The sequence below is a fragment of the Micromonospora yasonensis genome (assembly GCF_026013475.1).
GTDB classification, from domain to species: domain Bacteria; phylum Actinomycetota; class Actinomycetes; order Mycobacteriales; family Micromonosporaceae; genus Micromonospora; species Micromonospora yasonensis.
The window spans coordinates 1-45,502 of the sequence record NZ_JAPDPH010000033.1 but is presented as its reverse complement, the minus strand read 5'-3'; the positions used below and the strand labels follow the sequence as shown (position 1 = coordinate 45,502).

The following is a 45,502-nucleotide window of genomic DNA, read 5'->3' as shown; positions in this document are numbered from 1 at the left end:
TGCCAGGAAGGCGTCCCACAGCAGCTCGGTGGCTTCCTTGCGCTCGGCCTCGCTCGCGTCCTCCCGGGTGAGCTTGTTGAGCCAGACCAACTGGTCGTACGCGTTGTCGCCGGAGCCGAACCAGTCCAGCCCTTCACCTAGCATGACGCGACGGCCGAACCGCCACGACACCAGGCCGTTCAGGATGAGGGGCGGTGCGTACTGGGCGGCAAGGCTCGCTCCCGGGACGCCGCCCATTCCCGGAATCGCGCCGCCGACATCTTGCACGAGGTTGCCGAGAAAGGTGCGGAGTTGGTCGAGGCGCCGCGCGTTCTCCAGCGCGGTCCGGATGGCCAAGCGGGCAGCCGGACCGGGGGAGTCGATGTGGGCGGAAATTGCCACCTGAGCGGTGACGAAGCGGGGGAACGGAATCGTACGGTAGCCGGCAGCGTTGCGGTTGAGGTCGAAGGCGAGCAGCGACAAGACTTCCCAGGCGGTGGTGCTCTTCAACGTGCCGCAGTTGACGCGCGCGTAGGGAACCTTACCCTGGAGTTCGCTCTGCAGAATGTCCAGCAGCGCAGTCTTTCCGCAACCCTTGGGACCCGTGAAGATCAGCATCGGCGTGCGGCGGGTGGTCGGCTGGCCCTTCAACTCCGGCCGGGTCGCGAACTCACGGACAATCGCGAGTGCCCGATCCCTACCGCGCAGGTCGGACGGGTCGTTAGGCATTCACACCCACCTGAAGGAGTACGAGTTGACATTGTCGCGCCAGCGGTCTTGCCACGCCTCCTGAGGGATCGTACGGGCCCCGGACCTCTCTGCACTAGTACTCCAGCCGTAGTCGCTTGATCTGTCATTTCGGCAGCTCAATGCCATTGGGCCTGCGGCGAAGTCGCCAGCGATTCAAGGTCGTCCGTCGATACTGCTGTCGGTTCGGTTCGTCCTGTATAGAGGATGATCTGTGAGGGTGGGCCGTGAGGCGTGGGGATCGGCCGCCGTGGATCGTGCCGCCCGCCCGGGCCCGGCAGCGCCGTGCCGGCCACACTGGCACGGTGACCTGTACGGACAGGGGGCGCTCGGCGCCGACCTGTCCGCACCGCGCGGCCGCCACGGCGCTGTCCGGGATGGCTCAGTCCGCCCCGACGCGCAGCCAGAACGAGGCGGGAAGGAACTGCTCGGTCAGCCCGATCCGGCGCCACAGCGGGGCCGCCACCTCGCGCAGCTCCGGGTCGCCGGCCACGAACGCGTTGGGCAGCTCGACCTGCCAGCGTTCCGGTGCGGCCAGCAGGAACGCGGCCAGCAGGTACTGCTCGTTGTAGTGCCGGTGCCGCCACTGCGGCGGGTAGTCGCGGGGGAGCATGATGTCGTGCACCTGCACCAGCACGCCGGAACGCAACCGGGGCAGCGCCTCGAAGAAGAAGACCGTCACGTCTGAGCCCATGAAGCTGCGGTGCGATCCGTCGAAGAACAGCACGTCGCCCGCTTCGAGCTCGTCGAACAGGCTCAGGTCGGCCCGTTCGAGCGGGGCTCGGACCACCTCGTCGCAGAGCACGTCGACGCTCGCCCGGGGCGCCGGGTCGATCGAGGTGATCCGGGTCCGCAGGCGGTGGTCGCGTACCGCACGGCGGGCGAACTTGGTCGAGTTGCCCGAGCCGATCTCCACGTACCGCTTCGGGTCGTGCTCGACCAGGAAGCCGTAGAGGGCCAGGGCGTCCAGCGGCGGCAGCCAGCCGTTGACCCAGTACGGCGCCCCGGAGTCGAGATCGCCGCGCAGCGGGACGGCGGCGAGACGGTCACCGTGGTCGAGGAAGCGCCGCAGCCGGGCCGCGTACGCCTCCCGCCGCCGGTCGAGCAGTTCAGTGAGGCCGGGGTGGTCGGGGCGGCCGTAGCCGAAGCGCGGCTCCGAACGGACCGGGAAGTCCACGAAGATCGGCCGGCGCAGCCCGAACGCGGACAGCAGCAGCCCGTGCAGCAGCGGCCGGCGCTCCAGCCGGGCCAGGGGACCGGCCAGGAACGGCAGGGCAGAGAGCACCTCTACCCCGGAGGCGGTGCTCAACGCGCTGCGCAGCCGGCGGGTGGCGCTGCGCAGCCCGCCGCCGGTGACCCGGGGCGGAGCCGGCAGCCGGTCGGTGGGCCGGGAGGTGGCGGTCATCGGATTCCTTCCGTGGATACTTGGGCCTTCAGGCCGAGGGGGGAAACGGAACTCCCGCGGAGCAGGACATGCCGATCCGTCGCCAAGGCGGATGGCCGTCTGTCCACATGTGACCGCAGGGGTTACGAACAAGTGTGCTAACGTGTGGGCCTTGTCCAGGACTGTGCGGCGGGCGTTCAAGTTGCGCTGCGGCAGGAGCGGGTCGGCTACCCACGCGACCTCGGCGATGCTGACCGGGTGGAAGAAGCGTCTGCCTGTGGAACTGGTGTAAGACCTCAATGGGAATCCTCCCGGACGGGGCGGCCGGCAGTGAAGCAGGAAACCTCTGCGGCGACCCAGAGAATCCCCTCCCGATCGGGAGGGGAGGAGGTCAAGAGGGCGATCCTTCGAGACGACGACGGTCGGCGGTCGGGTGGGGCCGCGAGGCGGTGGGGGGATCCGGCGGGCCGGCCCGGCGGCCGGTGGCCGCGAGCAGGGCGAGCACGACAGCGGTCGAGCCGATGTCGCCCACGGTCAGCAGCACTCGGCTCAACGCGACCAGGGTCACCAGGTCGGGTCCACTGACCAGGGTGGCCACCGTGAGCGCGAGCGCGACCTCGCGTACGCCCAGCCCGGTCGGCAGCACCACGGCGCACAGGCCCGCGACCACGGAGAGGGCGAAGCCGCCCACGCCCAGCGGCAGCGCCGGGCCCGGATCGGCGCCGAGAGCGACGGCCAGCACGGTGACGTGCAGCCCGCTGATCAGCCAACCGAGCACCATCAGCCCGGTCGCGCCGAGCAGCGCCCGCCGCCCGGGCAGCAGCGGCCCGGCGTCGCCCCGGCGCAGCAGCCGCGCGGCGGCGCCCAGCAGCCGGGCCAGCAGATCCGGGGCCAGCACCGGCGCCGCGGCGGCCGCGCAGGCCGGCAGCAGCAGCCACCACCACGGGCTCTGCGCGAGCAGCCAGGGCAGGGCCAGGACGCCGACCAGCACACCGGAGACCGCGGCGAGGCCCTGGCTGGCCAGGAACGCCGCGGCGAGCCGGGTCGGTGGCTGGCGCAGTGGCCGCGCCATGGCGGCGTGCGCCACCGTCGGCCACACGCCGCCGGGCAGGTAGCGGGTCAGCCCGGCGAGGAAGTAGACCCGGGTGGCGTCGCGCAGCGACAGCCGGGTGCCCAGCCCGGCGAGCAGCACCCGCCAGCCGACGAAGCCGGGCACCCCACCGACCGCCGCGAGGACCCCGGCGGCCAGAGCGGCGGCCCAGCCGACGGCCCGCAGGCTGTCGACCATCCCGTGCCGCACCCGCCAGATCTGCCAGCCGAGGAAGACCAGCACGGCGGCGTATCCGGCCAGACGCAGCGCAACCCGCGCCCGGCTCACCGGGCACCGCTCAGCGAGAGTACGACGTCCTGCACCTGGTGGTCGGACATGCCGCGGGCGTCCCGCAGCCGGTACCGGTGCACCGTCCAGTCGGAGGAGACGAACGTCCAGTCCAGCCGCCACCACCGCCGCCCGCCGATCGTCCACGACGTCGGGTACGCCGACCCGCTGGCCCGGCCGGCGTCGGTGAGCCGGTCGGTGAGCCGCCGCAGGTCGGCCATGGCCGGGCTGGTGTTCAGGTCACCGGCGACTAGCACCGGGTTCGGGTTGCGGTCCAGGTCGGCGGCGAGCGCCCGGTACTGCGTCTCCCGCCGCTGGAAGAACTCATGCCGGCGCCGGTAGAACAGCTCGCGCAGCGGGCTGCTCAGGTCCAGCGGCACCAGCACGTGGGTGTTGTAGACCGACACGATCCGCCCCCGCACGCGCAGGTCGGTACGGAGCGACTTCACCTCCCAGTAGTCGGTGCGCCAGTCCGAGCCGGCGGGTGGATCGGCCGGCAGCGCCACCACCGCGACGACCGGGAACCGGGTGACGGTCACCAGTTCGCCCCGCAGCACCACCTGGTAGCCGGGGAACTCCCGGCGCAGCCGGGCCAGGTCCGCGTCGCGTCGCGCCGGGTCGTTGTCCGGCTTGTACTCCTGCAGCAGGTAGATGTCAGCGTGGCGCGCGGTGAGCGAGCCGTAGAAGACGTCCGCGTCGTCGGTGGCGTTCCACACGGTCGTGTTCCAGGAGACCAGGCGCACCGCGTCCGGCGGCGCGGATGGCGGGGTGCGCAGCACGGCCAGGTTCAGTCCCGCCAGATCCCCACCGAGCAGCAGCCCGGCCACCGCGAGCAGCGCCACCCGGGCGTGGAACCGCCCGGCGACCACGGCCAGCACGAACAGCAGGCCCGGTACGGCGACGAACGCCAACGGCGGGATCAGCTCCGGCGCCAGCCACAGCCACCACCGGCCGCTGAGCAGCCGGTGCGCCACCACGAACGCCAGCCACGCACCCGCCAGCCCGGTCACCGCCCGCCCGGCGCCCACCCCGCCCCGCCGTCCGGCCGGATCCTGACGGATCGCCACCGGGGCCGTGCCGACCGGCGCCTGCACGGCGCTCACGCGGCCACCGCCGGCTCCTCGTAGAGGCGGCGGAACCGGCGCGAGAGCAGCCACTGGAGCAGTCCCACCGCCACCCCCACCCCGATGGTCAGGCTCACGACCAGGTGCAGGCCGGCGAAGGCGACCGTGTAGCGCGGGCCGCGGACCTGCCGCACGTAGCTGTACATCCGGGCGTCGCTGAACAGCCAGAGCATCAGCAGCAGCACCGGCACGGCGGTCGACGCCGGGCCGGCCAGCAGCGGCAGCGGCGCGGTGGCGGCGGCCAGCCACGAGGCCAGCCCGGTGCCGGACTCGGCGGAGGTGACCACCCCCACCACCCGGCGCCGGTGCAGGAAGAACGGGATGTGCACCCGGGTGCGGGTGAACACCTTGCCCAGCGCGATCCGCAGCGTCGCGTCGTCGTCGTGTCGGCCGATCACCCGGCTGGTCATCCGGACCTCGTACCGGTCGGTGAGCCGCTCGCTGACGTCGGCGCCCTCGCTCTGAGTCAGCCGCGGGTTGAACGGGCCCACCTCGGCCCAGATCCGGGCCGGCACGGCCAGGATCGCCGTCGACAGGAAACCGGTGATGCTTCCCTCGGCGGCGCGGAAGTACCAGTGCCGGTACAGGTTGCGGTAGTCCTTGGTGAAGGTGCCGTCGATCAGCGGGACTGTGTCGTAGTTGCCGCAGACCGCGCCGACGCCGGGTTCGTCGCGCAGGATCGCCACCGCGGTGGCGACCGCGTCCGGAGCCAGCGCGACGTCTGAGTCGACGAACATGAGGACCTCCCCGGCGGCGGCCTCCGCGCCGAGGTTGCGCGCCACCGAGGGGCCGCTGTTGACCGGCGTACGCAGCAGCCGCACACCGGGGAAGGAGCGCGCGACGGCCACCGAGTCGTCGGTGCTGCCGTCGTCGACCACGATCACCTCCACCGGCCGGTGGGTCTGCCGGCCCAGCGCCTCCAGACAGAGGCGCAGCGTGCGGGCGTAGTTGTAGTTGGGCACGATGACCGAGACGAGTGGGGCGGAGACGACCACCACCTCACCAACCTTTCGAGTCGAGGGGACGGGCGGCGGGACGCGACGACGGCCCGAACGACGGGTCCACGGCGGCCCGGACCAACCCGACCGCGGCGCCCGTGATGAGCGCGACGTTGACCAGCAGATGGGTGCCGATGGCCCGGGCGAGGAAGGCCCAGCCGCCGGCCCGCCACAGCAGCGCCACCAGCGGCGGGTCGGCGGCGGCGAAGACGGCCAGGCAGAGCAGCGGTACCGCCGCCCCGTACGGCGCGAGCAGCGCCACCGGCAGGGTGAGTACGGCCAGCCCGGCGGCGAGCACGCCAAGGGTGGGATTCAGCGCCAGGCCCCGGCGGCGGTACCGGTTACGCAGCGACCAGCGCAACAGCTGGGCCCGGCGGTACTGCTCAGCCAGCAGGGGCAGCAACCGGTCCGCCTCGTCGTGCCAACCGACGACCGTGTCGGTGAGCCGGATCCGGTAGCGGGTCAGCAGCCGCTCGCTGTACTCGTCGTCCTCGGCGCTGCGCAGGTTCTCGTCGAACGGGCCGAGGTCGCGCAGCACCGTACGCGGCACGGCGGCGAGCGCGAACACGGCGGTGTCCACCGGCCCGACCGCCCGGGTCAGCGCGGCGTGCAGATGCAGTACCCGGTACCGCTCGACCGGTCCGTCGTCGATCAGCGGTTGCGGGGCGTAGACGCCGTAGACGCAGCCGCAGGCCGGATCGGCGGCCAGCATGGCCAGGGCGTTGGCGACCGCGTCGGACGCCAGCGCGACGTCGGAGTCGAGGAAGAAGACCACCTCGCCGGTGCTGGCCGCCACGCCGGCGTTGCGGGCGGCGGACACCCCGCCGTTGACCGGTTGGACCACCACCCGGACGCCGGCCGCCGCGGCCACCGCCCGCGAGCCGTCGGTGCTGCCATCGTCGACGACCAGCACCTCCAGGGGCGGATGGGTCTGCGCGGCCACCGAGTCCAGGCAGCGCCGCAGCGTCTTGGCCGCGTTGTATACCGGGATGACGACCGAGACGGTCGGTGCGGGGTTCACGACGCCTCCGGTACCGAGATCAGGGCGGTCTGGGGGCGGTGGTCGGAGAGCCCGTGCGGATCGCCCAGCGCGTACCGGTGCACCCGTACCGAGCTGGAGGTGAGGGTCCAGTCCAGCCGCCAGGCCGCGGGCAGCCCATCGGCCGGCCAGCTCGTCGGGTATAGGTCGGATCCGGCGTCCACGGCGTCACGCAGCCGGCCGCGCAGCCACCGCAGATCGCCCATCGCCGGCGTGGTGTTGAAGTCACCGGCGACCAGCACCGGGTTCCGGTTGGCGGCGAGGTCCGCGCGCAGCCCGGCCAGCTGCGCGCGCCGGGCCGCATCCCGTTCCCGCACGTACGCCAGGAAGCGCCCCGGCGCCAGGTTCACCTGCACTGGCAGGTGCACGTTGTACGCCGACAGCACCCGGGCACCCACCCGCAGGTCGGTGCGCAGCACCTTGGCGGCGGTGAAGACCCGCCCGAAGTCGGCGTCCGGGTCCGTCGCGACGTCCGCGTCCGGGCCGATCGCCGGCCGGGCCACCACCGGGTACCGGGACAGGGTGAGCAGCTCACCCCGGGCGACCAGGGTGTACCCGGGAAACGCGCGGCGCAGCCGCTGCGGGTCGGGGGCGGGCCGGGCACCGGCCAGCCCGGCGGCGTCGTCCCAGTAGAGATGCTCCTGCAACAGATAGACGTCGGCCCGCTGGGCGACGAGGAACCGCAGGAACGCCTCCGGGTCGTCGTGCTGGTCCCAGTAGCCGGTGTTCCAGGCCAGCACGGTGACCGCCCCTGGCGGCGGGGTGGGATGGGACGCCCACGCGTGCCGGTTGAGTCCGGCGTCGGGCAGGCCGAGCGCGAGCGCCGCGGCGGCCGCGCTCAGCACCGCCGCCGCCGGCCGGGCGGGCAGCGGCCGGCGCAGCATCCGCGCCGCCGGTACCGCCGACGCCAGCGCCACCGGCACCAGCAGGTACGCGACCGGCGGCACCAGGTCCGGCAGCAGCCAGAACCACCAGCGTCCGGTCAGCGCCCGGTGCAGCCCGATGAAGAGCAACCAGCCGAGCGTCACCGGGTACAGCAGGCGGGTGGCCCGGCACCAGCGGCGGCGCGGCGGCCCGGTCGGTGCCGGGGCGGAGGGGCGGGCGAGCATCCTCATGCCGGCACCCGCTCGGCGGGACGCGGGCCGCCCTCGTAGAGGCGACGGAAGGAACGGGAGCAGAGCCACTGCGCCGCCCCGGCGGCCGCCCCGGCGGCGATCGCCAGGTTGATCACCCACTGCACTCCGACGAAGGCGGCCAGGAGAACCGGCTCGCGCCGCCGTGCGACGAACCGGTACATGCCGGCGTCACAGGCCAGGAACACCAGGCCCGCCGCCAGGGGCGGCACCGCCCCCGGTGGCCCGGCCAGCAGCGGCAGCGGCAGGGCCAAGGTGCCGAGCAGCGCGCTGACGGCCGCCCACATCCGGGCCGCGGTCTCGAAACCCCGCGCGGCGCGGCGGCGGTGGGCGTACAGCGGCATTCGCAGCCGGCTGCGGTGGAACACCTTGCGCAGCATCGGCCAGAGCCGGTCGTCGTCTCGGTGCCGGCCGTGGATGGCGTCGGTGAGCCGGATCGGATACCGCTCGGCCAGCCGTTCGCCGTACTCGACCTCCTCGGTCTGCCGCAGCCCCTCGTGGAACGGGCCGATCTCGGCGAACACCCGGGCCGGCATGGCGCAGATCGCGGTGAACAGGAAACTGACGTCGCCCAGCGAGCTGATCCGCCACCAGTACGCCTGCAGGCACCGGCACTCCTGCACGAGGCTGTCGCGGACCAGGGGGACCTCGTCGAGGATGCCGCAGATCGCGCCGGCCGCCGGGTCCGCGGCCAGCAGCCGTACCGCCCGGGCCACCGTGTCCGGTGGCAACTCCACGTCGGAGTCGACGAAGAGCAGGATCTCACCGCGGGCCCGGGCGGCCCCGACGTTGCGGGCCAACGCCGGACCGCCGTTGCGCGGGGTGGAGACCACCGGCACGCCGAGCGCCCGGGCCACGGCCACCGAGTCGTCGGTGCTCCGGTCGTCGACGAAGACGATCTCGGTGGCGGGATACGTCTGGGCCAGCAGCGCAGGCAGGGTCAGCGGCAGCGAGTCCGCGTGGTTGTAGTTCGGTACGACGACGGACACCGTCGGGGTGTGCGCGGTCATTGCTCTCCTTCGACGAGGGGCGGCCGGTGCGGTGTCAGGACAGGGCGGCGGCGATCGCGGGGAACCGGGCGGCGGCGTAGAGCACGCCGAGCGAGGCGGCCCAGAGCACGGCGGCGGTGACCACCGCACGGTCGCGCAGCAGCAGCCGGACCGGATCGCCGGCCGTCCCCCGGACCAGGGCCAGTTGCAGGTAGCGGGACACCAGGTAGAGAACGAACGGGGTGGACAGCAGCATCGCGGCCTCCCCGTGCGGGTCGAACGGCGCCTCCGTGCCCATCCAGACCAGGCCGGCGGTGACCGCCAGGACGCCGGTGAGCTGCAGCAGGTGGCCGGCCAGCTCCACCGACCAGCCGCGCAGCGCCGGCCGGTGGGCCACCCCGCTGTCCAGCAGTTCCTGCCGGCGCTTGCCGACGATCAGCAGCAGGCAACCGGCGAAGACCGTGATCAGCAGCCAGGCCGACACGGCGGCGCCGACCGCCAGGTAGCCCTGCACCGCGCGGAGCACGAACCCGACCGCGACCACACCGGCCTCGACCAGGGGAACGTGCTTCAGAACCCGGCTGTACCAGACGTTGAGCGCCAGGTAGGCCAGCACCGGCCAGGCCGGCCCGACCAGGCCGGCGGTCAGCAGCAGGGCGAGGCAGAGGAGCAGCACCAAACACCAGACGTACGCCAGCGGCACCGGCACCCGGCCGGACGCCACCGGCCGGTCCCGTTTCACCGGGTGGTGCCGGTCCCGGTGCCGGTCGGCCACGTCGTTGCCGACGTACACCGCCGACGCGGCGAGCACGAAGGCCATGACGGACCAGCCCAGCCGGGCCAATTCCGCCGAGTGCCAGGAGCGTGGGTCCAGCAGCGGCACCGCGGCGACCAGCAGACTCTTGACCCAGTGCGCGGGACGGACCAGACGGACCAAATCCACCGCTAGGCGGGCGGGGCGGGTGGGCGGCGGCGCCACGGCCGGAGCGGCGGCGCGGGGCGAGTCGAGGAGAGGCATGGGTCCTCCCCCTAGAAGAAGATCTTGGCGAGGGACAGGGCGCCTTGCCGCCAGGGTTCCCGGCTGGTCCTACCGGCCCCGGTCGCCGCAGCGGAGCTCCGGTTCGCCCGCCACCAGTCGTAGGTGCCGAGGATCGCGTCCTGGTTGGAGAACCGGGGCTTGAAGCCCAGCCGCTCACGGGCCTTGTCGATGCTGACGTAGGAGTCGGCGCGCAGCTTGTGCAGCAGCCGTCCGTACACCGGGGAGAGTCCGCTGCGCTCGAGGGCGCGCAGCGCCGCGAGCGCCGGCACGGCCGGCAGCCCGACCACCCGCCGGCCGTGCCCGGCCGCGTCGAGCACCGCCTGGAAGTCCTCGCGGAGAGTGCCGAACTCGGCCGCGCCGAGGTTGTAGGTGTCCGCGGCGATGTCGTCGGGGGCGGCGAGCACGGTCAGCACCGCGTCGACCAGGTCCTCGACGGCGAACATCTGCACCCGCACGTCGCCGCGGCCGAGCACCGGGAAGTTGCGGCCCTCCTCGGCCCACTCGAAGAGCATGGCGAACAGGCCCATCCGGCCCGGCCCGAGGAAGGTCTTGGGACGCAGCACCGGGACGCAGAGCCCGTCCCCGCGGAACCGCTCCACCAGCAGTTCCGCCTCGACCTTCGCCCGGGTGTACGCGTCGACCGGCTCTCGCGGATGGTCCTCCGGGGTGGGCACCAGCCGGGGCAGGCCGTACACGGCGGTGGAGGAGATGTGCACCACCCGCGGCACCTGTACCCGGCGGGCCGCGCCGAGGACCGCATGGGTGCCGTCCACGATGATCGACCGGATCATCTCGGCCGGATAGCTGGGCAGCGCGGCGGCGCAGTGCACCACGGCGGACGCGTCGGCGAGTACCCGGGCCAGCAGTGCGGCGTCGCGGACGTCGCCCTGACTGTGGGCCAGCCGCGGATGGGTGTGCGCGGCGGGCAGCAGGTCGACGCCGTGCACCCGGTGTCCCTCGGCGAGTAGCCGGCGGACCAGGTGCGAGCCGAGCATCCCGCAGGCGCCGGTCACCACGATGTGGTCGCTGGTCACCACCGGGACGTCACCCGCTCCCGGACGAAGCCGGCCAGCAGCCGCGGCAGGCCCCGGGAGAGCGTGGCGTCCAGGGCGCTCAGGAAGTACTCGACGTCGTCGGGGGTGGCCACCAGGCTCGGAGCGACCATGAGCGGGTTGTCCGCGTTGGGGCTGTAGTAGGTCATGATCCCGTGTTCGCGGAACAGGTGGGCGATCACCGACAGGGTGATGAGCTTGGTGCGGAACTGCGGGTCGTGGGTGAATCCGGGCATCATCTTGCCGGCCAGGTCGAGCAGGCCGGGCCCGCCGCCGAGGAACACGCCCCAGAGCGCGCCGGCACCGCTGACCCGGGCGATCACGTCGGGGTATGCCTTGGCCAGCCGGTCGAGGCCGGGCTGCAGCACCGCCTCCAGGGCGCGGGCCCGGGCCGGGTAGTCGTCGTCGACCACGACCGCGACGGCCTCCAGGGCGGTGGTGGTCTCCTCCCCGAAGCCGTAGTAGGTGGTGCTGTGCAGGATGACGTCGGCCAGCCGGTCGTACGCGCGGCGGAAGACCGGCTCGCGGGCCGTGTAGCCGGCGATGGACGCCTTGCCGCCGCCGAGCGACTTGGAGTAGGTGAGGATGTCCGGCACCAGCCCCTCGTGCCGCATGAAGTAGAAGAGGCTTCCGGTCTTGCCCCAGCCGGTGTAGACCTCGTCGAAGATCAGCACGATATCCCGCTCGCGGCAGAGCCGCTGCAGGGCCAGCAGGTCACCCCCGGTCCACCGACGCATCGTCGAGGCGCTGAACGGCTCGACGAGGATGGCGTACACGTCGCACCCGCCGTCCGAGGTGCGCGCGGCGTCGACGGCCGCCCGCACGGCGGCGAGGCCGCCGTACGGGTACACGACGATGCCGGGCAGGCCGGGGAAGCGGAACGCGTTCTCGGAGGAGCCGGTGAGGCTGCCCGCGCCGAGGGTCTTGCCGTGGAAGCTGATGTCCGCGCGCAGCACCGTGTTGCGCCGCCCGCCGTGGTACTTGTACGCCATCTTCACCGCCCCCTCGTTCGCCTCGGCCCCCGAGTTCGGGAAGTACGAGACGGACAGATCCGCGGGGAGCAGCGCAGCCACGTTGTGGCTCAGCGCCGCCACGTACGGGGAGAAGAACGCCTTGTGCACCTCCATCCGGTGGGCTTCGGCGTACCGCCGCCGGGCAGCCAGGATCCGCGGGTGGTTGTGCCCGTGGTTGAGCACGCCGACGCCGCCGGAGAAGTCCAGCACTCGACGGCCGTCCCGGAGGTGGATCCAGACGCCCTCGGCGCGGTCCACCAGCTCCCGTCCGAATCCGAAGGTTGTCATCAGCGAGACCTGGCTCCGACTGACATGGTCGCGGTACAGCTGATGCACCTGTCTGGTGCTGAGCTGTTCCGCCTCGTCGATACCGATCAGGTGGGGCATGCCGTGGCCTTTCCTCGAACGACCGGTGGGGGAGTGGCAGCGCTGGTCGAGACCGGCCGCCCGTCGCACGGGTGCCGCGACAGCGACGCCGCGCGATCTCAAGCTAACGAGATGTATCGATATCGTCATGCCGGATGTTTGGAGGACACCAGGCTGGCGTGTTGTCCCCCGGGTGGGGGACGACGGCGACCAGGGGGAGCGCCTCGGCTCCCATACGGATAGTGCGGTGACGGGTCAGCCGGCCTGCAGCCGGTCCTCGCGGACCCGCTCGGCGAGGTCGAGCTTGGTCCGACTGGGCCGGCCGAGGTCGTGGTACTTGGCCTTGACCCGGTCCAGGTAGGTGCGGGCCGTCTCCGGCTTGATGCCCAGGTGCCGCGCCGTGGCGGTGAGGGTCATCCCTGAGGCGTACGCGAGCAACACGCCGCGCTCTCGGGGGGACAGCCGGGGTCGCGCCGGACGGGTGTCACCCAGGCAGGCGAACGCCAGTTCGGAGGAGAAGACGGGTCGGCCGGCGGCCACCTCACGGATCGCGGCGGCCAGCGCCGGCAGGTCGTGGTCCTTGGTCATGTAGCCGCTGCAGCCGGCGGCGAAGGTTGCCACTACCTGGTCGGGGTGCGCCCAGACGCTGAGCACCAGCACCCGGCGCCCCGGTGACGCCAGCCGCCGGACGTTGTCGGCCGCGTCGCTGCCGTCGCGCAGCACCAGGTCCAGCAGCACCACGTCGACCGGCTCCGTCAGCTCGCGCAGCAGCCGCTCTACGGTGGCCGCCGCCCGCACCAGCCGCAGGTCGGCCACGCCCGACAGCCAGGCGCCCAGGCCCTCCAGGAGCATCCGGTCGTCGTCGACCGCCGCCACCCGGATTACCTGGTCCACGTCAGCTCCACGCAGGTCCCGGCGCCCGGCTCGCTCGAGACGCGGGCCCGGCCCCCCACCTCGGTCACGCGGTCGACGATGGAGTGCCGGAAACCGAAGCCGGACGGTACCGCCACCGGGTCGAAGCCGCGTCCACGATCGACGATCATCACGCGTAGCACCCGGCCGTCCCCGGTCACGGTGAGCCAGGCCTGATCAACCCCGGCGTGCTTCACGACGTTGTTCAGCGCCTCCCGTGCCGCAGCGCGGAGCGCCTCCACCACCTGCGGCGGTACGTCCGGCGGGACCGTCGTTCCCTGATATCGGACCCGCAGTCCCAGCAGGGACACCTCGCCGACCACCTCCCGCAGCGCCTCGCCGACCGTGCCGAACGCGGGGTCGCACCCGTCGGCGAGCAACCCGCGGATCACCTCGGCGTCGCGGGCGCAGCGCCGGCGTACCTCCGGCCGCCCCGGATCCACCACCCCGCGGGCGATCAACGTCAAGGTGGTGAGGACCGTGTCGTGCAGCGCCCGGTGGTGGGCGAGCCGGGTGACGTAGCGGGCGTGGTCGGCGGCGGCGTCGGTCTCGGCGGCCAGCCGATGGGCGTTGACGCGGTCGAGGTTGCGCCCGATCCGGCGCAGATAGCGCACGGCGAAGCCGGCGACCAGGGCGAAGCAGACCAGGCCGTTGATCGCGTGGACGAGCGCCGGTGCGGGAATGCCCGTTCCCGGGCTGTACCCGATGATCACAGCCGACTGGGCGAGGACCAGTGCGAACACGCCGGCCGCCACCGACCACGGCCGGGTCAGCGCCGCCCCGACCAGCGACCCGCTCGCCTGCACCATCAGGTTGCCCCAGTTCGGTACGGTGACGTCGGTCGTCAGGTTCGCGGTGACCACCATCAGCACCAGCCCGGAGAGCAGGACGTCGAGGTGGACCAGCGCCGCGGGGAACCAGCCGCGCTGCCGGGCGACCTGGAACAGCGCGAGGTTCCAGGCCACTACCGCCACGAGCAGCCCGAGGTTGGCCCACGTGCTCCGGTACGCGCCATAGGCGCAGGTGACGAGGGCCGGCGTCAGGCAGGTGGCCCGGTGCAGTGCCAACAGGACCATCATGAAGCGGTTCGCCCGGTCCTCTCCCGTGGCATCGACTATGGCCGCAGAGTGACCGCGCAATGACACGTCGATCATTCTGGCAGTCCCGGCCAGCGATGGTCATCACTGAATGGGGTTGCTGGAGTCTTTCGGCGGCCTGGATTGACCGGGCGGTGGGGGGAGTGACCGCTTCCGCTACTTGACGGTCCGGTCGAGGACCCGCATCACGCGGAGGCGCGGCCGGCCGCGCGCCGGCCGCTCCGGACCTACTGGCGTACCGCAGCGATGGCAGCGGTGTGCGGCATGCACGTGGTGTTGACCCAGCAGGCGTGGGAGCCTTGTCGGCTTCACAGACGGAGCTCGGCAGGTCGTGGCACCGACGAGCGCCACGGCAATCACCCGGCTGGACGCGGACCGGCCGCAGTCGAGACGACGCTCATGGCTGCCGATGCCGGGCTGTGGGAGCAGGTCGTCGCCATGGCCGCAGCGTTGACCGAGTTTCTGCACTTGCGTAGCTGCTGGGCCGGACTAGAAGCGGTATACCTGCGGGTGCGGGCGGCCGCCGAGGCCACGGGCAATCGCGACTGGATGGCGGCGGCGCTGTACAACCTGGCCCAGGCAGCCGAGAAGACCGGCTTTGACGGTTCGCGGACCGACTTACGGGCGAGCAACGATGGACAGCCGGACCCCCTTCTCTGTTTCCTCGATGAGCACGCGTTCGCCGTGGCTGTGGTCTGGCAGCATCGCGTCGTACAGTTCTTCGTTGCTGATCTCCACAGTGCCACCGGCCCTGCCGATGAGGACGTTGAGTACGGCGCGCAGGTTGACGTCGCTGAGGTAGCGCATGGGGGTTGTCTCCGTAAGTCCTGCTGCTCGGTTTGACATGAGGGCAGTTCAGTCCCGGCGATGGGGATGACGTCGCTCGTCAGGCACCGGTCGGCGCGGCGGCCGTTGCTCCAGGCGTGCGTTGGATCTCGCCAACGAGGGCAGCGATATCGACGAACGGTGCGGGTTGGTGGGCCACGCCTGGACCCAGGTCAACGCTGCGGCGAACAAGGAATCCGTGTGCTCCTTCCCGCGTGCCTGAGGTCGTGACAGGGCGGATCGTGCGGTGGGAGCCGGTCCGGCTGGGCGACGCGCGCCCCGCGCGGCGAGCCCCTCGGCCCGGAGGCTGGTCACCTGTTCCCGGGGGCCGTAGTGGCGCGGCGGCGTCCGCCAGGCCACCGGTCCCAGCAGGGCCACTCTCACCGAGCTGTCGACTCGCGGAGTTCGGCGGGGTCGAGACGCAGGGTCGCGAGCAGCCCGGCGTGCCGGGTGGTGTCGACCTGCTCCGGCAGTTCCCGCTCGACCCAGTCGGCCCTGGTGTGCTGGCCGCGCCGACGCAGCGCGGAGACGATCGTGTGCCGGGCGATTGTCATGATCTGCTCCTCGGTGGCGATGGTGGGAAGATTGCCGGTCCTTCGCTGCCTCGGCGGAGGTGCTGTCGGCGCGGGCGCCGGTTCCGTTGGCACAGACTGTCTGGCGGGTCCAGCGTCGGCTATGCGGGAAGCGACCGCGGCAAGGTTGCCGGGGGCGGTGCGGAGACGGCCGCCACTCCCTCCCAAGTGCGCCGGCCCGAGCTGTCGGCCGTCGCCTCCGACATCGTGCGCGGCGACGGTGAGCAGCTGCGGAGTATGGACCATGTTGCCGGCGGTGGCGGCGCGCGCCATCGCGGCCTCGGCCAGGTGGGCCGGGGTGTCCGGCGGGACGACCAGCAGGTCGACTCGATCCTCGTTGAGGCAGATGGCGGTCAGCAGGCTGGCGGGCTGACTGGTGAAGTAGCCCAACCGCAGCACCCTGCCGCCGATGGTCAGGCGGCGTGGGTTGCCGTCCCAGGTCTCGGTGTTGAGAAGCAGCCGGACGATCGGCCCGTGCAGCAGGTCGATGGCGAGGACGAGGCCGGGCAGCTCCGCGAGCGGATCTGTCGAGCGGGGCCACCAGCCGCCGTCGAGCAGCGTGCGCGCGGACCGGGTCGGTTCGAGCCGCAGGCGCGGCGTCGACGGCGGCGATGGGGGAGCGAGGGCGTTGGTCGATGGCGTCATGTTGGATCCTTATCGCCGTGACCGCGGCGTGGCGGGGGGTCTTGCACGAAAGTGGCGCCATCCGCCGGGCGGGTGCCGGTTCGCCGACCCGTACGGCCGGGTCCTCGCCAGTGGCGGGGCTGCAGCTGGGTGATGCGGGCGGTGCGGATCACCATGGCGACGATCGCGGGCGGCGCGCCGTGGCGCGGACGCCGATCCGGGTCGCGCCGGCGCGGGTCAACGGCACCCGGCCCGGTGGGAGGGGAGAGTGTTTCCCACACTCCGACGGCGGGAGGGTGGCCGGTCGGGCCGCTGCGGGTCGGGTGCTTCGGGTACGAACATGGCATCCCCTCGGGGGGAGCCGGCGTGGCGGGCACCTCAGGAGTGGGATGTCGTCGATTCCGGGATAGCCCCAGCCTACGCCTGTCCGGGCCGGTCAGATCGGTGACGCCGCAATAGGGGCCGAAGCTCATCCCGAACGGTCCGTGGTCGGCGCCCGCCCGACGACGCGCAGCCGCGCGAGGTGGCCGGGTTCCTCCAAGGCTGAGGAAAGCGGCGTCCTCCTTGGCGGTTGCGTCCCGCTCGCCCTCCAACCGCCCGTGCCTGGAGGGCATGGCCTGCGGCGGGCTGGGCGAAGGCTGCGTGGAGCCAGCGGTGGCCCGGTACTAGAAGGCGGGGGATGCTGCCTCGGGCGGGCGCCCGTGGGCGCGAATGATGTCCGCGGTGGCTACGCCGGCTAGGACGAGGTTTGCGAGGATGGCGACTCCCAGCGGCGGGACGTACAGCATCACCGGCGCGGCGACGGCCAGCACGAGCAGTGCGACCAGCCGGGATGGGGAGACCCGGCTGAATACCTCGTACTCGAATCGGGCTCGGCCGGCCAGGAACAACGCGGGTCCGCCGAGAATGACGGCGATGAGCCCGAGGGTGGTGTCGCCGCTGGGCTGGCGGATGACGGATTCGGCTCCGGCTGCGGCGACGACGATGCCGGCCACCATGATCAGGTGGGTGTAGGGCGCTGACCGCACGAGCCGGCCCGGGGCACGGGAGGACTCGATGGCGGCTTGGAGCAGGGCCCCGGCGCGTTGGCGGTAGATCTGCCACAGCAGCACGGTGGTGATGAACGTGAGCACGAACGCGACGGTCCGGTCGAGCGCGAATCCGCCGCCGGCGTATATCAGGGTCGGGAGCAGGATGAGGTCGCCGAGGGCGAGAGTGAAGAACTGTTGGTAGCGTTCGGCCAGGTGTTCGGCCGCTAGCCCGTACTGCGAGCCGGGTATCCGACCGAGCCGGGGTGTGGGGTAGCGGAGCCAGGCCGCCCCGTAATCCAGGGCGAGGGCCGCCGTCCACAGCGCGCCACGCGCGGTGCCTGCCACGGTGGCTCCGGCGAGCCATGGCACGGCCGAGACGGAGAACCAGAAGAGGAATCGCGCGGCGTGTCGACGTGCCTGGCGCCCCCGTAAGGCGGGCGCCAGGAAGAGATTGCGGCCAAGGTGGATCGCCACGTAGGCGCCCGCGAAGACCACGGCGTCGCGGGTGAAGGCCGCAGGCAGCGCGGCTGCCATCAGTAAGGTGCCGAACATGACCGAGATGGTCATGAGGTAGATCGGTGGCCGATGCGGTAGGTAGAGGTCGGTCGTGAGCGCGGTGACCGACCAGACCCACCAGAGTGCCATCAGCAGGACCAGGGTTTGAAAAGCGCCGGGCCAGGTCAGATCAGCGGCCAGCTTCTGCGAGGTCAGGGCGAGCGCGGCAACGAAGACCAGATCGAGGAACAGCTCCAACAGGGTCGCTCGTTGCGGTCCCTCGGCCTGGCGGGTCAGCCCCACCGCCCGGTCGTTCGTCACAGGCCGCCCGATCTGGCGAACGGTCGGCCAACGGCAATCGGCGGCTCGCCTCGATACTCGGCCGCCCGGCTGCCCCTAGACACGATCATAATCTGACAAGCCGCCCCCTTCGGGCCAATCGTATACGGGACTGAACCGCCGAGTACCCAGGAACGACAGCGCATTGCCGCCTCCGGGCGAAGCGGTCGTGCAGGCCGTCCTCGTCCTGCACGGCGTCGAGACCAACCGCTGCTCAGGGTGAAACGGCCCAGTGCGGCCGCGCCGAAGGGAGCACTGCCCTGGCGACGCGAGCAGCGGTGGCGATCAGGGCCCGCGGCAGCGGGGTAGGCGCCAGGAAGACGACGGCCAGGATCAGCGGCAGGACGCGTCGTGGCAGTTGGCCACGTTGGTGCACACCACGTTGCGCCCTGCCGGGCGACCAGGGCGTGGGCTTCGGGGAAGGGGAAATACCTCATGTGGTCCGGTTTGTGCCCTATCCGAGCGTGCTACGGTGAGTCCCGTTGCAGTTGTTTTCCGAATTTCGCCAGCGCGTGGCGGATATCCGATCCTCGGCGCTTGGTATTTCCGGTCATCTCCGGATGTGGGCGACCAACACCGCGACGTCGGGGCCCGCACGGTGTGGGTCCCGAATCCAGCCTTCCAAGGAGAAGACATGGCTGTCGGCACTGTGAAGTGGTTCAACGCGGACAAGGGCTTCGGGTTCATCACCCCCGACGGCGGTGGCGCGGACCTGTTCGCCCATTTCTCGGCGATCTCCTCGAACGGCTTCCGCAGCCTCGATGAGAACCAGCGGGTCGAGTTCGACATCACGCAGGGAGCCAAGGGCCCGCAGGCCGCGAACATCCGCGCCATCTGAACCACCGCCGGCGCGTGCCTACCGCCCCTCGATGGTCGGCACGCGCCGGCGTCGGCGCAGTACCCGCCGGGAGGCGCCCATGTTCATAGCGCCGCCGCAAACCGGCAGCGGAAGCCCGTACGCCCATCTCCTGCACCAGATCCGTGGCGCTGGACTGCTGGAGCGCCGCACCGGGTACTACGTCTGGAAGATCGCCATCACCGGTCTGCTGTTCGCGGCCGGCTGGACGGCCGTCGCGCTCATCGGGGACTCGTGGTGGGTGCTGATCGTCGCCGGTTTCCTCGCGTTCGTCTTCACCCAACTCGGGTTCCTCGGCCACGACGCCGGGCACCGGCAGATCTTCGCGTCCCGGCGGGCGAACTACGTGCTCGGGCTGCTGCACGGCAATCTGGCCATCGGGCTGAGCTACGGCTGGTGGGTGGACAAGCACAACCGGCACCACGCCCACCCGAATACAGACGGTGCCGACCCGGACCTTGAGATCAGGGCGCTCGCGTTCACCTCCCGCCAGGCCGGAGACCGCGGGCGCGTTGCCGCGTTCGCGTACCGCTACCAGGCATTCTTCTTCTTCCCGCTGCTTCTGCTGGAGGGCCTCAGCCTGCACGTGAACAGCGTGCGCGCCCTGCTGCGCCACGGCGGACGCCCCCGCGCGTGGGAGTCGGTGCTGCTCGCCAGCCACGTCATCGGTTACCTCGGCGCGGTCTTCCTGATACTTTCGCCGGTCCGCGGGGTCGTGTTCATCCTCGTCCAGCAGGGCCTGTTCGGGCTCTACCTCGGGTGCAGCTTCGCACCGAACCACAAAGGTATGGCGATCCTCGCCGCCGGTGACCGCACCGACTTCCTGCGCCGCCAGGTGCTCACTTCGCGGAACGTGCGCGGTCACTGGCTGACCGACTTCATGCTCGGCGGCCTGAACTACCAGATCGAGCACCACCTGTTCCCCAGCATGCCCCGGTCGAACCTGCGGCGCGCGCAGACGATCGTCGAGTCGTTCTGCCGCTGCCACGGCCTCACGTACTGTCAGACGGGCCTGTTCGAGTCGTACGCCCAGGCACTGCGCCACCTGCACGCGGTCGGACGTACGGCGGGCGCCTGAAAACGGTCGCCTGACCAGCAACCGCACCGCGCACATGTACTACGAGGCCGGCGCCCGGCTCACCGCCACCATCATGAACGGAGCATGTCTTGCCTACGCCGACCGGCGCCCTGCTCACGCCCTTCGTCGCGTTCCGCGCCGACGAGTTCGACGGACTGCACCTCGCGCATCTTCCGTTCGTACCGGAGATCCGCCTGCACCTGGCCGATGACGCGATCCTGTTGCGGGCCAGGTTGGAGGCGCGCGTCGGGCCGGGCCTCACGCCGTTCTGGGCGAACGCCTGGGCCGGCGGCCAGGCCCTCGCCCGGTACGTCCTGGACCATCCGCAGGTGGTGGCCGGCCGACGGGTGATCGACGTGGCGTCCGGGTCCGGCCTGGTCGCCATCGCCGCAGCCAAGGCGGGCGCCGCCGAGGTGACCGCCAACGACATCGACCCGTACGCACTGGCGGCCGTCGCGATGAACGCCACGGCCAACGCGGTCACGCTAGCGGTGAACGAGGGCGACCTGCTCGACGGCGACGGCGGCCCCGCCGACGTGATCCTCGCCGGCGACGCCTTCTACGACCCCGAACTGGCCGCGCGGATGCTGGGGTTCCTGCACCGCGCCGCCGACCGCGGCGCGCGTGTCCTTGTCGGTGATCCCGGCCGCGGGCACCTGCCCGACCGATGGCTGAAGGTACTGACCAGCTACCAGGTACGCGGCTTGGGCGCCGCCGAGGACGCCGAAATCACCGAGGTCTCGGTGCTCGGCCCCACCGGGTAGCGTTCAGCGGCCACCTCTGCGAGCGCCCGGCCGGGCCGGGGCGGAAACGCGCCGGCCGTTCACTCGAGCTTGGGTCCCGCATCTTCAGAGGCTGGGCGTGCCGGGCGCGTGAGCAGGTCCTGCAGGCCAGTCAGCGTCAGCACCGCCTCGGCGGGGCTGCCGGGTTCGGCGGCGACCCGCAGGCGGTCCAAGTCCGCCGCGAGGTGGTGCAGGAGTTGCACGCCCGCGCTGCTGAGATGACTGACCGCGCTGACGTCGATGATGAGGGGTAGGGCACCGCCCCGGTTGGCCTGCAGGATCGCGGCGTGCAGTCGGGAGGTGGTGACCATGTCCACCGGGCCGTGCACTTCGAGCGTCTTCCCGTCCGGGTTTTCGATGACGTGAATCGATATCTCATCGACCGTGGGGTTGCGGCGGCGAGTAGCCCTCGGATGCACGGCCCCGCTGGTCACGATGGTCGGGCGACCGAGGCGGTGGCGCATGCGGAGGCCGGTGCCGACGTCGGTGCGGACGACCTCCAGATGGTCGACGAGACCGCGGATCATCGCCAGTCCGCGACCGCGCCTCCCGGGATCGGGCACCGCTGGGCGCCATCGTCCCCGGTCGGCGCAGGTGAGGTGAACGACGCCGTCACCGTCCAGGACGGCGTCCACGGAGAAGGCCGCGGGCGAGTCGGATGAATCGGCGTGTTCGATGGCGTTGCCGGCTGCTTCTCCCACGGCGTGAATGAGGTCGCTTATGTCCTCGGCGCTGGTACCGATCGTGCTCAGCCAATCGATCAGCTGCCTGCGCAACGGGCGCAACGCGGTCGGCTCGGCGGGCAGGGTGAGATGCAGGGGTGTGACGGGTTCGGGCAGGAGGTAGGCGGCCAGGATCGTGATGTCGTCGCGGTAGCCGCCGTCGGCGAGCATGAGGCGTTCGGTGACGAGCGTGCAGATCCGGTCGGGCAGCCGGTCGGGAACGGAGGTGTTCTCGTGGAGAGTGTCGTGCCGGGCCGCTGAAGCGGCGGTGGCCAAGGAGTGGGCACCCTCGCGCAGGCTGCGGTGCGGCCGTTCGATCAGGCCGTCGGTGTAGAGCAGTACGACGTCCCCTGCGGCAAGCCGGGTGGTGTGGACGGTGGCCGGGTCGGACCGCGTACCAAGCGGACTCGCCGGGGTCAGGGGCATGAATGTGGTGTTGCCGGCGGCGTCGACCAGTAGCGGCGGAGGATGGGCGTGGCTGGCGACCTCCAGGGTGCCCGTCACCGGGTGGAGCACCGCGATGCACGTCGTGGCCGCGCGGGTGGCAGTGCTGTGGCCGGCGAAGTCATCAAGGACGGCCAGCGTCTGAGACAGGGTGCTGCCGGAGCGCAGCGCCTGCAGAGCGACGGCGCGTAGCTGACCCATTGCCGCCGCGGCGGCGGCGCCGTGCCCGACGACGTCGCCGACGGCCAGGGCGATGCGGTCGTCGGGCAGGGGAACGACGTCGAACCAGTCGCCTCCGGCGACGAGGTCGCTACCGGCGACCAGGTAGTGGGCGGCGACCTGAACCCGGGGCAGGACGGGCAGGACCTTGGGCAGCAGGCTGCGTTGAAGTTCCAAGATCAGGCTGGCTGCGTGGCGGTAGCGCTGCTCGGAGGTGGTGGCGGCAGACTCGGCGGCGCGTCGGGCGGTCACCACGTCGGTGGCGTCGACCGCCTGCACGATGACACCGTGGATCGACCCGCCCGGGTCGCGCCAGGGGGCGATGTCGAAGGTGTAGAAAGTTTCCTCCAGCTTCCCGCCGCCGTGCCGGTCTGTCAGGATCCGCTGCTCGTAGCCCTGAGTGCGGGTGCCATGCAGGGCCTGGTCGAGGAGCTCGAAGATGTGTTGGCCGGCGAGCTCCGGCACCGCCTGCTTGAATGGCTCCCCGATCAGGTCACGGCGATTGCCGACGGCCGCGCGCACCTCCGGGTTCGCGGCCACAACCCGCAGGTCGGGCCCCTCGAAGACCCACACGAACCCGGGGAGCTGCTCGAACGCCTCAAGGACCTTCCGGGGATCGCCGGATGACCAGCGTTGATCCGCTTCTGCCACTGACCGTTGCCCCTCGTCTGGACCTGAACAGGCCGCACGATGTCATACCTACCCTGATCCCAGGTTCAATCCACCTGTGCGTCCGCATCTCGGCGGGAGCCACGTCGGTGGCCACACCGCGTGACGGGTGACCCGGCGAGCTTTGCCGAGCAGGACAAGGACGTCAAGATCACGACAGGCCTGCACGTCGACGCGGGCAGGCCCTGACATCGGTGCAGATCACGTCGGGCGCCCGCTGCCGTGACAGTGTTGCCCATCCCCGCCCCAAGGGGGACTCCGCCGCGCTGGCGGCACGAGCCTGTTCCCCGCGTCCGTGCTGTGATCGTTGGACAATGCAAGGGCGTAGTCGCAAAAGGTGCCGTGTTGATGCCGAGCCCATGCCGACGTCGAATTGGCACTGGACTTGGCAATTGTTCCTTGGCCAGCCGAGTTCCCTGTTTTCGTTCGCGCGCACGGCGTTGTACGTGTACTCTGACCGAGAGTCGCCAGGCGGGCTCACCGGTCGCGCGAAATCCGCAGGTTCTGCGGTCAGTATGGCGGCGAACTGGAGATCAACGCTCGCCGAGGAGTTCGGCGACGCGCGGTCCGGGGACCTGGCGGCTTTGACGTTTCACGGCCCGGCCTACCGGCGAGCAACGATGGATAGCCGGACCCCCTTCTCTGTTTCCTCGATGAGCACGCGTTCGCCGTGGCTGTGGTCTGGCAGCATCGCGTTGTACAGTTCTTCGTTGCTGATCTCCACAGTGCCACCGGCCCTGGTACGCCAAGCTTTGGAGGCCAAGCAGCGGGAGGCCATCGAGATCGTCCTGACCATGCAATCCGACGACGACCAGCCCATCTCTCGAGCCGACGCCCTCCGCGCTCTCACCCTGCTGCGACCCGTACGCCGGGCCGCTTAGGCGAAGAAACCACCGCGATGAGCAGATTCGACGACGTCCGCTCTGTCGAACTTTCGTTCGAATGAATACTCTCGCGAAGTGAGGATCAGCCATGGGTGACCGCAGCGCCATTGAATGGACAGAGGCGACGTGGAACCCTACGACGGGCTGTGACCGCGTCAGCCGTGGATGCGATAACTGCTACGCGTTGACGCTTGCCAAGCGGCTCAAGGCGATGGGGCAGCCACGGTACCAGCGAGACGGGGATCCGCGGACGAGTGGACCGGGGTTCGGGTTGACGCTCCACCCGGACAGCCTCAGCTTGCCGTTGACCTGGAGGCACCCCCGGCTCGTGTTCGTCAACTCAATAATGAGCCTTTTCCAAGCTGATCTTGCAGCTCAGGGCGGGTGCAGCGAGCCCGGAGATCGATGAGGGTGAGGCTCCAGGTAAGACAGCATTCGACCAAGATCCGATGCCCCGACCGGGAGCCTCGCCTGCGCTGTCTTACCCCTCCGCGATCCCGCTGTCCAGCCGAACCCTGAACCACCTGGCCGACCTCATCCGAGCGCACCGTAGCCAGCATCGATCCCGGTGGCGGCGTTTCGGTCCGGGCCGACAGGCGCTGCTCGCCCTGGCCCACCTGCGCAACGGTGACACCTACACCGGGCTCGCCGCCGGGTTCGCCGTCGGTGTCGCTACCGCCTCGCGCTATGTGCAGGAAGCGATCACGCTGCTCGCCGCGGTCGCCGAGGATCTGGCCACAGCGATGCGGCGCATCCGGCAACTGGCGTACGCGATCCTGGACGGCACGCTGATTCCGATCGACCGCGTGGCAGACCAGAAGCCGTACTATTCCGGCAAGCACAAGAGGCATGGCGTGAACGTGCAGGTCATCGCCGACGCCGCGGGCCGGCTCGTGTGGGCCTCACCGGCACTGCCGGGCTCGGCGCACGACCTCACCGCCGCCCGTATCCACGGCATCATCGACGCGCTGACCAGTGCGGACGTGATGACCTTCGCCGACAAGGGGCTATCAGGGCGCTCGGGGCAGCGTGCGCACGCCTTTCAAGCGGCGCCGCTTCCGGCCGAAGCTGTCGCGCGGCCAGAGGGCGGTCAACCGGGCGCACGCGAGAATCCGTGCTCGTGGTGAACGAGCCATCGCCACGCTCAAGACCTGGAAGGTCCTGGCCAAGCTGCGCTGCTGCCGGCGCCGCGCCACCGCGATCGTGCGGGCCATCCTCGTCCTGCACCACGTCGAAGCGAACCGCTACGCAGGATGAAAATGGCTCATTGTGTTGAACCTGCCCTACGGCAGGAGCGGCAGCCTTGCGCCTTACGGCTGGGTCCGCTCAGATTCGTCAATGTATCCGGCATGCGATCTAGACCTGGGACACAGGATTGAGAACACTACTGATTCTTGTTGGTTTGCTGGCCCTTGGCGTGGGTTCTGGCCCGCGGCGGCGGTGCCGGCGCTGGCGAAGGCCGGCCTGGGTATCCACGACGTCAAGAAGGTGCCGATTGAACCCGGCAGGATCAGACCACCTCTTGATCCAGCACAACCTCGACGCCGCCGCCATCTGGCGTCCACCAACGGGCCGGTAGCCGGAAGCTCCAGCGGTCACGAGCGGCCACGACGCGCACCCGGTCGACCGCCGCGGAGCGGCTGGGTGGCGCCGGCAAACAGGGGTGTCGCATGACCCCCGACGGACGACGCGGTGCTGCGACCAGCCGGACCGGAGGAGGCTGACGCGAGGTGCCAACCGCACCGCGGAGCAGCCCGGCGAGGCGCCGAAAGAATCCGTGATGTCGGTGCCAGGCCGCCGCGGACGCGCATCAAGAACCATTTTGTCATCTATTCACTGTCGAAATCAGGCTCACTAATCTGCCTCGCAGGCAGGGCAGACGCCCTGCCTGAATAGGAGGACGTGACTGATGAGCAGTTCCGACAACGGGTTGCCTGTCGACCGGCGGTCCTTGTTGGCCGGTGTCGCTGGCTTCCTCGGAGTGGCGACACTTCCCGCTACCGCAGCGCAGGCGGCATCGGCGGAGGTCGCGCCGGGGCGGCCGTGCCCGTCGAACTGGCCCGACCCCGAGCCGTACGGGCTCGCGGACAACCGACTGGACCTGTGGCCCCGCGAGGACAACTCCTTTATCCTCCCGCTCGAGCCACGTCCCCGGGACGAGGAGCGCGGCCAGGTCTGGATGCGGGACACCTACGTCAACTGCTTTGTCGTGGACGGTCGTCCGATCTACGTCGCAACGGGCACCACCCGGGTGCCAGGGCTCGACGCGGCCGGTCCGTGGAACGACGGCATCTTCGTGTGGGTGTCTCCGTCCCTGCAGGGACCGTGGAGGTTGGTCGACACCACCGGTATCCGGCCCGACGCCGAGCGAGGCAAGGTGTGGTCACCCGAGTTCGTCGGCGAGAACCGACCGGGACGGACGGTCGTCGCTCCCTGGCAGGAGTACTGGTACGACGACCAGTTCGGCAAGCGCGGCCAGGCCTGGGCGCCGGAGGTGCACTACTTCCGCGGCACGTGGTACATCGTCGCGTGCATGGGTGATCACTCCCGAAAGGTCGGTTCGTTCCTGCTCGTGAGTGAGGGCGGGGTCGAGGGCCCGTACCGGCTCATCGAGGGCAACCTCGAGAAGCCCTTCGGTGACTCCTTCATCGGGGGACCCAAGTTCATCCAGCCCGGTGCCTACCATCACATCGACGGTAGCCTCTACACCGAGGGCGACGACGCGTGGCTCGTGCTGCACAACGACCTGTATGCGAAGTTCCGGGATGACATGGAGGACATCATCCCGACCACGAACCTCCCAAAGTTCCAGCAGATGCCCTACTCACCCGAGCCGTATCTCGAAGGCGCGTACGTGTTCAAGTACGAGGGCAGGTACTACCTCCTCCAGGCCGCGTGGGACCGTGCGTCGATCAATCTCGACGGCAGCACGCGGTACGCCTACGATCCGCCCGGCCCGGGCCGCACGCAGTATCAGTACGACGCGATAGTCGCGGTCTCGGACAATTTTGAGGGACCGTATTCCAAGCGGTGGACCGCAGGTGTCGGAGCCGGCCACAACAACTTCTTCGTGGATCGCAGCGGCCAACTGTGGGCGACGTTCTTCCGTAATCCAAACTTCGGCTACTGGTCCGACCCGTCGCGCATCGCCGACGCCGCCGTGCCCGGTGTCGTGCGTGTCGAATGGAGCGGCCCGGCGGGCGGCCGCCTGTACGTCGAGCGCCGGAACCCGGGTCGGACGATAACCGCCTGACACACCCCTGCGGCGGCCGTTTCTCCTGCTCGGAAGCCGGCCGCCGCGCTGTGTCCACCCCTGGCCCGACAACCGGGCGGTGAAAGTGCCCCCGGGTGTCGAGCGCCCGGCCGACCGGAGTCACGCCAAATTGGATTGTGCCGGATCATTGCCGGAACAATGTGGCCTTCCTAACCTCGGCAGCGCAATGCAAACGCCTCTCGGGAGGAATGGAATGTTACGTCGACTGTTGTCGGTAATCGCTGTCGCAGCGGGACTCGTGTCGGGTGCGACGCCGTCGGCCGTGAGCGCGCAGGCCGGTGTTGTACCCGATACGACGCCCGACGGTTCCATGACCCGCGCACACGCCGCCGGCGGTGTTCTCGGTGCCAACTTCAACCAGAATCTCGACAGCCTCAACTACCGGGAACTGCAGGCCGCCCGGGCCACCTGGATCCGGGGATTCTTCACCATGCCGGACGCGGACCACGGCGACCCTGCGGACACGGCCACGCTCCGTACCGTGCTGGACGCCTCGCGGCGAGGCTACGGCACCGCACTCAGCCTAAAGTTCCCCTTGGCCGAGACGGAGATGCCGGCGGTGGGCACCGAAGCGATGACTGGCGAGCTGGCCCGCCTGAACAAGGTTCTGCCGGTCGTCATGGGACGGGTGGACATCCTGGTGATCGGTAACGAGCCGTTCATCGAGAGCCGCCCGCAGGATCGCACCGACGTCCTGAACGACTTCTACGAGGCCGTGGCCGAGCGGGTCATCGCCTACCGTCGGGCACACTGCGCGCCGGCCTGCAAGACCCGGCTCTACATGGGCGCGCTCAACCGACTCGACCTGCCGGACCGCCGCACACCAGCCACCGAACGCTGGATGCGGTTCGTCCGGGAGACACCCGACATCCAGGGCGTCGACATCCATCCGCACGTGCCGAGCCGGGAAGCGGCCCAACCGTTCCTCGACTACGTACTTCCTCGGCTGCGACCCGACCAGACCTTCCTGGCCACGGAGTTCTCCCTCGTCTGGTACTGGAAGGAGCACATGGGCGACCCGATCCCGGCCGGCTTCGCCGAGCGCTACGGATTCCCCGCCGACGCGAAGGTCTGGCAGGTGATCCAGGCAGCCATCACACACCCGTTCCCGCAACAGCAATGGGACGACTTCCTGTCCAGCAGCCCCTGGTTCGAGAGCCAGCGGCACTACCTGCGCGACCAGATGGAAACGTTCCGGGCCACCGGGCGGTTGGCCATGGCCAGCTACGGCTTCAGGCAGGACACCCTCATGGTGCAGAACTTCGGCCCGGACAAGGTGCCGTGGTTGCTCAACAGCGTGTTCGCGCCGTACACGGTGCAGTCGGCGCCCAACGGGCTGGCCGGGCGGGGCTACCCGTGGATCGACGACTTCCGCGACCTGCAGTTGGCTCCTGAGCACAGCCAGGGCGATTAGCGCGCAGTGCCCGGCCAAGCCAAACCATCGCACGCCGCAGCGCCGCTTCCGCCGACTCGTCGTGCCGTGGCTTTTTGCAACGACGAAGGAGATGCGTAGATGACAGCTTTTTCCACCCCCCGGCCACTCATCGGCATGGCCCTCGCGGCGCCGTTGTTCGTCGCCGGCATCGCGTTCCCCCACGCGGTTTCCGCAGCGGCAGCCTCGCCCCCGCCGGCGGCCGCCGATCAGGTCAGTACATACGCGAATCCGGTGAGCCAGCACGTTGTCGACACCTTCCCCGATCCGACCATGATTCGCGGCAAGGACGGCGCGTGGTACGCCTACGGCACCACCAACCCGATCTTCAACAGCAAGGGCGAGGCGGGCGAGCACATCCTGCCGATGCTCCGGTCGACCGACATGGTCTCGTGGCAGTACGCGGGAGACGCGATCGCCCCCGGCGCGACCCCCACCTGGTGGCCGGCGGGGACGCGACCCTGGGCCCCGGACATCAGATATGTCGACGGCACCTACCACCTGACCTACAGCCTCTCCGGCGGCGGAGTCGCACTGCTGACCAGCGACCATCCCACCGGGCCGTGGACCGACCACGGCCTGCTCGTCCCGGCGAACAACAGTGGCTGCCCCACGGGCAGCATCGACCAGGCGATGTTCACCGACTCCGACGGCACGCACTACCTCTACTGGGGCAGCTATGACACCATCTGCGTCTCGGCGATGACCCCGGACGCGACCGCGCTGACCGGCCCGGTGACCCAGGTGGCTCAGGGACGGCGTGCCGAGGGCGGCTTCGTCGTCAAGCGCGACGGCCACTACTACCTGTTCTTCTCCGACGCCGGCTGCTGCGACGGCGCGTTCAGCGGCTACACAGTCAAGGTGGGACGCGCCGACGACCCCCGAGGGCCGTTCGTCAACCAGGAGGGGCAGTCCCTCATGGATCGGCGGAGCAAGGGCGGCATCGTCGCCGCCGCCAACGGCAACGGGTTCGTCGGGCCGGGACACAACGCGATCCAGACCGACCTCTCCGGCCAGGACTGGCTCGTCTACCACGCGATTCCGGCCGACGGTCCGGACTTCCCGCCGGTGAGTGGCGGCGGCGGGCGGTTGGCCGCGCTGTCGAAGCGACCACTGATGATCGACCGCCTCGACTGGATCGAGGGGTGGCCGGTGCTCCGCGCCGGGGCCGGGCCGTCGAGCGGTGAGCAGTCGGCACCGGTAACCCAGGCCGCCGCGGGCAGCAGCTTCAACGACGGAATCCCGTCCGAGTGGGTTCCCGCGGGAGCCGGCGTGGGCCGGTGGACCGTCACGCAGGTGCCCGACGCGCAGGGTGTGCTGTCCCAGGCCGGCTCCCCGACGCAGCCGTCGCTGTTCGTCCAGGCTGCCCCCGTCTCCGGCGACCGGCGGATCGAGGGTGACCTGCGCCTGCCCCAGGCCGGTGGCACCGGTTCGGTCGGGCTGGTGATCTCCGACCGTGGCCCGCAGAATCGCGTCGTCGCGTGGCTCGACCGCGGCCGCTGGGCACTGGTGGTGTCGGTGACGGACCGCGGGAACACCACCGAGACCAGCACTCCGCTGCCCGCGTCCTTCGACCTGGGCAGCTGGCACACGGTTTCCGCCGAACTCAGGGGGACCAGCCTGAGCGTCGACGTCTCGGCGGACCGGCTGCGCGACCCCCAGGCGGTCGTGCGTGCCTCGCTCCCGGGCACCCCGGCACCCGGCCGAATCGGTGCGGGGTCGCTCAACGCGCCCGGGCAGGCGGACAACATCAGCGCGGCACCCCTCTACCAGCCGGTCACCGAGCGGGTGTCCGACCCGGTGCTGGGTGAGCTCAAGCCGGCCTACTCGGACGAGTTCAACGCAACAGGCCGCCCCGAGTCGTTCGATCCGTCATGGAGCTGGGTCCGCGGGACGTCGGCCGCTGCCAGCGAGAGTGGTGGCGCCCTCACGTGGTCCACCCAGAGCGCCGACCTGTACAACGCCAACAACACGGCATCGGTGCTGCTGCGCGACGCGCCTGAGGGCGACTTCGCGGTGGAGACGAAGCTGAGCTTCACCGGCACGAACCCCGCCCAGCAGGCGGGCGTCGTCCTGTACGAGAACGATGACCGCTACCTCAAGCTGGTCCACTCGGTGCTACCGATCAACCGTATTCCCGGTGCGGTGACGCACCAGACCGAGTTCGGTAAGGAGGGTGAGCGGCCTACCACCACACCTCCGATGCCGGTGTTCAACGGGCCGATGTTCGGCGGCCCGCCGGCCGGGACGACGTGGCTACGTCTGGCCTACCACTACGACGCCGCGCGCCAGGAGCACGACGTGCGAATGGCGTCCAGCACCGACGGGACGCACTGGGTGTGGGGTGGCACCTGGTCGCTTCCGATGCGGGGCAAGCTGCGGATCGGGCTCGTCTCGATGGGCGGTGCCGGGGCGGTCGCCAGCTTCGACTACGTGCGCACCTACGGGCTCGTTTCCCGCTGACCGGTCAGCAGCCGGAAGGGCCGGTACGCCAGTGGCGTACCGGCCTTTCCGTGCCAGGGCTGCCGGTCAGGTGACCGGTCCGAGGGCGACCGTGCGGAAGCCGGTGTTGCCCATGGACGAGTCGGGTGTGTTAGCGGAGCGGGCGGAGTTGCGATACCGGTTGCAGTAGGAGTCGTGGCAGAGGTAGGAGCCCCCGCGCAGCACCCGGGCGCTCCCGGACAGCGGCCCCTGCGGGTCACGCTCCGGAGAGTGCGTGTAGTAACCGGGGTCGTACCAGTCGGAACACCATTCCCAGACGTTGCCGACGGTCTGCCACAGGCCGAAGCCGTTCGGTGAGAACGTGCGGACCGGTGCCGTGGTCAGGTAGCCGTCGTCAAGGTCGTTGCGGGTCGGGAAGCGGCCCTGCCAGATGTTGCAGCGCCACCTGTCGTCGTCGAGGAGGCGATCTCCCCAGGGGTACCGGGCGCCGTCAAGGCCGCCGCGGGAGGCGTACTCCCACTCGGCCTCGGTGGGCAGCCGACGGCCGGCCCACCGGCAGTAGGCCATCGCGTCGTGCCAACTCACGTGGACGACCGGGTGGTCGTCCAGCCCGTCGAGGTCGGAGCACGAGCCGTGCGGACGCCGCCAGTCGGCCCCGCGTACGCCGAGCCACCACGGGGTGCCGGCCGCCGGGCCCATCACTTCCCCGGGGGCCGCCCGCAGGGCCAGGTGGAACACGGCGGAGAAGCCGTACCTCTCGGCCTCGGTGCGGTAGCCCGTGGCGGCCACGAAGCGCGCGAAGTCGGCGTTGGTGACCGGCGTGGTGTCGATGGCGAACGGTGAGAGGACGACCGGGTGGACCGGGCCCTCACCGTCACCGGGGTTGCCGTCGCCGCTCGCGTCGCCCATCCGGAACCGGCCCCCCGGCACGTCCACCTGTGCGGCCGTGTGCCGGCTGGTGGCCAACTCCGCGGTCGCAGCTGCGGTGGGGGACAGGGCGGTGACGCCCGGTTCGGGCTCGGGGGTCGCGACCGGGGGATCACCGGGGCCAGATGCCGCCCGGACTGCCCGTATGCCGGGTGCGCAGCAGGCGGAGCCGTGCTCCCGCGGATCGTCGTGCCGTTGGTCCATCGGCATTCCTATCAGCTCGCGACCGGGCCGTCCGGGCGGAGGCCCTCGGGCGCTGCGTGGCTCGGGTGCGGTTCGTCGCCGACGGCCGCCTGGGCCAGCCACATCCGCGCCTTGAGGTCCTCGCGTACCGCGCCGTAGGCCGGGTCGTCATAGACGTTGCGCACCTCGTCCGGATCCTCGAGCAGGTCGTAGAGCTCCCACTCAGGTGGATAGGTTCGGGATGAGCTGCCGGGGACGCCGAGGCCGTCGTTGTAGAAGTAGATGAGCTTGTGGCGGGCGGTACGGTAGCCGTAGTGGGCCGGTGTCCGGTGGTTGCTGTCGTCGTGTTCCCAGTACCGGTAGTACATCCCCTCCGCCGGGGGCTCGCCGCGGGTGCCGGTGAGGTCGGGCCAGAAGCTGCGGCCCTGCATCCGTTCGTGGTGCGGCACCCCGGCAGCGTCCAGGATCGACTGCGCGAAGTCGACGTTCGTGACGATCCCGTCGTGCACCTGGCCGGCGGCGACCGCCCGTGGACAGCTCAGCAGCAGGGGCATGCGCAGTGACTGTTCGTACATGAAGCGTTTGTCGAACCACCCGTGTTCACCGAGGAAGAAACCCTGGTCGGAGGAGTAGATCAGGACGGTGTCGTCGAACCGGCCCCGCTCCCGGAGCCAGTCGATGACCCGGCCCACGTTGTCGTCGACGGAGGCGACGCAGGCCAGGTAGTCCTCCATGTACCGCTGGTACTTCCACCGGGCCTGTTCCTCGTACGACATCCCGTCGGGGACCGGCTGTTTGAGGTCCTCCACCGTCAGGTGGTCCGCGATGCGCATGGCGGCCCGCCGCGCCGACGGCGTGCGCGTGGCGTAGTCGTCGGCGAAGGTGGCCGGCACCGGGATGTGGCCCGCGTACATTCCGGCGTGCGCCTCGTCGGGCTCCCACGAGCGGTGCGGTGCCTTGTGGCAGATCAGGACGCACCACGGGGCGTCCCCGTCCAGCGAGTCGAGCCACCGCAGGGACAGGTCGGTGATGAGGTCCGTGGCGTAGCCGCGCTCGGTACGCAGGCCCTCGGCGGACAGGAACCGGGGATCGAAGTACTCACCCTGTTCGATGAGCACGTCCCAGTAGTCGAAGTTCTGCGGGTCGTGCCCCGCGCCGTCGCCCAGGTGCCACTTGCCGACGATCGCGGTGCGGTAGCCGGCGTCGCGGAGCTGGGAGACGAAGGTCGGCTGGGCCGCGTCGATCGGCGTGACGAGGGTCTTCACGCCGTTCACGTGGCTGTACGTGCCGGTGAGTATCGTGGCGCGACTCGGCGAACACAGCGAGTTGGTGACGAAGCAGTTTTCGAAGCGGACCCCGTGCTCGCCTATCTCGTCGATCCGCGGCGTGCGGTTGACGGCCGACCCGTAGGCGCTGACCGCGTGCGCGGCGTGATCGTCGGTGAGGATCATGACGATGTCGGGCCGTCGGGGTCGACCGTTCAACGCAGCCGAGGTCACGCGTTCGACCCCTGGTAGGTCGCCTCGTCCAAGCCGCTCAGCGTCGGGTCGTAGCGGGTCTCCCCGACGTCGTACATGGACGTCATCCAGTGGTAGAACTTGTCGCCCCGTTCCTGTAGGAGCTGGTACAGCCGGTGCATCATCCGCGTCCGGATCTCCGCCATCTCTGGGTGTTCGTAGATGTTGAGCAACTCGTCCGGGTCGAGCTGCAGGTCGTACAGCTCGTTCACCGAGTCGGGGTTGACCACGAGCTTGTAGCGGTCGGTCCGCAGCATCCGCTGCGCATACGGGAAGTGGTGGCCGTGGAACTCGCACACGAGGTCCTCCTCCCAGCGTGCCTCACCGCCGCCGACCAGCGGCAGCAGGCTGCGCGAGTCGACCGCCGACTTCGGGTCGAGACCGGCGAGTTCGAGGATCGTCGCCGTGCAGTCCAGCAGGCTGACGAACTCGGTGCGGACCACACCGCCCGGCTCGCCGGGCACCCGGAGCAGGCCCGGGGTGCGGTAGATGTCCTCGTACATCGCCGGCCCCTTGTCGTGCAGCCGGTGCGCGCCAGTGAACTCTCCGTGGTCGCAGGTGAAGAACACCGAGGTGTCTTCGACGAGACCGAGGCGCTGCAGAGCGTCCAGCACGCGCCCGATCTGCCGGTCGATGAGCGCCACGTAACCGTGATACACGGCGATGAGTTTGCGGGTGGTCTCGATCGGCATGGTGTCGAAGGTCCAGTGCGCGCTGTAGTTCTTCTGCACCGGGGGTTTGCCGTGGAAGGTCTCGGCGACCGAGCGCGGCAGTTCGACGTCCGCGGGATCGACCAGGTCGAAGTACTCGTCCGGGAGGATGTACGGCAGGTGCGGGCCGAAGAAGTGCAGGGCGAGGAAAAAAGGCTGGTCGCGGTCCCGGGCGGCCTCCGCGTACCGTTCGAGGAGTTCGATGGTGCGGGTGGCCAGGTAGTGCTCGAAGGTCGCCTCCACCGGCTGGTGCAGGCGTGCGGCCAGCAGGTTGCCGGGGCCGCCGTTGGGCAGCGTGCCGCGGATCCGGTCAGAGATCTCGTAGGGCGGGAGGTCCCGCTCGGCGAGATAGGCCAGGTAGTCGGGGTGGTCCACGGGGTTGTGCCAGCCCGGCAGCTCGGGCCCGTCGAAGCCGAATTCGCGCGCCGTCTTCTCCGTGCCCACGTGCCACTTGCCGATGAGGCCGCAGTTGTAGCCCGCTTGCCGCAACGCCGCCGAGAAGGTGAACTGCCCGTCCGGCAGGTCCTCCATGTAGCCCACGTTGCGTTCATTGTTGGCGAGCAGTTTGTGACGGAAGGGCGCCTGACCGGTGAGCAGGCTGGCTCTGGCGGGAGTGCAGATCGCGGTAGGCGTGTACCACCGGTCGAACCGCGTTCCGGTCCTTGCCAGCTCGTCCAGGACCGGCGTCGCCCGGGGGCTGCCGTACACCCCGAGCGTGTCCGCCCGGTGCTGGTCGGTCATCAGGAAGAGGATGTTCTTCGGTCTGGTCACTTGGCTGCCGCCATGAACAGGTCGCCGGTGTAGTAGCTCTTCGGGTCCGACGGAGACTTCAGCTTGCCCGCCTGGACGAAGTAGTCGCTCATCCCGGTGAGCCACTTGTCGATGGTGCCGTCCTTGGTCATCGTGTCCAGCTCGTCGACTGAGAGGACCTTGACGTTGGCCGCGTCGGCCTTGACCTGGTCCACCGGAACATTGAGTATCTTCGCGGTCAGCGCGATGCTCCGGTCCATGTTCTCGGAGCGGTAGCGCATCGCGTCGCGCAGCACGGCGAGCACCTTCTCGGTCTTCGCCTTCTCGTTGGCGACGACCTGGTTACCCGCGACGAACGCGGTGGGGAAGGAGACCTCGGCGGCGAAGTCCTCGTTCTTCGCCAGCTCGACCACGTCCGGGACCTGCTTCTTGATGGTCGCGATGGCGGGATACCAGAAACCGGCGGCGTCGATCTTTTTGGCCGAGAACGCCGACACGATCGTGGAGGGGTCCATCGGCACGATCTTGACGTCCTGCTTCGTCACGCCCGCCTTTCGCAACGCGAGCGTGAGGATCATGTCGCCAGACGTGCCTTCTGGGACGCCGACGGTCTTGCCCTTGAGCTGTTGGATGGACGTCACGCCGGGCTGGGCGATGACCCGGTCGGCGTTGCCCAGGGTGTTGATCGCGACGACCTTGGCCTGACCGGAGGCGGGCAGCCACATGGCGCCGGGCCCGATGTAGCCGAAGTCGAGGTCGCCGGCACCGAGGGCCTGGATCTGTAGCGGGCCGTTCGTGAACACCTTGGTGTCGGCCTTGAGCCCGTGCTTCGCCCAGAGCTTCTGGTCATTGGCGATGGCGAGCAGGCTGGTGCCGTTGAAATCGCCGATGTAACCGAACGTGACCTCCTCCGCCTTCCCGCCGGGGCCGGAGTCACTTCCACAGCCGGAGAGCAGCGCGGCGACGATGGCACCGGCGGCGGCGCCGGCGAGGAGTCTGCGGGAGATTCTCATGATCAAAACGTCCTTCGGATCAGGCCGTCGTGAGTGACGGTGAGGGGGGTGACGAAGGGGTGGTGCCGTCCTGGTGGTAAACGGAGTGCCAGACCCGGTTGCGGAGCGCGGCGAACTCCGGACTCAACCGGAACTCCTCCGACCGTGGGTACGGGAGGTCGACGTCGATGACGTCGTAGATGCGTCCGGGCCGTGCCGCCATGACGACGACGCGATTGGCGAGGAACACGGCCTCGTCCACGTCGTGCGTGATGAACATGACCGTGCGTTGCTCCTTGCTCCACGTGTCGAGCAGTTGTTCCTGGAGCTTGACCCGGGTGAGGGCGTCGAGGGCGCCGAAGGGCTCGTCCATCAACAGGATCGACGGGTTCACCGCGTAGGCGCGGGCGATGGCACAGCGTTGCCGCATGCCGCCCGAGAGCATCTTCGGCAGGGCGTCGGCGAAATCCTCCAGGCCGACCATCCGGATGAAGTACTCGGCCCGCTCGCGGCGCTGTGCCCTCGGCACGCGGGCGGTCCTCAGGCCGAACTCCACGTTCTTGCGTACGGTCAGCCAGGGGAAGAGCGCGTACTGCTGGAAGATGACGCCGCGCTCGGGACCTGGCCCGGACACGGGTGTCCCGTCGACGATCGCTCGGCCCTCGGTCGGTTCCTCCAGCCCGGCGAGGATGTTGAGCAGGGTGCTCTTGCCGCAACCCGACGGCCCGACCACGGTGACGAACTCGTTGTCAGCGATGTCGAGAGACACCTGGTCGAGTGCGGTGAACGTCTGCCGGCCCAGCGAGAACGTCTTGGTGACCGCCTGTACCGAGATCTTGGCGGCCTGCGTGCCAGGACGTGGCGAATTCGAGGTCATCGGCGCTCCTGCCATCCGGTGAGCCTGCGTTCGGCCACGAGCAGCACGCGGTCCATCAGCAGGCCGAGGATCCCGATCGAGATCAGACCGACGAAGATCGTCGGGAGGTCGTAGTAGAGCTGGGCGTTCTGCATGCGGTAGCCCAGGCCCTGTTGCGCGGCGATCAGCTCGGCGGCGACCAGGGTGGCCCACGCCGACCCGAGGCCGACCCGCATGCCGACGAGGATGAACGGAGTGGAGGCGGGCACCACCACCCGGGCGAAGATCCCGGCGTCCCGCGTGCCGAGCACCCGCGCCGCGTTGATGAGCGTACGGTCGACGCTCACCACGCCCTGAAACGTGGAGATGACGCAGGCCAGGAAGGCCGCCAGGAAGATGACGAAGATCTTCGGCGCCTCGTCGATGCCCATCAGCACGATCGCGAGCGGGATGATGGCCAGCGGCGGGATGGTGCGGAAGAACTGGATCCACGGCTCGACCAGGCCCCGCACGACGCCGTACCACCCCATGAGGAAACCGATCGGGATGGCCGCCGCCGTACCGAGGACGAACCCGGCCAGCACCCGACCGAGACTGACCAGGATGTCGTTCTCCAGCGTGCCGTCGGCGAGCAGGTCCCAGGCCCGCGAGACGACCTCGGTCGGCTGTGGCACCTTCACGCCGAGGGCCGCGAGGGCCCACCAGACGCCGATGCCGAGCGCGATGGACACGGCGTTCAACGCCAGCGGCAGTCCGCGTGGACGGCCCCGGCGCGTCTGCGATGACGCGAGCCGGTTGTCACGTCCCGTGTGCGCAGCCGGTTCAGTGATGACGGCCATGGGACACCCTTTCGATCGTGGTCTGCGGGACGCGGATGCCGCCCCCGCTGCCAGCGCCGCCGGCCTTCGCGGGCTCGGGGTAGGCCGCCAGCAGCGGCGAACTGTGGAACAGCGCGGCCAGGGCGCCCAGCGCGCCGTCGTCGTCTGAGAGCTCCGCGGCACGGACGACCGGGATGCTGGCGGCGTCCGGCAGGAGCTCGTAGGTGATGGTGGCGCGGACCTGCTGGACGATGATGGGGGCGACGCGCACGATCTCGCCGCCGATGACGATCTCGGCAGGGTTCAGCGCCATCGCCGCCGTGCCGACGACCCGGCCGATGGCGGCGGCCGCCGCACGCAACACCTGCTCGACGATCGGGTGTGACCGTTCGACCGCCGCACGGAGCTCGTCGAGGTCGTCGACCGGGACGCCGCGGGCCCGGCAGTTCGCCAGGATCGCCGGTACCGACGCGACGGTCTCCAGGCAGCCGTTCTTGCCGCACCGGCACGACCCGCCGTGCACGTTGACCCTGACGTGGCCGAACTCGCCGGCGAGTCCGGTCGATCCCGTGACGAGGCGGCCGCCGACGACCACGCCACCACCCACTCCGTCGGAAACCCGTACGTAGATCAGGTCGTCGACGGTGCCGCTACCACTGATCGCCTCGGCGAGGGCGGCGAAGCGGGTGTTGTTGTCCACCAGCACGGAGGCGTCGAACCGGCTCGCGAAAGCGGCGCCGACGTCCTCGACGGTGTCGAGCAGGCCGGCTGCCGGAGCCTGCCGTGGTGCGGGGTGCGCGGCCGGCGGAACGGGATGCGGTCCGGGCACGCCGATACCGACGCCCTGAAGTGCGCCGTAGTGCACGTCCGTCTCGTCGGTGAGCCGGTCGATCAGCCGGAAGGCGGCGTCCAGCCGTTGCGGCCACGGCGCGTCGTCCTCATAGCGTTCGGAGCCGGACGCGATGATCTCGTGCGACGCGTCGGCAACCGCAACGCAGACCCGCCGGTGGCCGAAGTCGACCCCCATGAACTGCCCGGAGGCGGGGTCTAGGGCGAGCCGTTCGGCCGGGCGCCCGCTGCCCTCGCGCTTCGCCGCGTCGGTGTCCACCACCACGATGGCGCCGCGCTGCAGGAGGCTGGCGGTGATCTCGGAGAGCGTGGAGCGCGAGAGCCCGACGGCGCGGGCGATCTGGCTCCGGCTCAGCGCTCCCTGCTCCCGCAGGGTGCGTAACACGCGCTCCTCGTGCCTCAGCCGCACGAGGGCGTGCACTCCGTTTGATGTCGGCACGGTGACGACCGTTACAGTGGCGAATTATTCCGTCAACCTTCCGACAAAATTCGGCTGGAGTTTGTCAGGAGTCCCAACCCTCGCCGCTCGCTGGCGATACGCTCGTGGCCGGCCGGCCAGTCACTGCCCGGGCGCTGCCGGGCATGGCGGGGTTCCCGGCGGTGCGGCGCGTACGCCTGCCAGGTCGCCGGCCCTCGCCGCCGTGAGCAGCGCCGCGGTCCAGGCCGGCTGAGCCATCGCCGCCCGCGTCCACCGGCCGCAATCCACCGCCCCACCGGGACCGCCCCGGTGGGCCGCAGCGGATGCCGCCAGCATGCCGGCCGGTCCCGCCGCAACTGTGGGCTCTGGCGAGACTTCCCTGATCATGAGACCACAAGGCCAGCTGCGGCTGCGGGTCGTGTCGTGGTCGGAAAGGCCGTCATCCACGCCGTACGCGGCGGCGGTCACGTCGCCGCGAGCAGCGCCATGATGCCCTTCTCGGTGACGTTCGAGCCGGTGAGCTGACCGGCGATGGCGCCGTCGCGCAGCACCAGGACGCTTTCGCAGGAACCGACGAGTTCCTTGCGGCCACGGCGTATGAACAGCCCGGCCATCGACGTGGTTGCCCTACGACCCGCCGGCTGACCTGCACTGCCTCACCGTGGCATACAGGTCGAGCGACGACCAGAGGTTCCCGGGCAAGGATTCGATCCGGAGCATGCCCGGGACGCCGTGAAAGGCGGGCCGAGAGCACTTTCCGACCCGAGGACTTCTGGCTCGCCGGTCTGCTGGAGGGCGAGGGGTGGTTCATCAAGGTGAATGCCGGCCGTTCGGTTCGCGTTCTGGCCCTGAAGGTCGAGATGACGGACCTCGACGTGATCCAGCGAGCCGCGGCCCTGTGGGGGTGTGGCTATCGCCATGATCCCGGGGAGAAACATGATCCCGGGGAGAAAAGAGCACCACAAGTCCGTACACAAGGTGGTGCTACGGGGTTACCCGGCGGTCGACTACGCGTGGACGGTCGAGCTACGCCCGCAGGGTGCCGAGCATGGCGCGAACCATCGTCGGCGGGTGGAAGCCAGCGACGCCGCCTGCGCTCGCGTCGGCGACTCGGAATCCTGTGTGGGAAGACGTTGAGTCCGGCGTGTTAGCCGTACGGGCCGAGACGCGGTACCGGTTGCAGAAGCTGTCGTGGCACATGAAGGACCCACCACGGACCACACGCCGTTCAGGGTTGTCGCGGCCGTGAGCCGACCAGGTGTCGGCGCACCACTCCCAGACGTTGCCGACCATCTGGTGCGTCCCCACCAGGGGGTGTCGGTGACGACGCCGACGACACGGCTGCGCTGCTCGAGCGTGAGCAGCGGGACCGGGACGAACGACCAGCCCTCCCGCTCCGCGGTGGTCACGTAGCCGGTCAAGCGGACGAACGCGGCAAACTGTCGGTTGGTCACGGTGGTTTCGGCGAGCGCGAACGGCGCCACCGTGATCTCGCGGACGGGTCCCTCGCCGTCGCCCGGATGGGCCTCGGGGCCCTCGCTTCCGGCGAGGTAGCTGCCACCGGGCAGGTCGACGAGTGCCTTACGGAGCCTGCGGCGGGTGGCGTCGTCCGTCGTCCGGTCCATCAGCAGTGGGCCGGCCAGCGCGATACCTTGCACGGTGGCGCCGGAGGTCTTGTGGGCGGGGCCGCAGCACGGGCTCACCGGTACTGCGTCACCGGGTGTCATGCGGCAAGTGCCGCGCCCGGCAACCGGAGAAGCGCGGACATGCCGGCCACCCTGGCCGCTCCGATGATGCGGCGCCGGGATTTTCTGTGGAAATCGGTCATTTTCTGCCTTCTCTGGTGGGGTGTCGGTGAGCGTTCGCGAACCTATGAGTACGGCCGCCACGTCTCCTCTCGGTGCATCGGCCCTGCCGGATTGTCGCCGCCGTGGCGGCCACCGAAAGCGGCGGCAATGCCACCTCCCGAGCCGGCCCGACCGTCCTCGAAGCCGTCGGTACCGTCGGCGCTCATCGCAAGCACCCGTCCCTCGGAGGCCGGCATCCCTGGGCAAACGGCCCCCGCCGGCGATGTCGCAAGCGGACCCCGGGCCGCCCAGGTTGGCGCGGTAGCGCCGCCTCTCGGGGTCCGCCTCACCTCTCGGTTCCCACCTTCCGGACCAGTTCGAGATAGTGATCCCAGTCCCAGTTGGCTCCGGGGTCGGTGTGGGTGGCGCCGGGCACCTCGTTGTGACCGAGGATGTGGGTTCGGTCCAGTGGAATCGCATGGCGTGCGCACACGGCCGCGGTGAGCGCCGCGGACGAGGCGTACATCTCCTCGGTGAACCATGCGGTGGAATTGACCCAGCCCTCGTGTGTGATGCCGATGCTGCGGTTGTCGTAGTCGGGATTGCCGGTGTGCCAGGCGATGTCCTTCTCCCGGACGCACTGGCCGATGTGGCCGTCTGCCGAGCGGACCAGGTAGTGGGCCGAGGTTCGCCGGTCGGGATTCTGGAAGACGGCGACGGCGTCGTCGAAGTGCTCCTGCGTGACGTGGATGACCACGTAGTCGATCTGATGGTTGCGAGGGCGCCGCGCGGGGCGGTAGTTGGCGGGAGAGGCTGGTAGCCACTGCGCGCCGGGGTAGTCGACGACCGCGAGGGAAGGGCTGGTTCCGACCGCGGAAGCGGTTTTGACGGTGGCTGCGGTGGTGGCTGCCGTGGCCAGGGTGACGGCGGCGGCACCGCGCAGGAACGTACGGCGTGACAGGGGAGGTTGCCGGTTGCCGTCGCTGCGGCGGATCAGTTCGGTCATGCTCCGTGCGCCTTCGAGGTCCGGTACCAGTTGTGCTGGGCGAGCCTGGCGTTGTACTTCCCCTGCGGCAGGTCGTCGGTGAGCCGGACCGACCATCGCTGCAGTCGCTGCATGAGTTCGGCCTTGACGTCGCGCAGGCTCGGATCGTCGAAGCGGTTGTGCAGTTCCATCGGATCCTTCTCGAGGTCGTACAGCTCACCGGGGCCGGAGACGTGCTCGTAGAGCTTGTAGTGGTCGTGCCGGATCATCCGTGACGAGCCGCTCTGGGTCACGCTGTTCAGCTCGTCGTACCTGGTGCCTTCGTAGGGGAAGTGCAGCGGTGGCCGGGCGTCGTCGGGATAGGGCAGGCCGCCGTAGCCGCGCTCGGTGACGATGTCGGCGAACTCCGCAGCCGGGTAGTCGGCGCCGGTGAGCATCTGCCACAGGCTGCGGCCCTGGACTCCCAGGGGGATGGGGCGGCCGATCGCCTCGCACACGGTGGGCAGGATGTCGGCGATCGAGACGAAGTCCTTCTTGTTGTCCTGGGTTTCGACGCCGCAGCCGTGCACGATCATCGGAATGTGTGCCAGTGCCTCTGGCATTCCCGCACCCTTGCGCTGCAGGCCGTAGTCGGCGGCGTAGTCGCCGTGGTCGGCGAGGAAGATCAGCAGGGTGTTCTCCCACAGGCCCTGCTCCTTCAGGTGGCCGACGAGCCGGCGCAGCTGGTCGTCGATGAGGCGGAGCATGCCGCAGTAGGTGGCGCGGTAGCGGCGCCAGAGCTTGTCGTAGCCGGGACGCTTCTCCTCCACCAGGTCGCGTAGCCACTTGTAGGCGCCGCCTTTGGCCTCCGCGGCCTCGGGGCCAGCGAGCCGGTTGGGGATCTTGTCCTCGTCGAACAGCGAGAAGTACGGCTCCGGCACCTGGTAGGGGTTGTGCGGCTCGGGCGTGGAGACGAAGGAGAAGAACGGCTTGTCGGGGTCGCGGGCGTCTATCTGCTGGATGGCGTCGGAGACGATCCGGTACGGATACTGCAGCTCCACCGGGAACGGGGTGGGTGCACTCGTCGGGCCCATGTCGATGGACTTCAGCCAGTCGGTGAAGGCGCGCTGCTCGGTGGTGGTGTCCGGCGCCATCGTGTGCCCGTACTCGGAGAAGGCGTCGTAGTCCTCCGCCTTGTTGCGGTACATGTGCGTCTTGCCGGCGTAGAACAGCTGGTAGCCGGCGCCACGCAGCACGTCGAGCAGGTCGTCGCCGCGCGCGACATCCTCCGGGCTGGTGTTGGAGTTCTGCCGTATGCGGTGGGTGCTGGGCCATCTGCCGGTCAGCAGGCTGGTGCGCGCTGGGACGCAGGCCGGGGCGGTGGTGTACGCGCGGCGGAAGCGGGTGCCTTGGGCGGCGATGGAGTCGAGAAAGGGCATCGTGTCCAGGCCGAAGCCCACGCCTCTGGTGAAGTCGGCGCGGAGCTGATCGGTCATCACGAACACGATGTTCGGAGCGGTCGGGCAGGTCACAGGGTCCCCTTCCAGTAGGAGAAGGCGATCGGAGCAATCGGTTGGGGAGGCGGATCAGTCGGCCCGTGCGCTGCGTGGGCTGACGCCCCGCACGGGGAGATCAGGTCGCCTTGGGCTTTCACTCACTGATGGCATGGACTCGGCTCTGGCGCCGGACGTAGAGGCGATTGCCCTGGGGGCCGGTCCACTCCAGGCGGACGACGCCGGGCACCGCGGCGTCGTCGATGCGTGCCGGGTCGGCCCAGTAGCCGAAGTTCGGGTTGCGGAAGAAGGTCGCCCACAGTCCGCCGTCGGCGTCCTCGAAGATGTTGTTGTGGCCGGCGCCCACGCCGAGGGTCCAGCGGGGGGAGTACGGGCCTTCGAAGTGGTCGGCGACGGCGGCGATCGCGTCGTACTGGTACTGGGTCCGGCCGGGGCCGGGCGGGTCGTAGGCGTGGCGGGTGCTGCCGTCGGCGGCTGTCGAGGTGCGGTCCCACGCGGCGTGCAGGAGGTAGTACTTGCCGCCGTACTGGAAGACGTACGCGCCTTCCAGGTAGGGCTCAGGGGTGTAGGGCTGTTGCTGGAACGCCGGAAGGTCGGTCGTGGGGACGATGTCCTCCATGTCGTCGCGGAACTTGGCGTACACGTTGTTGTGCAGGACCAGCCACGCGTCGTCGCCCTCCGCGTAGAGACTGCCGTCGATGTGGAAACGCGCCCCGGGATCAATGTGCGGTGCGTCGGGGAGCGGGTCGCCGAAGGGCTTGTCGAGGTTGCCGTCGGCGAGGCGGTACGGTCCCTCGACGCCGCCCTGGCTCACCAGCAGGAATGAGCCGACCTTGTGGGCGCGGTCGCCCATGCACGCGACGATGTACCAGGTGCCGCGGAAGTAGTGCACCTCCGGCGCCCAGACGTTGCCGCGCTTGCCGAACTGGTCGTCGTACCAGTACTCCTGCCACGGGGCGACGACCGTGCGCCCGGGCCGGTTCTCGCCGGCGAACTCCGGCGACCAGACCTTGCCCTTCTCGGCGTCGGGCCGGATGCCGGCGGTGTCGGCCAGCCGCCACGGGCCGTGCAGGGACGGCGCCGTCCACAGGAAGATGCCGTCGTTCCACGGGGTGGCTGCGGTGAGCCCGGGTACGCGGCTGGTGCCGGTGGCGACGTAGAGGGGACGGCCGTCGACGACGAAGCAGTTGACGTAGGTGTCCCGTATCCAGACCCGGCCGAGCTCCTCGTCGCGGGGGCGCAGCTCGAGGGGGAGGACGAAGGAGTTGTCCTCCCGCAGCCACAGGTCCTTTCGGGTGTCCGCGAGGCCATACGGCTCGGGGTCGGGCCAGTTCGACGGGTAGCGCCCCGTCGGCGCGCCATCCGGGGAGTCAGGCGCTGCCTGTGCGGTAGCCGCGGGAAGGCCCGCCGCCGCTCCCAGGGCGGCGACACCGGCCAGCAGGGTCCGTCGGTGCAACCCGCTCTTGGTCATCAGTCACGCTCTCCTTCGTTGTCCGGGATGCCGATACCTGCCCGACGGGATTGGTGCCTGCTGTCTCTGGTGCGTGCCCTGTCGACGATTGGCACATGCCGCTGCTGGCGGCCAGGTCGAGGGGGCCGTCCATGGCTGCCATGGCGCAAAACAGCATGTGTAGGACTTTTTTTGCCGTCAACAGGCCGTACAAATACCTCCGGGTGTCCGGGCTTCGCCCTTTCGCCGCGGAGGCCTTTGCGCAGGTCCTGGGAGCAGTCGACCGACCGGCTGGCGTGTCACGATTGCGTAACGGGTGTCAACGCCGCCTGAATCCTGACCTGAGGTTCCCCCCGGGATTGTGGGCACTGAGCTTCCCCCGGTTTCCCGGACGGCTTCCGTGTGATGGTCAGGCCGCCGCTGCGGCCGGGGTGTGTTGTCGTTCGTAGTCGATCGGGGACAGGTTGCCAAGGCTCGAGTGGCGCCGGCGTGGGTTGTACCACGCCTAATGGCAACCGAGGACGCCCGTACCAGCCGATGGCCGTCGAGCCGGGGAATCGAGATCGGCGCCTCGTTGAGAATCGTGGCCGCTGCTGACGCCTGTAGAACCTGCGGGGCGTTGACCCTGGATATCGAGAGAGGCGCGTGGCGGCCGCGGTGATCGACGAGGATGATCGTTTCGTGGTTTGCCGGCGGGCTGAGCCTTGGTCAGTCGCAGGCCTGGAGCCTTGCGCGAGTTCGGGCGCCGCCGGTTGCGGGGCGAACGGCTCGTGAGATGTCGTCGGAGGTCGCGTCCGCGCGAGTGGTGTAAGAGACGGCCATCGCGGGT

The 45,502-nt window shown here is 70.0% G+C and carries 37 protein-coding genes and 3 pseudogenes; 10 read left to right on the top strand and 30 right to left on the bottom strand.

The features are described from left to right. The 13 genes from ONA70_RS10170 to ONA70_RS10110 form a co-directional block, all read right to left on the bottom strand. On the bottom strand, nucleotides 1-708 hold a 708-nt coding region (locus tag ONA70_RS10170; RefSeq protein WP_265006110.1), incomplete at its 3' end, for a Cdc6/Cdc18 family protein. A 400-nt stretch (nucleotides 709-1,108) separates the two neighbouring features. Continuing rightward, nucleotides 1,109-2,131, bottom strand: coding sequence for a class I SAM-dependent methyltransferase (locus ONA70_RS10165; RefSeq protein ID WP_265006109.1), 1,023 nt, complete (start codon nucleotides 2,129-2,131; stop codon nucleotides 1,109-1,111). Nucleotides 2,132-2,501: 370 nt separating this feature from the next. Next, on the bottom strand, nucleotides 2,502-3,488 hold the full coding sequence (locus ONA70_RS10160; protein ID WP_265006108.1) for a lysylphosphatidylglycerol synthase domain-containing protein: 987 nt from the start codon (nucleotides 3,486-3,488) through the stop codon (nucleotides 2,502-2,504). After that, entirely contained in the window at nucleotides 3,485-4,591 is a 1,107-nt protein-coding gene (locus ONA70_RS10155; protein ID WP_265006107.1) for an endonuclease/exonuclease/phosphatase family protein, read from the bottom strand. The genes ONA70_RS10160 and ONA70_RS10155 overlap by 4 nt, the downstream gene beginning before the upstream one ends. Beyond that, nucleotides 4,588-5,610, bottom strand: a complete 1,023-nt coding sequence (locus ONA70_RS10150) for a glycosyltransferase family 2 protein (protein ID WP_265006106.1) — start codon at nucleotides 5,608-5,610, stop codon at nucleotides 4,588-4,590. Before ONA70_RS10150 ends, ONA70_RS10155 begins: the two co-directional genes overlap by 4 nt. A 1-nt stretch (nucleotide 5,611) precedes the next feature. Continuing rightward, nucleotides 5,612-6,631, bottom strand: a complete 1,020-nt coding sequence (locus ONA70_RS10145; protein WP_265006105.1) for a glycosyltransferase family 2 protein — start codon at nucleotides 6,629-6,631, stop codon at nucleotides 5,612-5,614. Then, complete coding sequence (locus ONA70_RS10140; protein WP_265006104.1) at nucleotides 6,628-7,764, bottom strand: endonuclease/exonuclease/phosphatase family protein; 1,137 nt, start codon at nucleotides 7,762-7,764, stop codon at nucleotides 6,628-6,630. Before ONA70_RS10140 ends, ONA70_RS10145 begins: the two co-directional genes overlap by 4 nt. After that, nucleotides 7,761-8,792, bottom strand: a complete 1,032-nt coding sequence (locus tag ONA70_RS10135; RefSeq protein WP_265006103.1) for a glycosyltransferase family 2 protein — start codon at nucleotides 8,790-8,792, stop codon at nucleotides 7,761-7,763. Before ONA70_RS10135 ends, ONA70_RS10140 begins: the two co-directional genes overlap by 4 nt. A gap of 34 nt (nucleotides 8,793-8,826) precedes the next feature. Beyond that, nucleotides 8,827-9,789, bottom strand: coding sequence for a UbiA prenyltransferase family protein (locus ONA70_RS10130; protein WP_265006102.1), 963 nt, complete (start codon nucleotides 9,787-9,789; stop codon nucleotides 8,827-8,829). A gap of 11 nt (nucleotides 9,790-9,800) precedes the next feature. After that, nucleotides 9,801-10,844: an NAD-dependent epimerase/dehydratase family protein gene (locus ONA70_RS10125; RefSeq protein WP_265006101.1), complete on the bottom strand. Its 1,044-nt coding sequence runs from the start codon at nucleotides 10,842-10,844 to the stop codon at nucleotides 9,801-9,803. Then, complete coding sequence (locus tag ONA70_RS10120) at nucleotides 10,841-12,163, bottom strand: aspartate aminotransferase family protein (protein ID WP_265006112.1); 1,323 nt, start codon at nucleotides 12,161-12,163, stop codon at nucleotides 10,841-10,843. The genes ONA70_RS10125 and ONA70_RS10120 overlap by 4 nt, the downstream gene beginning before the upstream one ends. A gap of 333 nt (nucleotides 12,164-12,496) precedes the next feature. Next, a complete protein-coding gene (locus ONA70_RS10115; RefSeq protein WP_265006100.1) occupies nucleotides 12,497-13,135 on the bottom strand; it encodes a response regulator in 639 nt (212 codons plus the stop codon). After that, nucleotides 13,123-14,220, bottom strand: a complete 1,098-nt coding sequence (locus ONA70_RS10110; protein ID WP_265006099.1) for a sensor histidine kinase — start codon at nucleotides 14,218-14,220, stop codon at nucleotides 13,123-13,125. The genes ONA70_RS10115 and ONA70_RS10110 overlap by 13 nt, the downstream gene beginning before the upstream one ends. Nucleotides 14,221-14,514: 294 nt before the next feature. Between ONA70_RS10110 and ONA70_RS10105 the strand changes: the two genes are divergently transcribed. Continuing rightward, the gene (locus ONA70_RS10105) at nucleotides 14,515-15,093 is read left to right on the top strand and encodes a hypothetical protein (protein ID WP_265006098.1); all 579 of its coding nucleotides are present in this window, start codon (nucleotides 14,515-14,517) and stop codon (nucleotides 15,091-15,093) included. 362 nt (nucleotides 15,094-15,455) lie between these two features. On the opposite strand, the gene ONA70_RS10100 is transcribed toward ONA70_RS10105, so the two are convergent. Together ONA70_RS10100 and ONA70_RS10095 are read right to left on the bottom strand one after the other, a co-directional pair. Next, nucleotides 15,456-16,292 carry a DUF5994 family protein gene (locus ONA70_RS10100; protein WP_265006097.1) on the bottom strand — a complete coding sequence of 279 codons (837 nt, stop codon included), beginning with the start codon at nucleotides 16,290-16,292 and terminating at the stop codon, nucleotides 15,456-15,458. Nucleotides 16,293-16,936: 644 nt separating this feature from the next. Then, nucleotides 16,937-18,118, bottom strand: a complete 1,182-nt coding sequence (locus ONA70_RS10095) for a low temperature requirement protein A (protein ID WP_265006096.1) — start codon at nucleotides 18,116-18,118, stop codon at nucleotides 16,937-16,939. 652 nt (nucleotides 18,119-18,770) lie between these two features. Between ONA70_RS10095 and ONA70_RS10090 the strand changes: the two genes are divergently transcribed. The 3 genes from ONA70_RS10090 (at nucleotide 18,771) to ONA70_RS10080 (ending at nucleotide 20,834) form a co-directional block, all read left to right on the top strand. Further along, the gene (locus ONA70_RS10090; protein ID WP_265006095.1) at nucleotides 18,771-18,974 is read left to right on the top strand and encodes a cold-shock protein; all 204 of its coding nucleotides are present in this window, start codon (nucleotides 18,771-18,773) and stop codon (nucleotides 18,972-18,974) included. 79 nt (nucleotides 18,975-19,053) lie between these two features. Then, nucleotides 19,054-20,070 carry a fatty acid desaturase family protein gene (locus ONA70_RS10085; RefSeq protein WP_265006094.1) on the top strand — a complete coding sequence of 339 codons (1,017 nt, stop codon included), beginning with the start codon at nucleotides 19,054-19,056 and terminating at the stop codon, nucleotides 20,068-20,070. Nucleotides 20,071-20,159: 89 nt separating this feature from the next. Further along, the gene (locus ONA70_RS10080) at nucleotides 20,160-20,834 is read left to right on the top strand and encodes a class I SAM-dependent methyltransferase (RefSeq protein WP_265006093.1); all 675 of its coding nucleotides are present in this window, start codon (nucleotides 20,160-20,162) and stop codon (nucleotides 20,832-20,834) included. A 59-nt stretch (nucleotides 20,835-20,893) separates the two neighbouring features. On the opposite strand, the gene ONA70_RS10075 is transcribed toward ONA70_RS10080, so the two are convergent. Further along, nucleotides 20,894-22,888: a SpoIIE family protein phosphatase gene (locus ONA70_RS10075; RefSeq protein WP_265006092.1), complete on the bottom strand. Its 1,995-nt coding sequence runs from the start codon at nucleotides 22,886-22,888 to the stop codon at nucleotides 20,894-20,896. Nucleotides 22,889-23,616: 728 nt separating this feature from the next. Between ONA70_RS10075 and ONA70_RS10070 the strand changes: the two genes are divergently transcribed. The 6 genes and pseudogenes from ONA70_RS10070 (at nucleotide 23,617) to ONA70_RS10045 (ending at nucleotide 30,959) form a co-directional block, all read left to right on the top strand. Continuing rightward, nucleotides 23,617-23,787, top strand: coding sequence for a hypothetical protein (locus tag ONA70_RS10070; RefSeq protein WP_265006091.1), 171 nt, complete (start codon nucleotides 23,617-23,619; stop codon nucleotides 23,785-23,787). Nucleotides 23,788-23,878: 91 nt separating this feature from the next. Then, nucleotides 23,879-24,199 (top strand): DUF5131 family protein, encoded by a 321-nt coding sequence (locus ONA70_RS10065; RefSeq protein WP_265006090.1) that lies wholly within the window; start codon nucleotides 23,879-23,881, stop codon nucleotides 24,197-24,199. A 40-nt stretch (nucleotides 24,200-24,239) separates the two neighbouring features. Further along, nucleotides 24,240-25,047, top strand: a pseudogene (locus ONA70_RS10060) (transposase family protein). A gap of 652 nt (nucleotides 25,048-25,699) precedes the next feature. Further along, nucleotides 25,700-27,043, top strand: a complete 1,344-nt coding sequence (locus ONA70_RS10055; protein WP_265006089.1) for a family 43 glycosylhydrolase — start codon at nucleotides 25,700-25,702, stop codon at nucleotides 27,041-27,043. Nucleotides 27,044-27,374: 331 nt separating this feature from the next. Continuing rightward, nucleotides 27,375-28,478 (top strand): hypothetical protein, encoded by a 1,104-nt coding sequence (locus ONA70_RS10050; protein ID WP_265006088.1) that lies wholly within the window; start codon nucleotides 27,375-27,377, stop codon nucleotides 28,476-28,478. A gap of 99 nt (nucleotides 28,479-28,577) precedes the next feature. Beyond that, nucleotides 28,578-30,959 (top strand): family 43 glycosylhydrolase, encoded by a 2,382-nt coding sequence (locus ONA70_RS10045; RefSeq protein WP_265006087.1) that lies wholly within the window; start codon nucleotides 28,578-28,580, stop codon nucleotides 30,957-30,959. Nucleotides 30,960-31,025: 66 nt separating this feature from the next. Here the strand turns inward: ONA70_RS10045 and ONA70_RS10040 are convergent, their stop codons facing one another. The 14 genes and pseudogenes from ONA70_RS10040 to ONA70_RS36900 all read right to left on the bottom strand — a co-directional run. Then, nucleotides 31,026-32,069, bottom strand: coding sequence for a formylglycine-generating enzyme family protein (locus tag ONA70_RS10040; RefSeq protein WP_265006086.1), 1,044 nt, complete (start codon nucleotides 32,067-32,069; stop codon nucleotides 31,026-31,028). A gap of 11 nt (nucleotides 32,070-32,080) precedes the next feature. Beyond that, the gene (locus ONA70_RS10035; RefSeq protein ID WP_265006085.1) at nucleotides 32,081-33,547 is read right to left on the bottom strand and encodes a sulfatase family protein; all 1,467 of its coding nucleotides are present in this window, start codon (nucleotides 33,545-33,547) and stop codon (nucleotides 32,081-32,083) included. Next, on the bottom strand, nucleotides 33,544-35,046 hold the full coding sequence (locus ONA70_RS10030) for a sulfatase-like hydrolase/transferase (RefSeq protein WP_265006084.1): 1,503 nt from the start codon (nucleotides 35,044-35,046) through the stop codon (nucleotides 33,544-33,546). The genes ONA70_RS10035 and ONA70_RS10030 overlap by 4 nt, the downstream gene beginning before the upstream one ends. Next, on the bottom strand, nucleotides 35,043-36,038 hold the full coding sequence (locus tag ONA70_RS10025; RefSeq protein ID WP_265006083.1) for an aliphatic sulfonate ABC transporter substrate-binding protein: 996 nt from the start codon (nucleotides 36,036-36,038) through the stop codon (nucleotides 35,043-35,045). The genes ONA70_RS10030 and ONA70_RS10025 overlap by 4 nt, the downstream gene beginning before the upstream one ends. 19 nt (nucleotides 36,039-36,057) lie before the next feature. Next, the gene (locus ONA70_RS10020; RefSeq protein WP_265006082.1) at nucleotides 36,058-36,894 is read right to left on the bottom strand and encodes an ABC transporter ATP-binding protein; all 837 of its coding nucleotides are present in this window, start codon (nucleotides 36,892-36,894) and stop codon (nucleotides 36,058-36,060) included. Further along, nucleotides 36,891-37,604 carry an ABC transporter permease gene (locus ONA70_RS10015; RefSeq protein WP_265006081.1) on the bottom strand — a complete coding sequence of 238 codons (714 nt, stop codon included), beginning with the start codon at nucleotides 37,602-37,604 and terminating at the stop codon, nucleotides 36,891-36,893. Before ONA70_RS10015 ends, ONA70_RS10020 begins: the two co-directional genes overlap by 4 nt. 91 nt (nucleotides 37,605-37,695) lie before the next feature. Continuing rightward, nucleotides 37,696-38,925, bottom strand: coding sequence for an ROK family transcriptional regulator (locus ONA70_RS10010; protein ID WP_265006080.1), 1,230 nt, complete (start codon nucleotides 38,923-38,925; stop codon nucleotides 37,696-37,698). A 497-nt stretch (nucleotides 38,926-39,422) separates the two neighbouring features. After that, a complete protein-coding gene (locus tag ONA70_RS10005; protein ID WP_265006079.1) occupies nucleotides 39,423-39,572 on the bottom strand; it encodes a hypothetical protein in 150 nt (49 codons plus the stop codon). A 412-nt stretch (nucleotides 39,573-39,984) separates the two neighbouring features. After that, nucleotides 39,985-40,251: a formylglycine-generating enzyme family protein gene (locus ONA70_RS36910; protein ID WP_406601176.1), complete on the bottom strand. Its 267-nt coding sequence runs from the start codon at nucleotides 40,249-40,251 to the stop codon at nucleotides 39,985-39,987. Between the two features lie 146 nt (nucleotides 40,252-40,397). Then, a pseudogene (locus tag ONA70_RS36905) lies at nucleotides 40,398-40,583 on the bottom strand (SUMF1/EgtB/PvdO family nonheme iron enzyme); the annotation flags it as partial. A gap of 508 nt (nucleotides 40,584-41,091) precedes the next feature. Continuing rightward, nucleotides 41,092-41,751: an N-acetylmuramoyl-L-alanine amidase gene (locus ONA70_RS10000; protein WP_265006078.1), complete on the bottom strand. Its 660-nt coding sequence runs from the start codon at nucleotides 41,749-41,751 to the stop codon at nucleotides 41,092-41,094. Then, on the bottom strand, nucleotides 41,748-43,214 hold the full coding sequence (locus ONA70_RS09995; RefSeq protein ID WP_265006111.1) for a sulfatase-like hydrolase/transferase: 1,467 nt from the start codon (nucleotides 43,212-43,214) through the stop codon (nucleotides 41,748-41,750). The genes ONA70_RS10000 and ONA70_RS09995 overlap by 4 nt, the downstream gene beginning before the upstream one ends. A gap of 145 nt (nucleotides 43,215-43,359) precedes the next feature. Continuing rightward, nucleotides 43,360-44,694 (bottom strand): family 43 glycosylhydrolase, encoded by a 1,335-nt coding sequence (locus ONA70_RS09990; protein WP_265006077.1) that lies wholly within the window; start codon nucleotides 44,692-44,694, stop codon nucleotides 43,360-43,362. Between the two features lie 388 nt (nucleotides 44,695-45,082). Further along, nucleotides 45,083-45,169, bottom strand: a pseudogene (locus tag ONA70_RS36900) (hypothetical protein); the annotation flags it as partial. Nucleotides 45,170-45,502: the final 333 nt, after the last annotated feature.

Excerpts from the sequence above, each read along its gene's own strand:
- ONA70_RS10165 (WP_265006109.1), bottom strand. The coding sequence starts at position 2,131 with ATGACCGCCACCTCCCGGCCCACCGACCGGCTGCCGGCTCCGCCCCGG.
- ONA70_RS10140 (WP_265006104.1), bottom strand. The coding sequence starts at position 7,764 with ATGAGGATGCTCGCCCGCCCCTCCGCCCCGGCACCGACCGGGCCGCCG.
- ONA70_RS10135 (WP_265006103.1), bottom strand. The coding sequence starts at position 8,792 with ATGACCGCGCACACCCCGACGGTGTCCGTCGTCGTACCGAACTACAAC.
- ONA70_RS10130 (WP_265006102.1), bottom strand. The coding sequence starts at position 9,789 with ATGCCTCTCCTCGACTCGCCCCGCGCCGCCGCTCCGGCCGTGGCGCCG.
- ONA70_RS10120 (WP_265006112.1), bottom strand. The coding sequence starts at position 12,163 with ATGACAACCTTCGGATTCGGACGGGAGCTGGTGGACCGCGCCGAGGGC.
- ONA70_RS10105 (WP_265006098.1), top strand. The coding sequence starts at position 14,515 with ATGCACGTGGTGTTGACCCAGCAGGCGTGGGAGCCTTGTCGGCTTCAC.
- ONA70_RS10100 (WP_265006097.1), bottom strand. The coding sequence starts at position 16,292 with ATGACGCCATCGACCAACGCCCTCGCTCCCCCATCGCCGCCGTCGACG.
- ONA70_RS10090 (WP_265006095.1), top strand. The coding sequence starts at position 18,771 with ATGGCTGTCGGCACTGTGAAGTGGTTCAACGCGGACAAGGGCTTCGGG.
- ONA70_RS10085 (WP_265006094.1), top strand. The coding sequence starts at position 19,054 with ATGTTCATAGCGCCGCCGCAAACCGGCAGCGGAAGCCCGTACGCCCAT.
- ONA70_RS10065 (WP_265006090.1), top strand. The coding sequence starts at position 23,879 with ATGGGTGACCGCAGCGCCATTGAATGGACAGAGGCGACGTGGAACCCT.
- ONA70_RS10055 (WP_265006089.1), top strand. The coding sequence starts at position 25,700 with ATGAGCAGTTCCGACAACGGGTTGCCTGTCGACCGGCGGTCCTTGTTG.
- ONA70_RS10050 (WP_265006088.1), top strand. The coding sequence starts at position 27,375 with ATGACCCGCGCACACGCCGCCGGCGGTGTTCTCGGTGCCAACTTCAAC.
- ONA70_RS10045 (WP_265006087.1), top strand. The coding sequence starts at position 28,578 with ATGACAGCTTTTTCCACCCCCCGGCCACTCATCGGCATGGCCCTCGCG.
- ONA70_RS10040 (WP_265006086.1), bottom strand. The coding sequence starts at position 32,069 with ATGGACCAACGGCACGACGATCCGCGGGAGCACGGCTCCGCCTGCTGC.
- ONA70_RS10025 (WP_265006083.1), bottom strand. The coding sequence starts at position 36,038 with ATGAGAATCTCCCGCAGACTCCTCGCCGGCGCCGCCGCCGGTGCCATC.
- ONA70_RS10020 (WP_265006082.1), bottom strand. The coding sequence starts at position 36,894 with ATGACCTCGAATTCGCCACGTCCTGGCACGCAGGCCGCCAAGATCTCG.
- ONA70_RS10005 (WP_265006079.1), bottom strand. The coding sequence starts at position 39,572 with ATGGCCGGGCTGTTCATACGCCGTGGCCGCAAGGAACTCGTCGGTTCC.
- ONA70_RS36910 (WP_406601176.1), bottom strand. The coding sequence starts at position 40,251 with ATGGTCGGCAACGTCTGGGAGTGGTGCGCCGACACCTGGTCGGCTCAC.
- ONA70_RS10000 (WP_265006078.1), bottom strand. The coding sequence starts at position 41,751 with ATGACCGAACTGATCCGCCGCAGCGACGGCAACCGGCAACCTCCCCTG.
- ONA70_RS09990 (WP_265006077.1), bottom strand. The coding sequence starts at position 44,694 with ATGACCAAGAGCGGGTTGCACCGACGGACCCTGCTGGCCGGTGTCGCC.